This is a genomic window from Stappia sp. TSB10P1A, assembly GCF_900185725.1.
In the GTDB taxonomy this organism is placed as follows: domain Bacteria; phylum Pseudomonadota; class Alphaproteobacteria; order Rhizobiales; family Stappiaceae; genus Stappia.
Genome location: NZ_FYAU01000035.1, coordinates 1 through 55,149, shown reverse-complemented (window position 1 = coordinate 55,149; position 55,149 = coordinate 1). Strand labels below are relative to the sequence as shown.

50 protein-coding genes and 1 tRNA gene (1 of these 51 only partly in view) are annotated in these 55,149 nt (G+C 68.9%); 23 read left to right on the top strand and 28 right to left on the bottom strand.

Features of this window, described 5'->3' with window-relative positions; translation table 11 throughout:
• On the top strand, positions 1–30 hold the end of the coding sequence (locus tag TSB10P1A_RS17590; RefSeq protein ID WP_186389252.1) for a MaoC family dehydratase. The gene continues 390 nt to the left of window position 1, outside the view; the window shows 30 of its 420 coding nt (coding positions 391–420); its start codon lies off the left edge, out of view; the stop codon is at positions 28–30.
• A 3-nt stretch (positions 31–33) separates the two neighbouring features.
• Here the strand turns inward: TSB10P1A_RS17590 and TSB10P1A_RS17585 are convergent, their stop codons facing one another.
• The 5 genes from TSB10P1A_RS17585 to TSB10P1A_RS17565 form a co-directional block, all read right to left on the bottom strand.
• A complete protein-coding gene (locus TSB10P1A_RS17585; RefSeq protein ID WP_186389251.1) occupies positions 34–546 on the bottom strand; it encodes a DUF2478 domain-containing protein in 513 nt (170 codons plus the stop codon).
• 118 nt (positions 547–664) lie between these two features.
• Positions 665–1,834, bottom strand: coding sequence for a mannonate dehydratase (gene uxuA, locus TSB10P1A_RS17580; protein ID WP_186389250.1), 1,170 nt, complete (start codon positions 1,832–1,834; stop codon positions 665–667).
• A gap of 49 nt (positions 1,835–1,883) precedes the next feature.
• A complete protein-coding gene (locus TSB10P1A_RS17575; RefSeq protein WP_186389249.1) occupies positions 1,884–2,636 on the bottom strand; it encodes an FCD domain-containing protein in 753 nt (250 codons plus the stop codon).
• Entirely contained in the window at positions 2,633–4,450 is a 1,818-nt protein-coding gene (locus TSB10P1A_RS17570; RefSeq protein ID WP_186389248.1) for a glycoside hydrolase family 2 protein, read from the bottom strand. Before TSB10P1A_RS17570 ends, TSB10P1A_RS17575 begins: the two co-directional genes overlap by 4 nt.
• A gap of 106 nt (positions 4,451–4,556) precedes the next feature.
• Positions 4,557–5,537 carry a TRAP transporter substrate-binding protein gene (locus TSB10P1A_RS17565; RefSeq protein ID WP_186389247.1) on the bottom strand — a complete coding sequence of 327 codons (981 nt, stop codon included), beginning with the start codon at positions 5,535–5,537 and terminating at the stop codon, positions 4,557–4,559.
• A 240-nt stretch (positions 5,538–5,777) separates the two neighbouring features.
• Here TSB10P1A_RS17565 and TSB10P1A_RS17560 point away from each other — a divergent pair, with 240 nt between their 5' ends.
• From TSB10P1A_RS17560 to TSB10P1A_RS17500, 13 genes are all read left to right on the top strand, one after another.
• Positions 5,778–6,392, top strand: a complete 615-nt coding sequence (locus tag TSB10P1A_RS17560) for a TRAP transporter small permease (RefSeq protein ID WP_208987132.1) — start codon at positions 5,778–5,780, stop codon at positions 6,390–6,392.
• A 12-nt stretch (positions 6,393–6,404) separates the two neighbouring features.
• Positions 6,405–7,706, top strand: a complete 1,302-nt coding sequence (locus TSB10P1A_RS17555; protein ID WP_186389246.1) for a TRAP transporter large permease — start codon at positions 6,405–6,407, stop codon at positions 7,704–7,706.
• A 16-nt stretch (positions 7,707–7,722) separates the two neighbouring features.
• Positions 7,723–10,113 (top strand): TIM-barrel domain-containing protein, encoded by a 2,391-nt coding sequence (locus TSB10P1A_RS17550; protein ID WP_186389245.1) that lies wholly within the window; start codon positions 7,723–7,725, stop codon positions 10,111–10,113.
• A 1-nt stretch (position 10,114) separates the two neighbouring features.
• Complete coding sequence (locus TSB10P1A_RS17545; protein ID WP_186389244.1) at positions 10,115–11,626, top strand: mannitol dehydrogenase family protein; 1,512 nt, start codon at positions 10,115–10,117, stop codon at positions 11,624–11,626.
• Positions 11,623–13,035 carry a glucuronate isomerase gene (gene uxaC / locus TSB10P1A_RS17540; RefSeq protein ID WP_186389243.1) on the top strand — a complete coding sequence of 471 codons (1,413 nt, stop codon included), beginning with the start codon at positions 11,623–11,625 and terminating at the stop codon, positions 13,033–13,035. The genes TSB10P1A_RS17545 and uxaC overlap by 4 nt, the downstream gene beginning before the upstream one ends.
• Positions 13,036–13,187: 152 nt before the next feature.
• Positions 13,188–13,559 carry a helix-turn-helix transcriptional regulator gene (locus TSB10P1A_RS17535; RefSeq protein WP_186389242.1) on the top strand — a complete coding sequence of 124 codons (372 nt, stop codon included), beginning with the start codon at positions 13,188–13,190 and terminating at the stop codon, positions 13,557–13,559.
• A complete protein-coding gene (locus tag TSB10P1A_RS17530; RefSeq protein WP_186389241.1) occupies positions 13,556–14,086 on the top strand; it encodes an SRPBCC family protein in 531 nt (176 codons plus the stop codon). The genes TSB10P1A_RS17535 and TSB10P1A_RS17530 overlap by 4 nt, the downstream gene beginning before the upstream one ends.
• A gap of 277 nt (positions 14,087–14,363) precedes the next feature.
• Positions 14,364–15,674 carry a short-chain fatty acid transporter gene (locus tag TSB10P1A_RS17525; protein ID WP_186389240.1) on the top strand — a complete coding sequence of 437 codons (1,311 nt, stop codon included), beginning with the start codon at positions 14,364–14,366 and terminating at the stop codon, positions 15,672–15,674.
• A 113-nt stretch (positions 15,675–15,787) separates the two neighbouring features.
• Positions 15,788–16,180 carry a VOC family protein gene (locus TSB10P1A_RS17520; RefSeq protein WP_186389239.1) on the top strand — a complete coding sequence of 131 codons (393 nt, stop codon included), beginning with the start codon at positions 15,788–15,790 and terminating at the stop codon, positions 16,178–16,180.
• Between the two features lie 174 nt (positions 16,181–16,354).
• Positions 16,355–17,680 (top strand): MFS transporter, encoded by a 1,326-nt coding sequence (locus TSB10P1A_RS17515; RefSeq protein ID WP_186389238.1) that lies wholly within the window; start codon positions 16,355–16,357, stop codon positions 17,678–17,680.
• A 211-nt stretch (positions 17,681–17,891) separates the two neighbouring features.
• Entirely contained in the window at positions 17,892–20,096 is a 2,205-nt protein-coding gene (locus TSB10P1A_RS17510) for a TonB-dependent receptor (protein WP_186389237.1), read from the top strand.
• Between the two features lie 55 nt (positions 20,097–20,151).
• Positions 20,152–21,453 carry a RhtX/FptX family siderophore transporter gene (locus TSB10P1A_RS17505; protein WP_186389236.1) on the top strand — a complete coding sequence of 434 codons (1,302 nt, stop codon included), beginning with the start codon at positions 20,152–20,154 and terminating at the stop codon, positions 21,451–21,453.
• Positions 21,450–22,610 carry a siderophore-interacting protein gene (locus TSB10P1A_RS17500; protein ID WP_186389235.1) on the top strand — a complete coding sequence of 387 codons (1,161 nt, stop codon included), beginning with the start codon at positions 21,450–21,452 and terminating at the stop codon, positions 22,608–22,610. The genes TSB10P1A_RS17505 and TSB10P1A_RS17500 overlap by 4 nt, the downstream gene beginning before the upstream one ends.
• Before the next feature lie 40 nt (positions 22,611–22,650).
• Here the strand turns inward: TSB10P1A_RS17500 and tcuB are convergent, their stop codons facing one another.
• Genes tcuB through TSB10P1A_RS17485 form a run of 3 tightly spaced genes read right to left on the bottom strand, consistent with a single transcriptional unit; the run spans position 22,651 to position 25,812 of the window.
• Positions 22,651–23,766: a tricarballylate utilization 4Fe-4S protein TcuB gene (gene tcuB / locus TSB10P1A_RS17495; protein ID WP_186389234.1), complete on the bottom strand. Its 1,116-nt coding sequence runs from the start codon at positions 23,764–23,766 to the stop codon at positions 22,651–22,653.
• Positions 23,756–25,147, bottom strand: coding sequence for an FAD-dependent tricarballylate dehydrogenase TcuA (gene tcuA, locus TSB10P1A_RS17490; RefSeq protein WP_186389233.1), 1,392 nt, complete (start codon positions 25,145–25,147; stop codon positions 23,756–23,758). Before tcuA ends, tcuB begins: the two co-directional genes overlap by 11 nt.
• Positions 25,144–25,812 (bottom strand): GntR family transcriptional regulator, encoded by a 669-nt coding sequence (locus TSB10P1A_RS17485; RefSeq protein WP_186389232.1) that lies wholly within the window; start codon positions 25,810–25,812, stop codon positions 25,144–25,146. The genes tcuA and TSB10P1A_RS17485 overlap by 4 nt, the downstream gene beginning before the upstream one ends.
• A gap of 100 nt (positions 25,813–25,912) precedes the next feature.
• On the opposite strand from TSB10P1A_RS17485, the gene TSB10P1A_RS17480 reads away from it, so the two are divergent.
• Positions 25,913–26,926 (top strand): AbrB family transcriptional regulator, encoded by a 1,014-nt coding sequence (locus tag TSB10P1A_RS17480; protein ID WP_186389231.1) that lies wholly within the window; start codon positions 25,913–25,915, stop codon positions 26,924–26,926.
• Here the strand turns inward: TSB10P1A_RS17480 and TSB10P1A_RS17475 are convergent.
• The 4 genes from TSB10P1A_RS17475 to TSB10P1A_RS17460 all read right to left on the bottom strand — a co-directional run bounded on the left by TSB10P1A_RS17475 (position 26,907) and on the right by TSB10P1A_RS17460 (position 32,298).
• Entirely contained in the window at positions 26,907–27,872 is a 966-nt protein-coding gene (locus TSB10P1A_RS17475; protein WP_186389230.1) for a D-2-hydroxyacid dehydrogenase family protein, read from the bottom strand. The two genes, TSB10P1A_RS17480 and TSB10P1A_RS17475, sit on opposite strands and share 20 nt — an antisense overlap.
• Entirely contained in the window at positions 27,869–28,960 is a 1,092-nt protein-coding gene (locus tag TSB10P1A_RS17470) for a 4-oxalomesaconate tautomerase (protein ID WP_186389229.1), read from the bottom strand. Before TSB10P1A_RS17470 ends, TSB10P1A_RS17475 begins: the two co-directional genes overlap by 4 nt.
• A gap of 137 nt (positions 28,961–29,097) precedes the next feature.
• Entirely contained in the window at positions 29,098–31,092 is a 1,995-nt protein-coding gene (locus TSB10P1A_RS17465) for a tripartite tricarboxylate transporter permease (protein ID WP_186389228.1), read from the bottom strand.
• Between the two features lie 108 nt (positions 31,093–31,200).
• Complete coding sequence (locus TSB10P1A_RS17460; protein ID WP_244293169.1) at positions 31,201–32,298, bottom strand: tripartite tricarboxylate transporter substrate binding protein; 1,098 nt, start codon at positions 32,296–32,298, stop codon at positions 31,201–31,203.
• A 160-nt stretch (positions 32,299–32,458) separates the two neighbouring features.
• Here TSB10P1A_RS17460 and TSB10P1A_RS17455 point away from each other — a divergent pair, with 160 nt between their 5' ends.
• Positions 32,459–33,133, top strand: a complete 675-nt coding sequence (locus tag TSB10P1A_RS17455; protein WP_186389226.1) for a response regulator transcription factor — start codon at positions 32,459–32,461, stop codon at positions 33,131–33,133.
• Positions 33,133–34,500 carry a sensor histidine kinase gene (locus tag TSB10P1A_RS17450; RefSeq protein ID WP_186389225.1) on the top strand — a complete coding sequence of 456 codons (1,368 nt, stop codon included), beginning with the start codon at positions 33,133–33,135 and terminating at the stop codon, positions 34,498–34,500. Before TSB10P1A_RS17455 ends, TSB10P1A_RS17450 begins: the two co-directional genes overlap by 1 nt.
• A 9-nt stretch (positions 34,501–34,509) precedes the next feature.
• Here TSB10P1A_RS17450 and TSB10P1A_RS17445 read toward each other — a convergent pair whose 3' ends face one another.
• From TSB10P1A_RS17445 to TSB10P1A_RS17410, 8 genes are all read right to left on the bottom strand, one after another.
• A complete protein-coding gene (locus tag TSB10P1A_RS17445) occupies positions 34,510–35,364 on the bottom strand; it encodes an alpha/beta fold hydrolase (RefSeq protein WP_186389224.1) in 855 nt (284 codons plus the stop codon).
• A gap of 169 nt (positions 35,365–35,533) precedes the next feature.
• A complete protein-coding gene (locus TSB10P1A_RS17440) occupies positions 35,534–36,187 on the bottom strand; it encodes a 3-oxoacid CoA-transferase subunit B (RefSeq protein WP_186389223.1) in 654 nt (217 codons plus the stop codon).
• A 10-nt stretch (positions 36,188–36,197) separates the two neighbouring features.
• Positions 36,198–36,851: a CoA transferase subunit A gene (locus TSB10P1A_RS17435; protein ID WP_186389222.1), complete on the bottom strand. Its 654-nt coding sequence runs from the start codon at positions 36,849–36,851 to the stop codon at positions 36,198–36,200.
• On the bottom strand, positions 36,848–38,026 hold the full coding sequence (locus TSB10P1A_RS17430) for an acetate/propionate family kinase (RefSeq protein WP_186389221.1): 1,179 nt from the start codon (positions 38,024–38,026) through the stop codon (positions 36,848–36,850). Before TSB10P1A_RS17430 ends, TSB10P1A_RS17435 begins: the two co-directional genes overlap by 4 nt.
• Complete coding sequence (locus TSB10P1A_RS17425) at positions 38,023–39,387, bottom strand: bifunctional enoyl-CoA hydratase/phosphate acetyltransferase (RefSeq protein ID WP_244293168.1); 1,365 nt, start codon at positions 39,385–39,387, stop codon at positions 38,023–38,025. Before TSB10P1A_RS17425 ends, TSB10P1A_RS17430 begins: the two co-directional genes overlap by 4 nt.
• A gap of 7 nt (positions 39,388–39,394) precedes the next feature.
• Entirely contained in the window at positions 39,395–41,905 is a 2,511-nt protein-coding gene (locus tag TSB10P1A_RS17420) for a DUF3141 domain-containing protein (RefSeq protein ID WP_186389219.1), read from the bottom strand.
• Between the two features lie 10 nt (positions 41,906–41,915).
• Positions 41,916–42,680: an enoyl-ACP reductase FabI gene (fabI, locus tag TSB10P1A_RS17415; RefSeq protein WP_186389218.1), complete on the bottom strand. Its 765-nt coding sequence runs from the start codon at positions 42,678–42,680 to the stop codon at positions 41,916–41,918.
• A gap of 185 nt (positions 42,681–42,865) precedes the next feature.
• Complete coding sequence (locus TSB10P1A_RS17410; protein ID WP_208987131.1) at positions 42,866–43,714, bottom strand: alpha/beta fold hydrolase; 849 nt, start codon at positions 43,712–43,714, stop codon at positions 42,866–42,868.
• Between TSB10P1A_RS17410 and TSB10P1A_RS17405 the strand changes: the two genes are divergently transcribed.
• Positions 43,697–43,960 carry a hypothetical protein gene (locus tag TSB10P1A_RS17405; RefSeq protein WP_186389216.1) on the top strand — a complete coding sequence of 88 codons (264 nt, stop codon included), beginning with the start codon at positions 43,697–43,699 and terminating at the stop codon, positions 43,958–43,960. The genes TSB10P1A_RS17410 and TSB10P1A_RS17405 overlap by 18 nt on opposite strands.
• 113 nt (positions 43,961–44,073) lie before the next feature.
• On the opposite strand, the gene TSB10P1A_RS17400 is transcribed toward TSB10P1A_RS17405, so the two are convergent.
• Positions 44,074–44,164: transfer RNA gene (locus TSB10P1A_RS17400), tRNA-Ser, on the bottom strand.
• Positions 44,165–44,653: 489 nt separating this feature from the next.
• On the opposite strand from TSB10P1A_RS17400, the gene TSB10P1A_RS17395 reads away from it, so the two are divergent.
• Positions 44,654–45,379: a LuxR family transcriptional regulator gene (locus TSB10P1A_RS17395; protein WP_186389215.1), complete on the top strand. Its 726-nt coding sequence runs from the start codon at positions 44,654–44,656 to the stop codon at positions 45,377–45,379.
• Positions 45,380–45,540: 161 nt separating this feature from the next.
• Positions 45,541–45,807 carry a hypothetical protein gene (locus TSB10P1A_RS17390; RefSeq protein ID WP_186389214.1) on the top strand — a complete coding sequence of 89 codons (267 nt, stop codon included), beginning with the start codon at positions 45,541–45,543 and terminating at the stop codon, positions 45,805–45,807.
• A gap of 196 nt (positions 45,808–46,003) precedes the next feature.
• Here the strand turns inward: TSB10P1A_RS17390 and TSB10P1A_RS17385 are convergent, their stop codons facing one another.
• Positions 46,004–46,273, bottom strand: coding sequence for a hypothetical protein (locus TSB10P1A_RS17385; protein ID WP_186389213.1), 270 nt, complete (start codon positions 46,271–46,273; stop codon positions 46,004–46,006).
• Positions 46,274–46,491: 218 nt separating this feature from the next.
• On the opposite strand from TSB10P1A_RS17385, the gene TSB10P1A_RS17380 reads away from it, so the two are divergent.
• Genes TSB10P1A_RS17380 through TSB10P1A_RS17370 form a run of 3 tightly spaced genes read left to right on the top strand, consistent with a single transcriptional unit; the run spans position 46,492 to position 47,671 of the window.
• Positions 46,492–46,704 (top strand): hypothetical protein, encoded by a 213-nt coding sequence (locus tag TSB10P1A_RS17380; RefSeq protein WP_186389212.1) that lies wholly within the window; start codon positions 46,492–46,494, stop codon positions 46,702–46,704.
• The gene (locus tag TSB10P1A_RS17375) at positions 46,701–47,225 is read left to right on the top strand and encodes a DUF2147 domain-containing protein (RefSeq protein ID WP_244293167.1); all 525 of its coding nucleotides are present in this window, start codon (positions 46,701–46,703) and stop codon (positions 47,223–47,225) included. The genes TSB10P1A_RS17380 and TSB10P1A_RS17375 overlap by 4 nt, the downstream gene beginning before the upstream one ends.
• Positions 47,171–47,671, top strand: coding sequence for a DUF2147 domain-containing protein (locus TSB10P1A_RS17370; RefSeq protein ID WP_186389211.1), 501 nt, complete (start codon positions 47,171–47,173; stop codon positions 47,669–47,671). Before TSB10P1A_RS17375 ends, TSB10P1A_RS17370 begins: the two co-directional genes overlap by 55 nt.
• Positions 47,672–47,712: 41 nt before the next feature.
• Here TSB10P1A_RS17370 and TSB10P1A_RS17365 read toward each other — a convergent pair whose 3' ends face one another.
• The 6 genes from TSB10P1A_RS17365 to TSB10P1A_RS17340 all read right to left on the bottom strand — a co-directional run bounded on the left by TSB10P1A_RS17365 (position 47,713) and on the right by TSB10P1A_RS17340 (position 54,476).
• A complete protein-coding gene (locus TSB10P1A_RS17365) occupies positions 47,713–48,426 on the bottom strand; it encodes a glutathione S-transferase N-terminal domain-containing protein (RefSeq protein WP_186389210.1) in 714 nt (237 codons plus the stop codon).
• Positions 48,427–48,569: 143 nt separating this feature from the next.
• Positions 48,570–49,256 carry a class I SAM-dependent methyltransferase gene (locus TSB10P1A_RS17360; RefSeq protein ID WP_186389209.1) on the bottom strand — a complete coding sequence of 229 codons (687 nt, stop codon included), beginning with the start codon at positions 49,254–49,256 and terminating at the stop codon, positions 48,570–48,572.
• The gene (locus TSB10P1A_RS17355; protein WP_186389208.1) at positions 49,253–50,512 is read right to left on the bottom strand and encodes a DUF3419 family protein; all 1,260 of its coding nucleotides are present in this window, start codon (positions 50,510–50,512) and stop codon (positions 49,253–49,255) included. The genes TSB10P1A_RS17360 and TSB10P1A_RS17355 overlap by 4 nt, the downstream gene beginning before the upstream one ends.
• 103 nt (positions 50,513–50,615) lie before the next feature.
• On the bottom strand, positions 50,616–52,418 hold the full coding sequence (mdoH, locus tag TSB10P1A_RS17350; protein WP_186389207.1) for a glucans biosynthesis glucosyltransferase MdoH: 1,803 nt from the start codon (positions 52,416–52,418) through the stop codon (positions 50,616–50,618).
• Positions 52,419–52,449: 31 nt separating this feature from the next.
• Positions 52,450–52,824, bottom strand: a complete 375-nt coding sequence (locus TSB10P1A_RS17345; RefSeq protein WP_186389206.1) for a hypothetical protein — start codon at positions 52,822–52,824, stop codon at positions 52,450–52,452.
• A complete protein-coding gene (locus tag TSB10P1A_RS17340) occupies positions 52,821–54,476 on the bottom strand; it encodes a glucan biosynthesis protein (protein ID WP_244293166.1) in 1,656 nt (551 codons plus the stop codon). The genes TSB10P1A_RS17345 and TSB10P1A_RS17340 overlap by 4 nt, the downstream gene beginning before the upstream one ends.
• Between the last annotated feature and the right edge of the window lie 673 nt (positions 54,477–55,149).

Sequence of the window (55,149 nt, the reverse complement as noted above, 5' to 3'; positions counted from 1 at the left end):
GTGCTGGAAAGCGTCCCGCTGACGGGCTGAGCCCTACGCGTCCTCGGAGACGGTGGCATCCGCCCAGGCCGCAATGGCCTCGACATCGGCCGGCAGCCGGGTCGCCATGTCGCCGCAGAAGTCCAGGAAGGCCGGCAGGTTGAGCCCGTTGACGCCGACGATGACCGCCATGCCGGCGGCCAGCGCCTCGGCGATCACGTCGCGAAAGCCCCTGCCCTCGGCCTCCTGCTTGCCGAACTTGTTGATCATCAGCACGTCGCCGCCGCCGGCGAGCCTTGCGGCGGTCTCGCCGACCGCCTGTTCCAGCCCCTGCGGATCGAGACGACAGCCGCGCGACTGCGGCCCCAGCGACTGCGAGATGCGGATCAAGGGCCCGTCCGGCAGCACCTTGACGTCCATGTCGCAAGGGCGGTCGTCCTCGCAGGCGGTGTTGATCTGGACGACGCCGAGAACCCGCAAGCCCCGCCCCTCGAGCCGCTCAGTGACCCGGGCGAGCACCGTGTCCATGTCGCCGCGTCCGGGAGACGTCGTGTAGGCCAGTCGCATGGTAAGGTCCGCTTCCCGTCCAAAGGCTGTCGATCCGCGCCGGGGCGGATCCCTTGCAAGCACAGGTATCGCAGACCTTCACCGGCCGAGGCAAGAGTATCGGGGGCGGAAGACCCGTTTACAAGTTCGGCAGCAGCGCCGCGACGGCACGCTCGACGCCGCGAAGCTCGGCAAGGCCGCGCAGCCGGCCGATCGCCGGATAGCCCGGCGTCGACACCCGGCGCAGGTCGTCGAGCAACTGGTGGCCGTGGTCGGGCCGCATCGGCAGCACCGCGCCGCGCGCCCGCTCGAGGCGCACGACCTGGGAAATCACCGCGACCATGTCGACATCGCCGTCGAGATGGGCGGCCTCGTGGAAGCTGCGCCCGTCCGCCTCACGCTTGGTCGCCCGCAGATGCAGGAAATGCACCCGCTCGCCGAACCGCGCCAGCATCGCCGGCAGGTCGTTGTCCGCCCGCACCCCGTAGGAGCCGGTGCAGAAGGTGAAGCCGTTGGCCGGGCTCGCCGACATCGCCGCGATGGCCGCCATGTCGTCCACGCAGGAGACGATGCGCGGCAGGCCGAACAGCGGACGCGGCGGGTCGTCCGGATGGATGGCGAGCACCGCCCCGGCCCGCTCCGCCGCCGGCAGGACGATGGCGAGGAAGGCGGCGAGCTGGCCGCGCAGGGCCGCCGCGTCGATGCCGGCATAGGCGGCGAGCCGCGCGCGGAAGCTCTCCAGCGAGTAGCTTTCCTCCGAGCCCGGCAGGCCGGCGATGATCGTGTCGGTGAGCCGGGCGATCTCGGCGGCGTCCATGCCGGCATGCAGGCGCCGGGCGGCCTCGATCTCGGCCGGCGCATAGTCGGCCTCGGCCCCCTCGCGCGCCAGGATGAACAGGTCGAAGGCGGCGAACCGCGCCTGGTCGAAGCGCAGGCAGCGGGCGCCGTCCGGGAGTTCGTGCGCAAGCTCGGTGCGGGTCCAGTCGAGCACCGGCATGAAATTGTAGCAGATCGTGCGCACGCCCTCGGCGGCGAGGTTCTCGACGCTTCTCGCCCAGGCCTCGGCATGGCGCTGCCAGCCGGGCGCCGCCGTCTTGATGTCCTCATGCACCGGGATGCTTTCCACCACGACCCAGACGAGGCCGGCCGCCTCGATCATCTCGCGGCGGGCGCGGATCGCCTCGCGCGGCCACACCGTGCCGTTCGGCATGTCGTGCAGGGCCGTGACGATGCCGGTCGCGCCGGCCTGGCGGATGTCTGTGAGGGTGACCGGATCGGACGGGCCGAACCAGCGCCATGTCTGCTGCATTGCGTTCGTTTCCCTCGGGCGAGGAGATGAATGGGATCGACGGCGGCGGTCAGGTGCTTGCGGCGGCGACCGGCCCGCTGTCGAAGAGGTAGCCGTCGAATTGCGGATCATCGACATCCGACAGTTCGAGCAGGGTCTGGCGGACGTTTTCCAGGTGCTGCCACATGGCCTGGCGCGCGGCGCGCGGATCGCGGCATTGCAGGGCGGTGAGGATCGCCTGATGATCCTCCAGCCACTGGCCGCGATAGCCGCTGTCGAAGATGCGGCTGTGCAGGCGCGCCCACATCGGGCTCTGCTCGCGCTTGCGCCACAGCTCGTCGATCATGTCGACCAAGACGCTGTTCTGCGTCGCCTCGGCGATCAGGTGATGGAACAGCTCGTCGCCGGAATAGTCTTCCGACCCGGTCTCGATGGCCTTGCGTTCCATGTCCAGCGCCTGGCGCATGCGCAGGATGTCGGCCTTGGTCACGGTCGAGGCGGCGAAGGCGGCGATGCTGCTCTCCAGCACCTGCCGGGCCTGCAGCAGCTCGAACGGGCCGATGTCGCCGCCGCTGGTCGGGCTCTCGCCCGACGGCAGCCGCGACACATAGATGCCCGAGCCCTTGCGGACATCGACGAAGCCCTCGATCTCCAGCATGATGACGGCCTCGCGCACCAGCGAGCGGCTGACGCCGAGTTCCTCCGACATCTGCCGTTCGGTCTTGATGCGGTCGCCGACCTTGTAGCCGCCGCTCGTCAACTCCCGCTTCAGGGCCTCCGCGACATCCTCGTAGCGCCGCTTGCCGCCCGCATCTCCGGTCATGCCATCTCCTCCCCGCCCGCCTCCGCGTCGCGGCGCTCGGCATAATAGGCCGACAGCACCGCGAAGGCGTCCTTGCGCGTCGCCTTGTCGGCGGCGATCAGGCCCTTCTTGTTGAAACCACGCTGGAAGATATTTTGCCGGCGTTCAACCCGGAAATCGTAGAGAATCCAAGGCGACATGCCCTTGACATAGGAGAGCGCGCGCAGGGTCTCGATCTGCTTTTCGTAGACCTCGGTCATATAAGCTTCGCTGAACAGGCCGCGCGCCGGGGCGCCCTCGCCGATGGCACCGTCCGCGCCGGTCTCGGAGATGACCACCGGCTTGCCCGGATCGGAATTGCGGCCGATCTCGACGAGATCCTCGAAATTCTCCTCGTACCAGCCGTAATATTCGTTGATGCCGATCACGTCGATATGCTCGGCGAGCCGGTCCTCGATGCGGTTGCGGGCGTGGTTGACGAGGCAGGCGGCCGAGGTCAGGCGCGTCGGATCGAACGCCTTGGCGGTGTCGGCGAGGCCCTTCATGAAGTCGAGCCGGGCGTCGGTGTCCGGATTCTCGTTGCCGACCGACCAGATGATGACGCTTGCCCGGTTGCGGTCGCGCTTGATCAACTCGATGAGCTGGTTGCGCGCGTCGCGATAGGTCGCCGGATTGTCGAAGGCGATCGCCCAATAGACCGGGATCTCCTCCCACAGCAGGAAGCCGAGCTCGTCGGCCAGCCGCGCCGCCATCTCGTGATGCGGATAATGGGCAAGGCGCAGGTAATTGCAGTTGAGATCGCGGGCATCGGCGAAGCGGCGGCGCAGGTCCGCCTCGCTCGTCACCTTGCCGAGCTCCCGGTCGTCCTCATGCACGGAAATGCCGCGCAGGAACAGCGAGCGGCCGTTGAGGCGGATCTCGTCGCCGACCCGCTCGATCTGGCGGAAGCCGATGCGGTCCTCGACCCGGTCGTCGCCGGCGGCAAGCGACACGGCATAGAGCCTCGGGTTCTCCGGCGACCACAGCTCCGGGCGCGCCTCGACGATGACCTCGCCGCGGCCGTCGGCGCCGAGCGCGATCGTCTGGCGGATGCCGATTTCGGCGATCTCCAGCACCGCCTCGCGCGCCCCGCCATCGACCTCGACGGCGGCGCGGATGCGGCGATAGCTGCCGTCCGGCACCAGATGCACGAAAAGGTCGCGGATCACGCTGGTCGGCGTCTCAAAGAGCGAAACCTCGCGGTAGAGGCCGCCATAGTTGAACCAGTCGGTGTTGCGCATCGGCACGCGGTCGAGCGTGCGCGTGTTGTTGACCATCAGCATCAGCCAGTTGCGCCCGGGGCGCAGGTGGCCGGTCAACTCGCAGAAGAACGGCGTCGAGCCGCCATAATGGTTGCCGAGGAACGCGCCGTTGAGGAAGACCTTGCAGTCGTACTGGGCGGCGCCGACGCGCAGGAAGCGGCGGCCGGAGCCGAGGTCGGGCGGCATGTCGAGCGGCCGGGTGTACCAGGCGCTGCCCTCGAAGAAGTACCAGGTCTCTTTCAGCATCTGCCAGCAGGAGGGCACCGGCACGGTGTCGCCCTCATAGGGATCGTAGTCCCAGGGCTCGGCGCGCTCTTCCGCCGGCATCGGCTGCATGGCGAACCACTTCTGGCGCAGGCCGGTGTCGAGCAGGTCGACGCAGAAATTCCAGGCGCCGTCGAGGCTGACCGGGGTGCGCCCGCCGACGAAGATCATCGTCTCGTGATTGAGCGCCTGCGTGTTGTAGGGACGGTCGTAGTCCTCGTCATGCAGGGCCTGCAGGGCGTTTTCGGCAAGGGCGGAACGTTCAAGCACGAGCGAACTCCGGAACGGCCCCTCTCGTGGGGGGGGGGCAGGCGCGGACGGGGAAGGCCCGCGCCCCGGCACGCGGCCGGGACGCGGACAGCTTTCGGATGACGCCTTATTCGGCGGCGGCCTTGATCCGCTTGATCAGGTCCGCGACGCGCTCGGACTTGGCGGCGGCTTCCTCATGCATCGGCAGGACCTTCTCGACGAAGGGGGCCTTGTCGACCTCGATGAAGGTGACGCCGAGCTCGGACTTGGCGAGCTCGATGCCCTCGGCGACTTCCCGGTTCCAGTTGTCGCGGTGGAAGTCCATCGATTCGCGCGCGGCCTGCCGCAGCGCGGTCTGCTGCTGCTCGGTGAGCCCGTCCCAGGTCTGGGTGGAGACCATCACCACCGACGGGATCATCGTGTGCTCGTTGTTGGAATAGATCTTGGAGACCTCGCCATGGCGGGCGGTGGTCAGCGCCAGCGGGTTGTTCTCCGCGCCGTCGACGACACCCTGCTGCAGGGCGCTGTAGAGCTCGCCCCAGGCGATCGGGGTCGGGCTGGCGCCGAGCAGCTCGACCATGCGGATGGCCGACGGGCTCGGCTGCACGCGCATCTTCATGCCCTTGAGGTCGTCCGGCGTGCGGATTTCCTTGTTGGCGTAGAAGGAGCGGGCACCCTCGACATAAAAGGCGATGCCGACGAAGCCCTTGTCGTGCGAGGCGGCGAGAATGTCGTCGCCGATGTCGCCGGACAGGACCTTGTAGTAGTGGTCGTCATTGGCGAAGATGAAGGGCAGGTTCAGCGCTGCATAGGACTCCTCGAAGGCCTCCAGCTCGCTGGCGTTGGAGCGGGCCATGTCGAGCGTGCCGTTCTGCATCAGCTCCATCGACTCGCGCTGGTTGCCGAGCTGGGCATTGGCATAGACGCGGATCTTGATGTCGCCGCCGGTCAGCTCATTGACCCGCTCGGCCATGAATTCCATCGACTTGTGCAGCGGATGGTCTTCCGGATTGTTGTGGTTGAGCCGCAGCGTGCGGGCCTCGGCGGCGGACGCGAAGGCGATCAGGGCCGCGCCGGCGATGGCGGCGGCGCGAAGGGACATGCGCATGGGGTACCTCCCGGTTGTTGTGCGGCCGGAGCGGCAGTGCCGCCCCCGGCCTTGCGGGCCCGCGACTGGTCTGCCGGCCACACAGATTGGCCGACCAATTCAGGTCAGCTCGCCCCTGAGACTTCTTCAGAGCCGCCCTCATGTCAACCAGTTTTGAAAATTGGTTGACCAATTTTTGGAAATCGGCGATGTCAGAAACACCGCAGCCGTCTGTCGGCCAAGCGGACAAGACCGGCCCGCATGGACGGGCCGCAGACGGGAGGACACCATGGCAGCCACCGGCCTTTCGGCCCCGCCAAGGCGCGTTTCGCCATGAACGCCCTGAAGACCCGGATCGACCGGATCCTCGGCCTGCTGATCGCCGCCGTCTTCGCGGTGCTCGTCGCCTGTGTCGTCTGGCAGGTCGTCTCGCGCTATGTGCTCGGCACCCCGAGCACCATCACCGACGAGATGGCCCGCTTCCTGTTCATGTGGACCGGCCTGGTCGGCGCCGCCTATACGCTCGGCCAGGGCCGGCACCTGGCCATCGACGTGCTGCCGCTGATGGTCAGCGCCCGCGCCGCCCGCGCACTGGCGGTCCTCGTCATGCTGCTGATTGCCGGCTTCGCGGCGCTGGTCATGGTCTATGGCGGCATCCAGTTGATGTCGCGGACCCTGGCGACCGGCCAGGTCTCGCCGGCCCTGCGCATCCCCATGGGCTATGTCTACGGCGCCATCCCCTTCTCCGGCGGGATGATCCTGTTCTATTGCGCCTGGTTCCTCGTCGGCTATGCCCGCGGCGAGCCCCACCCGACCGACACCGACGCTGATACCGACACTGGCACCGGCACGCCCGCCGGCGGCCGGCGGGACTGAGGAGCCGACCAGATGGAACTGCAGAGCGCACTCACCCTGTTCGGGTCCTTCGGGCTGCTGATGGCGGTCGGCGTGCCGATCGCCTTCGCCATCGGCATCGCCACGGTCGTGACCTTCATGCTGTTCATGACCTTCAACCAGTCGGTCTACATCACCGCCCAGCAGATGGCCTCCGGCCTCGACAGCTTCACCCTGCTGGCGATTCCCTTCTTCATCCTGGCCGGCAACATCATGAATCGCGGCGGCATCGCCCTGCGGCTGATCGAATTCGCCAAGGTGCTCGGCGGCCAGCTGCCCGGCTCGCTCGCCCATTGCAACGTGCTGGCCAACATGATGTTCGGCTCGATCTCCGGCTCGGCCGTCGCCTCGGCCGCCGCCGTCGGCGGCGTCATGGCGCCGCTGCAGAAGAAGGAGGGCTACGCCCCCTCCTACTCGGCCGCCGTCAACATCGCCTCCTGCCCCACGGGCCTGTTGATCCCGCCCTCGACCACCTTCATCGTCTATTCGCTGATCACCAACGGCACCTCGATCGCCGCGCTGTTCGTCGCCGGCTACGTGCCCGGCATCCTGATGGGCCTCGGCATCATGACGGTGGCCGGCATCATCGCCAAGAAGCGCGGCTACCCGGTCGCCCCGCGCCCGAGCCTGGACGAGGTCGTGCGCAAGACGGCCGACGCGATCCTGCCGCTCGGCCTGATCTTCATCGTCATGGGCGGCATCATCGGCGGCGTCTTCACCGCCACCGAGGCCTCGGCCGCCGCCGTGGTCTACACCCTGTTCCTGGCGCTGGTCTGGTACCGGGAGATCAAGATCTCCGACCTGCCCGGCATCATCCTGGAATCGGCCGTCACCACCTCCATCGTGCTGCTGATGATCGGCTGCTCCATCGCCATGTCCAAGGTGATGGCCTTCGCCGACATCCCCTACACGATCTCCGACATCCTGCTCGGCCTGTCGGACAACCCGATCGTGCTGCTGCTGGTGATCAACCTCGCCCTGCTCGTCGTCGGCACCTTCATGGACATGACGCCGGCGCTGCTGATCTTCACGCCGATCTTCCTGCCGGTGGTGGCGGGTCTCGGCATGGACCCGGTGCATTTCGGCGTGGTGATGACCTTCAACCTGTGCATCGGCATCTGCACCCCGCCGGTCGGCTCGGCCCTGTTCGTCGGCTGCTCGGTCGCCAAGGTCTCGATCGGCGACGTGCTGAAGCCGCTGCTGCCCTTCTACGGCGTGCTGATCGCGATGCTGCTGCTGGTCACCTTCGTGCCCGAGCTGAGCCTCGCCCTGCCCCGCCTCCTGCTCGGATACTGATCCGCGGAGCCAGACAATGAAACCGCTGAAGACCTTCCGCCTCGAACGCCGCTTCGAGGACGGCATCGACCTTCGCGTCGATGGCCGCCACCTGATGACCGTCTTCGTCCTCGACGAGGCGCTCTTCCGCGTCACCCTGCGCAAGGACGGCGCGTTCCGCCTGCCGCGGAGCTGGAGCGTCGCGCCGGAGCTTGCCCGCGGCGGCGCCGACGTGCCGTGGCAGGGCCGCGACCGGCTCGACCTGTCCGGCCATCCCTGCCCTCCCTTCACGCTGGAGGAGACGGAGGGCGGCCTGCGGCTTGAAACCTCCGTGCTGCGGCTCGACATCGCCGCCCCGCTCGCCTTCACCTGGTCGGCGCGGCAAGGCGACGGCAATTGGGCGGTGTTCGCCGAGGAGCGTCCGACCGGCGCCGTGCTGCTGGGCCTGCGCGACCACGCCCATGCGCATTTCCTGCTGCGCCATCCGGGCGAGAAGGTCTACGGGCTCGGCGAGAAGGCCGGCGACCTGGAGCGCTCGGGCCGCCGCTTCGAGATGCGCAATCTCGACGCCATGGGCTATGACGCGCGCAGCACCGACCCGCTCTACAAGCACATCCCCTTCACCGTGACCCGCACGCCGCGGGCCGGCAGCTTCGGCCTCTTCCACGACAATCTGGCGGGGTGCTGGTTCGACCTCGGCAACGAGCTCGACAATTACCACCGCCCCTACCGGGCGTACCGGGCCGCCGACGGCGATCTCGACTATTACATGAGCTGGGCGCCGGACGTGCTCGGCATCGTCAAGCGGCATGTGACGCTGACCGGCGGCACCGCCTTCCCGCCGCTGTGGACGCTCGGCTATTCCGGCTCGACCATGCATTACACCGATGCGGAGAACGCGCAGGAGCAGCTTCAGGGCTTCGTCCGGCTTCTCGCCGAACACGATATTCCCTGCGACAGTTTCCAGCTTTCCTCCGGCTACACCTCGATCGGGGCGAAGCGCTACGTCTTCAACTGGAACCACGCCAAGGTGCCGGACCCCAAGGCGATGTCGGCGAGTTTCGCCGCCGCCGGCCTGCATCTGGCCGCCAACATCAAGCCCTGCCTGCTGCAGGACCATCCGCGCTACGCGGAAGCGGCCGAAGCGGGCCTCTTCGTGCGCGACAGCGAGACCGGCGCGCCGGAGCGCTCGTCCTTCTGGGACGACGAGGGCTCGCATCTCGACTTCACCAACCCGGCGACGGTGCGCTGGTGGCAGGACAACGTCACCGCCAAGCTGCTCGACAACGGCATCGGCTCGACCTGGAACGACAACAACGAATACGAGGTGTGGGACGCGCAGGCGCGCTGCCACGGCTTCGGCGAGGAGATCGGCATCGGCCTGATCCGCCCGCTGATGCCGGTGCTGATGACCCGCGCCAGCCGCGAAGCGCAACTGGCGCATGCCCCGAACCGGCGGCCCTACTTGATCTCCCGTTCCGGCGCGCCGGGACTGCAGCGCTACGCCCAGACCTGGTCCGGCGACAACCGCACCGACTGGGCGACGCTGCGCTACAACATCCGCATGGGCCTCGGCATGTCGCTGTCCGGCCTCTACAATATCGGCCATGACGTCGGCGGCTTCGCCGGCCCCCGGCCCGATCCGGAACTCTTCGTCCGCTGGGTGCAGAACGGCATCTTCCACCCGCGTTTCACCATCCATTCCTGGAACGACGACGGCACGGTCAACGAACCCTGGATGTATCCGCAGGTGACCGACCTGGTGCGCGAGGCGATCCGCTTCCGCTACCGCCTCGTCCCCTATCTCTACACCGCCCTGCACCAGGCGGTGGCCGCGCATGAGCCGATGCTGCGCCCGACCTTCCTCGACCATGAGCACGATCCGCGCTGCTTCGAGGAATGCGACGAGTTCCTGATCGGCCGCGACCTGCTGGTCGCGAGCGTCGTCGATCCGGGCGCGGCGGAGCGCCGCCTCTACCTGCCGGACAACGGCAGCGGCTGGTGGGACTTCTGGACCGGCACCTGGCATGCCGGCGGCCGCGAAGTGACGGTGCCGGTGACGCTCGCCTCCATGCCGCTCTTCGTGCGCGCCGGCGCGGTGCTGCCGCTCGCCGACGGCCTGTCGCGCGCCGACGCCGCGCGCGACACGCGGCGCACGCTGGCGCTGTTCCCCGCGCCCGGCCCCCATGCCGGCGTCAGCCTCGAATATGCCGATGACGGCCTGACCGTCGACGCGCCCCATGCCCTGACCCGCATGGAGCTGGCAAGCGATGCGGATGGCCTGCGCCTGTCGCTGGCGCGCAGCGGAGACTACCGCCCGGCCTTCGACGCGGTGACTGTCGTGCTGCCGGCCGGCGAGACCCGCCCGCTCACCGTCAACGGGCGCCCTGCCGCGTCCGGCGACAGCGTATCCCTTGCCGGAGACTGAGATGCCGCATCCCGCAAGCGCAGCCGCAGGCGATGCCGTGCGCATCGTCCACCCGATCCATGACCGCAGCACCTTGCGCGGCCGCATCCTGCATCTCGGCTTCGGCGCCTTCGCCCGCGCCTTCCTGTCGACCATCCTCGACGAGACGCTGGATGCGATGACGGCCGACGGCCGGCCCGACTGGGGCCCAAACTGGGGAATGATCGCGGTGCGGCTCAACTCCGGCGTCGAGGAGCTCGACGCGCTGGAGGCGGCCGACCTGCATCACTGGGTGGTCGCGGCCGACGACAGCGGCATGACGGCGCGACGCGTCGAGGCGCTGGCCGGCACCTGCCATCCGCTGCGTGACGGGAGCGAGGCGCTGTTCGCGCGCTTCGCCTCGCCGGAGCTTGCCATCGTCACGCTGACCATCACCGAAAAGGGCTACTGTTCGCGCGGCGGCCGGCTCGACACGGAGCATGAGGGCATCCGCCGGGATCTCGCCGCGCCCCAAACCCCGCAGACCGCCGTCGGCGTGCTGGTCGAGGGGCTGGCGCGGCGGCGGCAGGCCGGCCTTGGCGGCCTCACGCTGCTGTCCTGCGACAACCTGCCGGAAAACGGCGCCGTCTGCCGCGCGGTGGTAGAGGACTTCGCCGCCCGCCGCGATCCGGCGCTGGCCGAGTGGATCGCCGCCAACGTCACCTTCCCCTGCACCATGGTCGACCGGATCGTGCCGGCGCTGGACGAGGACGGGCGGGCGCTGCTCGCCGAACTCGGGCTCGGCGACGCGCCGGGCATCGTCTGCGAACCGTTCCGGCAATGGGTGATCGAGGACGACTTCGCCGCCGGGCGCCCGCCGTTTGAGCTGGCCGGCGCCGAATTCGTCGCCGACGTGCGCCCCTTCGAGGAGATGAAGCTGCGCATGCTCAACGGCAGCCACTCCTTCCTCGCCTATCTCGGCGCGCTGGCCGGCCGGCGCACCATCTCCGACTGCATGGCCGACCCGCTGCTGGCCGGCGCCGCGCGCGGGCTGATGCTGGCCGAACAGGCCCCGACCCTGTCGATGCCGCAGGGCGTCGACCTTGCCGCCTATGCCGAGGCGCTGCTCGCCCGCTTCGCCAACAGCCGGCTGAAGCACCGCACCACCCAGATCGCCACCGACGGCAGCCAGAAGCTGCCGCAGCGCCTGCTCGCGCCGATCCGCCATCACCTGGAGGCCGGCACGCCCTGGCCGCGCCTGGCCCTCGGCGTCGCCGGCTGGCTGGCCTATTGCCGGGGCGTGGCGCAGGACGGCACGCCGCTGCCGCTGAACGATCCGCTGGCCGAACGGATCCGCACCATCTCGCAGGCGGCCGGCGACGAGCGCGCCTATCTGCGCGAGATGCTGTCCTTACGCGAAGTGTTCGCCGCCGAGCTTGCCGGACGGGCGGACTTCGCCGGCGCCATCGAGGCGGCCTATCTGGAACTGCGCGAGCACGGGGTAGAGGCCGCCCTTGCCCGCCTTGCCGAGATCCCGCAGGAGAGCGAGCGGTGAAGACCTTCCTTGGAGACGATTTCCTGCTGTCGAGCGACAGCGCCACCTGGCTCTATCACGAGGTCGCGGCGCCCCTGCCGATCGTCGACTACCACAACCACCTGCCGCCGGCCGACATTGCCGCCGACACGCGCTGGGACACGCTCGGCCGGATCTGGCTGGAGGGCGACCACTACAAGTGGCGGGCGATGCGCTGGGCCGGCATCGACGAACGGCTGATCACCGGCGAGGCGGATTTCGCCAGGAAATACCAGGCCTTCGCCGCCGCCATGCCGCGCTTCGTCGGCAATCCGCTCTATCACTGGTCGCATCTGGAGCTGGCCCGCTGTTTCGGCATGGCCGGCGTGGTGCTCGACGCCCGCAGCGCCGACGCGGTGTGGGACGCAGCCAACCGCCAGCTCGCCGCGCCCAGCCACTCCGCGCGCGGCCTGCTGCGCGCCATGAAGGTCGAGCTGGTCGGCACCACCGACGATCCCTGCGACACGCTGGAGCACCATATCGCGCTGAAGGACGATCCGGCCCTCGGCTTCCGGATGGTGCCGAGCTTCCGGCCCGACCGGGCCTTCAAGATCGAGCTCGACGGCTTTCCCGCCTATCTGGAGCGGCTCGGCGCGGCGGCCGGCACCACGATCCGCAGCTTCGAGGACCTGATCGGCGCGCTGACCGCCCGGCTCGACCATTTCGTCGCCGCCGGCTGCCGGGCGAGCGACCACGGCATCGAGATCCTGCGCCAGGGCCGCGACAGCGGCGCCGCCCGGCTCGACGCGATCCTCGCCAAGCGGCTGGCGGGCGGAGCGCTCGCCGAGGACGAGATCGCCGATTTCCAGACCTCGGTGCTGCTGGCGCTGGGGCGCGCCTATGCCAGCCGAAACCTCGTCATGCAGCTCCATATCGGCGCGATCCGCAACACCCGTTCGCGCCTGTTCGCCGGCATCGGCCCGGATGCGGGCGGCGATTCCATCGCCGACCTGCCGCTGGCCGGCCCGCTCAACGCCCTGCTCGACGGGCTCGACCGCACCGGCGAACTGCCGCGCACGATCCTTTACTGCCTCGACCCGACCCGCAACGAGGTGATCGTCACCACCGCCGGCAATTTCCAGGACGGCACGGTGGCGGGCAAGGTGCAGGCCGGCTCCGGCTGGTGGTTCAACGACCAGCTCGACGGCATGGCGCGGCAGATGACCCAGCTCGCGCAGATGGGGCTGCTGTCGACCTTTGTCGGCATGCTGACCGACAGCCGCTCCTTCCTCTCCTTCCCCCGCCACGAATATTTCCGCCGCCTGCTCTGCGACATGGTCGGCGGATGGATGGACCAGGGCCTGATGCCGCCCGACCGGGAGATGGCGGCCGGCCTCGTCGCCGATGTCTGCTACGGCAATGCCAGGCGCTGGTTCGTCGATCCGGCGTGACAGGATGACAGCGTAACCTGCTGACTTTCCTCAGCTTCAAGTGGTTACAGGGGCCGGACGGCGAGTGCTGTCCGGCCCTTGTCGCGTTTGGCGCGCGCTGTCATTCAACTTTTCGGTTGACTCATTCGCCGGGACGGTCTTAATTCAACCTCATGGTTGAACAAGAGACACACCGGCTCGACGCCGTCTTTCACGCCCTCGGCGATGCCACCCGCCGGCAGATGCTCCGCGCCCTCGCCGGGGGCGAGCGCAGCGTCAGCCAGCTTGCCGAGCCCTTCGACATGTCGCTGGCGGCGGCCTCCAAGCACGTCAAGGTGCTGGAAAAGGCCGGCCTGATCCGCCGCGAGGTGCGCTGGCGCACCCATACCTGCCGGCTGGAACCGGGGCCGCTGGCCGGCGCCCATGACTGGCTCGGCTTCTACGAACGCTTCTGGACCGATCGCCTCGACGTGCTCGACGCGCTGCTGCGCGAGGAAAACGCCGGGAAACCGACTGCCGAACCGAAGGAAGGAGACACGACATGACCTTGATGGAAAAACCCGACGCCCATGGTGTGCTGACCGCGCCCGACACGCTGGAGATCCGCCGCGTGCTGCCCGCCCCGCCCGAGCGGGTCTGGGCCTGGCTCACCGACAGCGAATTGCGCAAGAAATGGCTGGCCGCCGGCGAGATGACCCTGGTGCCCGGCGCCGAGTTCGAGTTCGTCTGGCGCAATGACGAGCTCACCGACCCGCCCGGCAAGCGGCCCGACGGCGCCAGCGAGGAACACCGCATGACCTGCCGGGTGATCTCGGCCGATCCGCCGCGCAGCCTCGCCATCACCTGGGGCACGGCGAGCAACGTGACCTTCACCCTCGCCCCGCGCGGCGAGGGCACGCTGCTCACCATCGTCCATGCCCGCCTGCCCGATCGTGGCTCGCTGCTCAGCGTCAGCTCCGGCTGGCATGCCCATCTCGACGTGCTGGTGGCGCTGGTCGAGAACCGCAAGCCCGCCCCGTTCTGGGACGCCTGCGCCGCGCTCAAGCAGGACTACGAGCGCCGCCTGCCCTGATCGCGCGGGGGACACCGACAACATCCGGCCGGCGGGAGCCCTCCCCGCCGGCCGCCTGCGTTTCGGCGGCCGAATCTTCCGCTGCGACAACCTGAAGTCACCCTTCTCGAGACTTGACACCCCCAGCGTTCTCGCGCCCCATCTGGGCACGCCTTGCGGCCCGCGAGAATCGCACTCGCGGGAACCGGGCCCCAAGACCCGGCATCCACGCCCCGGCTCAGAGAGCCGCGGCACCGCAAGACGCGGCCTAACGGGCCCGAACCAAAGGGAGGCTGTCATGTTGCGTGCGCTTTCACGTCCCGCCGTCGTGCTGATGGATCGCTATCTGCCCGACCCCTTCATCTTCGTGCTGCTGCTGACGATCATCGCCGCCGCCGCCGCCATGCTGTTCGAGGGCGCCGGCCCGGTGGCGGTCGTGCAGATGTGGGGCGACGGGTTCTGGGGGCTTCTCGCCTTCTCGATGCAGATGCTGCTGATCCTCGTCACCGGCTACATCCTCGCGTCCTCGCCGCCGGTGAAAAAGCTGCTGGCCAACCTGGCCGGTCTTGCCAAGTCGCCCGGCTCGGCGATCGTGCTGGTGTCGCTGGTCTCGCTGGTCGCGTCCTGGGTCAACTGGGGCTTCGGCCTCGTCGTCGGCGCGCTGTTCGCCCGCGAGCTCGCCCGCCAGATCCGCGTCGACTACCGCCTGCTGATCGCCGCCGCCTATTCCGGCTTCGTCGTCTGGCATGGCGGCCTTGCCGGCTCGATCCCGCTGACCATCGCCACGGCGGGCCATTTCACCGAGGCGCAGATCGGCGTCATCAGCACGGTTGAGACGATCTTTTCCAGCTTCAACCTGATCATCGTCGCCATTCTCTTCGTCGTCATCCCGCTGGTGAACTGGCTGATGGTGCCGCGCGAGGAGGAAAGCGTCTATGTCACCCGCGAACAGCTCGGCGAGGAGGAGCGCGAGAGTTTCGTGCCGACCCGCCCGGCCGAGCATCTGGAAAACAGCCGGCTGCTGATGTGGGTGGTCGGTCTTGCCGGCCTCGTCTTCCTCGCCCACTACTTCTTCGTGCGCGGCGCCGGGCTGAACCTCAACATCGTCAACTTCCTGTTCCTGATGCTGGGCATCGTGCTGCACGGCACCGCCCGCAACCTGCTCGATGCGCTGCAGGACGCGGTGAAGGGCGGCGCCGGCATCGTCATCCAGTTCCCGTTCTATGCCGGCATCATGGCGATCATGACCCAGTCGGGCCTGGCGCAGAGCATGTCGGCCTGGTTCGTCTCGATCTCGACCGCCGGCACCCTGCCGTTCTGGACCTTCATCAGCGCCGGCATCGTCAACCTGTTCGTGCCCTCGGGCGGCGGCCAGTGGGCGGTGCAGGCGCCGGTGATGCTGCCGGCGGCCGATGCGCTCGGCGCGGATGTCGCCCGCGTTGTCATGGCGGTCGCCTGGGGCGATGCCTGGACCAACCTGCTGCAGCCGTTCTGGGCGCTGCCGATGCTCGGTATCGCCGGGCTGAAGGCCAAGGACATCATGGGCTTCTGCCTGATCCATCTGGTCATCACCGGCGTGATCATCGGGACGCTGCTGGTCATTCTTTAGCATTGACCCGAACTGCCATTGCCGGCCGGCCCGCCCAGCGGTGCCCGGCCGGTTTTTCGCAAGTGGACTGTCGCGAGTGGACTGTCGCGAGTGGACTATAGAGGGAGGAAGACATGCTCAGCCATGTGATGGTGGGAACCAACGACATCGAGCGCGCCAAGCGCTTCTACGACGCGGTGCTGGGGCTCTTGGGCGCCGGCGAGCCGGCGCGCAACCAGAACGCCACCGGCCAGACCCGCCTGTTCTACCGCCACGACGGCAGCACCTTCTGCGTCACCGAGCCGGTCGACGGCCAGGAGGCGGTGCCGGCCAATGGCGGCACCATCGGCTTCAAGTGCAACTCGCCGGAACAGGTGCAGCAATTCCACGACGTCGCCGTGGCCCATGGCGGCACCTCGATCGAGGGCGCGCCCGGCCCGCGCAACGGCCCCTCGGGCACGCTGCATCTCGGCTATGTCCGCGATCCCGACGGCAACAAGCTCTGCGCCATCCACCGCCCGGCTTGACGGCCAGACGCCCGGATCAATCACGCAGAGGTCCGACGCCTCCCGCGCCGCCCGCTTTTCACTGCAGCGGCAGCGCGGGAGGCGGCGCCGGCGTTTACTTGAGTTTTTTACTCATGTATTAGCCCGCCAAACCACACCCCGGCGCGCCCTTGCGCTGCGGGGCGGATGCGGCGGATGGCGATGGATCGACAGGAACAGGCGGGGGCGCCCGCCCATGTGATGCTGGCGCTGGCGGCCAATGCCTTCCACCAGGCCGCGCTGGTGGCGATGGTGCCGGTGCTGCAACAGATCTTCGGCCTCGGCCTGACCCCGCTCGGTCTTCTCGTCGGCGCCGGCCTGGCGCTGGCCGCCATCGCCGTGCCGCTATGGGGCGGGCTCGCCCGGCGGCGCGGCGTCGACCTTGCGCTGCGCGCCAGCCTGATCGGCGCCTGCACCGGCGTCGGCCTGCTGGTCGCCAGCGTCTGGGCGACGGCGGCGGGGATGCTGCCGGTCGCCGCCGGCCTCGCCCTGCTGATCCTGGCGCGGCTGGTCTACAGCCTGACGGCGCCCGCCGCCCTGCCGCTGGCCCAGGCGATGGGGGCCCAGCGCGCGGCGGCGGCAACGCTGACAGCCATCGGCCGCGCCAATGCGGTCACCGGCCTCGGACGGCTGGCCGGCAACGGGCTGGTCGCGCCGCTGCTGCTGCTCGGCCCGGCCCTGCCGCTGGCGCTGCCGCTGCCCGTCTATGTCGCCGCGCTGATCGGCAGCTTGCGCCACTCCGCCGCAAACGCGACCGGCTCCGGCCGCAGCGCCGCCGGCGAGACGGGACGCGCAACCGAACGGGAAATCGGAGGGGCGCGCAAGCGCATGCCCCTGCCGCTCGCGCCGCTCGCCACCGCCTTCACCCTGCAACTGGCGCTGGGAGCCGCCTCGGTGCTGCTGGCGCCGCTGATCCGCGACCGGCTGGCGCTGGCGCCGGATGCGGCGGCCGGTGCCGCCGGCCTCTGCCTGATGCTGGCCGTCGCCGTCGGCATCGTCATGCAACTGATGCTGCGGCGGCTGGCCGGGGAGCGGCTCACCGGCGCCCTGCTTGCCGGAACGGTGGCGGCCGGGCTCGGCCTTGCCGCCCTCGGCCGCGCCGACGCCCTGCCGGCAATCGCCCTTGCCATCGCCCTCGTCTCCGCCGGCGCGGTGCTGGCGCTGGGGGCCAACACCGCGCGCGCCCTCCTCGCCGCTGGCGCTGCCGCGCCAGAACCAAAGCCAGAACCAGCGCCAGAACCAGAACCAGCGCCGGGAGCGGACCAGCCGGCCGGACGCGGAAGCCGGGCGCAGGCGGCAACCTGGATCGCCAGCCTGCAATTCGCCGGCCTTGCCGCCGGAGCGGTGGTGGCCGGCATCCTCGGCGACATCGGCTTCCCCCTCGCCTTCGCCGTGCTGACCGCGACGCTGGCCGCCCTCGCCCTTGCCCTTGCGGCAGGCGCGCTCGCCGCAAGGCGCGGCCGGACGGCGCCCGGCGCCTGATCGCCAGACGGAGCACCTCCCCGCCGGCGGAGCGTCATCCACAGGGCTGTTTCATCTTCGCAACACTGCGCTTTCGGATCTGTCAATTCCCGCAATAAAACTTGAGAATTAGACTCATGTATGATCCAGTCGCGGCCATTCGGAAGCCAGCGACCCTCCCGGTCCAGCCACCACATCCTCCTGAAATCATGCAAGGATCGGGGCGTCCTCCATGCGCATTACACCCTTTTTGATCACCGTTACGGCGGGCCTTGCGGCCTTGCCGGCCCAGGCCCAGGACGAGGCGGCGGAAGAGCGCGCGACGCTGCTCGACCGGATCGTCGTCACCGCCGGCCGCGCGCCGGCCGAAGTCGGCACGCTGGCCCAGTCGGTCATCGTCATCGACCGCGAGCAGATCGAGGCGGTCCGCTTCGGCTCCACCGACCCGGCCGACATCATCGCCCGCCTGGTGCCCGGCTTCGCCCCGTCCAACCAGACCCTGTCCGGCGCCTCCGAGACATTCCGCGGCCGCAGCGTGCTGATCATGGTCGACGGCGTGCCGCGCAACACGCCGCTGCGCGACAATTCCCGCATCCTGTCGATGATCGACCTGGAGACGGTGGAGCGCATCGAGGTGGTCAACGGCGCCTCCAGCCTCTACGGCGCCGGCGCCACCGGCGGCACCATCAACTTCATCACCAAGCGCGGCAGTTCGGAAACGCCGAAGGTGACGCTGCGCACCGAGGCCAGCACCTATACCAAGGACATCGGCGCCTCGATCGCGCCGAGCGTCAGCGCCAGCGTCGAGGGCCGGCTGAAGAACTTCGACTACTTCTTCTCCGCCTCCGGCGACATGACCCGCAAGACCTTCGACGGGCGCGGCAACGAGATGGCCTCCGACGCCATGCTCGGCCAGGGCGGCGGCGACCGCACCAAGCAGGGCAATCTCTTCGCCGCCCTCGGCTACGAGGTCGACACCCGCCGCTTCGAGATGAGCTTCGACTGGACCTATCTCGAGCAGAAGCCGAAGTGGTTCACCAATTACGCCACGACGCCGGTGTCGCCGGACTTCAACGATCCCTACGTCGGCGATCCGCTGAAGGAAGATTCGCGCTATGTCACCGCCCGCTTCACCGAAAGCGACTTCCTGCTCGGCGCCCTCGAGCTGAAGGCCTATTACAACGGCATCGAGAAGCAGGCGCCCTTCGCCCGGCTGTCGAGCGTCAACTCCATCGTCTATTACTCCGGCGACCCGACCAATCCGGTCACCTCGCAGAACCAGACGGTGCTGCGCTCCGACCGGATCGGCGTGAGCGCCACGGTCAACAGCTCGCTCGACGCCATCCGCGACGGGCTGAGCCTGACCTGGGGCCTCGACTACACCTATGACCACACCACCCAGGAGATGGTCGACGGCACCACCGTCATCGCGCCGATGACCCAGCACCAGATCGGCGCCTTCGCCCAGGCCGAACTGCCGATCACCGAGCGCTTCCGCCTGCAGGGCGGCGCCCGCTTCGACCAGTTCTTCCTCAAGGTCGACGACTTCCGCCGGCCGGCGGCGATCCAGTTCCCCGGCACGCTGTGGCCGGCGGTCAACGTGACGGGCGGCAGCTTCACCTACAACTCGCCGACATTCAATGGCGGCGGCGTGTTCGACCTGACCCGCAACCTCCAGGCCTTCGGCAACTTCTCGCAAGGCTATTCGCTGACCGATATCGGCGGCTTCACCCGCCGCGCCGGCGTCAACAGCCGCGCCGAGATCTGCGCCGCCTACGGCGCCCTCGCCGCTGCCTTCGGCTGCTCCGGCACGCCGACCTATGCCATCAACTATTCCGACATCGCGCCGGAACCGCAGCTCGTGAACACCTATGAGGCGGGCCTGCGCGGCGACTGGGGCCGGGTGCGGGCAACCGCCAGCGCCTATATCTCCACCTCGGACAACGGCGTCAGCTACGACGTCGCCTCCAACCGGGTGTCGCAGCAGAAGGAGCGGATCTGGGGCGTGGAAGTCTCGGGCGCCGTCGACGTCACCGACCGCTTCACCCTCGGCGGGCTGTTCTCCTATCAGGAAGGCCTCTACGACGCCAATGGCGACGGCACGCTGAGCAGCAACGAGCACCTGCCCAACAACCGCATCCCCAACACGATCAAGGCCAATCTCTACGGCGAGATGCGCTTCGCGCATGACATCACCACCCGCGCCGAGGTCGAGTTCCTGTCCGGGCGCGACAAGGTGGCGGGCGAGCGGCTGGACGGGGCGACCCTCTTGCACCTGCAACTCGCCAAGGATTTCGGCAATGCCGGCAACCTGGCGCTCGCGGTGCGCAACGTCTTCGACACCTACTACGTCAACCCGACGGCCAGCGCCACGCGCGGCGGCGAGGTGCCCGGCCTTGGCCGCACCATCGCCCTGTCCTACCGGGTCACCTTCTGAACCAGGACCGGCCGCGGCGCCCCGGCGTCGCGGCCGCTCCAGGGCGGAGTTTGCCATGGACGCCACAGCCCCCTCGCCCGGCCAGGCGCCGGATCGTCCCGCGGAGCCGGACGAACGGGCCGCGCATCCCGCGCGGCTGCCGCTGTTCGTCACCCTGGCCGGCCTCTATCTGGCGCAGGGCATCCCCACCTATCTGATCGCCGCCGCCCTGCCGCCGATGCTGCGCGAGCAGGGCGTTTCGCGCAGCGCCATCGGCTTCTTCTCGCTGCTGATGCTGCCGCTGGTGGTCAAGTTCGCCTGGGCCCCCTTCGTCGACCGGCTGCGGCTGCTGCCGATCGGCCACCGGCGCGGCTGGATCGTGCCGATGCAGCTCGTCACCGCCGCCGGCATCGCCGCCATGGCCTTCGTCGAACCGACCCAAGTGATGGGGCTGTTCGTGCTCTGCCTGATGATCGCCGTCGCCATGTCGACCCAGGACATCGCCACCGACGGCTATGCCACCCGCAGCCTCAGGCCGCAGGACCGGGGCATCGGCAATGCCTGCCAGGGCGGCGCCGTCGCCTTCGGCGTCGTCATCGGCGGCACCCTGTCGCTGATCCTCTACGAACAGATCGGCTGGACCGGCACGCTGCTCTTCGTCGCCGGCCTCAGCCTGCTGCCGCTCGCTGTGACGCCGCTGATGCGCGAGACGGAGACGGACGGCGGCGCCGATGCCGCCCAGCCCGCGCACCGGCCGTCGCTGAAGGCCTTCTTCGCCCGGCCCGAGGCGGTGCGCATCCTCGTGGTGGCGCTGGTGTTCCGCGCCAGCGAGGGCCTGGTCAAGGCGATGGAGGGACCGTATCTGGTCGATGCCGGCCTGCCGCTGTCCTGGATCGGCTATCTGTCCGGCGCCTCGGCGGCCAGCGCCGGGCTGATCGGCTCGGTGGTCGCCGTCGGCCTGATCCGCTGGCAGGGCACGGAACGGGCGCTGATCACGCTGGGAGGCCTGCGCACCCTGTGCTTCCTGCTGTTCGCCGCCCATGCGCTCGGCCTGGTGCCGCAGGTCGAGGCGGTGATGTCCGCCGCCGCCTTCCAGACCTTCATCCGCTACATGGAAATCGTCGTGCTCTATTCGCTGTTCATGGCCGTGGCCTCCAGCGACCAGCCGGGCACGGATTTCACCCTGCTCGCCTGCGCCCAGCTCGTCGTCTACCTGATCGGCTCCAGCCTGTCCGGCGTGCTCGCCGACCGCTTCGGCTACGACACGCTGTTCCTGCTGGCGAGCGCCCTGTCGGGCCTTGCCGTGCTGGTCACCGCCGCCCTGTTGCGCCGCCCCGCCCGCCCCCTCTCCCTCCAGTCGCCGAAGGCCAGCCGATGAGGTTCCACGCCACCGCCAGCCTGACCGTGCCCGAGCCCGAGGCGATGCTGGAGGCGCTGGTGAGCGAGGTCTCGGCGCGCGGCCTTGCGCCGGCCTCGCACTCCGCCGACCGGGTGCTGTTCCGCTTCGAGGTCGGCGCCATCGGCATCGCGGCCGAGGGCGAGGCCCTTGCCTTCACGGCGCAGGCGCGCGCCGAGGTCGCCCTGCACCGGCTGAAGCAACTGGTGATCGAACGCCTCGACGAGGTGGCGCCTGGCGAAGCGCTCCGCCTGCGCTGGTCCGACGATGCCGACCGGCCGCAGGAGGCGCTGCCGGCCTTCTTCCACCGCATGACGCTGGCGGGACGGCGCGAGATCCTGCCCGGCCTGTGGCGGCTGACCTTCACCGTCGAGGACATGCCGCGCCTGGGATCGGACGGCATCCATGTGAAGCTGCTGCTGCCGCCGCAGGGCAGCAAGACGCCTCGCAGCGAAACGCCTCAGTGGCCGCGGCTGGCCGCCAACGGCGCGCTGGTGCTCCCCGAAGGCGATGCCGCGCTGACCCTGCGCTATTACACGATCCGCATCCTGCGGCCCGAGGCCGGCGAGGTCGACATCGACGTGGTGCGCCATTCAGGCGGCAGCTTCGCCGACTGGGCGGAAACGGCGCCCCTCGGCGCGGTGATCGGGCTGCTCGGCCCCTCCGGCGGCCAGGACCTGCCGCTGTCCGCTCCCGCAACGTCTGAGGTTTCGTCCGGGGGAGCCTCCCGGACGGGCCTGCTGCTGATCGGCGATGCCACGGCGGCCCCGGCCATCGCCCGGATGATCGAGGCCCGCGCCGGCACGCCGCCAGCGCCCGAGGTGGCGGCGCCGGGCGGCCATGTCATCCTGGGTCTCGGCGACGACGCGCTGGCGCGCTCCTATCTCGACGAGGCGGCGGTGGCCGCGCTCGGGCTGACGGTGCATGGGCTCGCCGCAGGTCGCTTCGACGCGGAGGCGGAGGCGCTGGCCCGCGAGCTGACGGCGGCAGCGCCCCCGGCCTTCGCCTGGTTCGCCGGCGAGCGCGACACCGCCCAGCGGCTGCGCGGCCTGTTCCGGCAGCAGTTCGGCCTCGGCAAGGGCGAGCAGATGGCGATCGCCTACTGGACGCGCGGCAAGGCCGCCGCCGACCGCGCCTGAGACATTCGCACCTGAGACGACCGCATCTTGGGCATGCGGATCATTCGCCGCCGCCGGCGGGAGCGGGCTTGCCCGCCTCCACCGTCAGCGCCGCAAGGCGGAAGAAGCCGTGCACCATCTTGGAAAACGGCATCAGCAGGAACAGCACCATGACGCAGGCGAGATGGATCGCCAGCAGCGGGCCGGTCAGCCCGGTGCCGGTGGCCGCGTAAAGCGCAAGACCCGTGAGGGCGACGGCCCCGAGCAGCAGGATGAAGGCCATCTCGCCGCCCCACACCCGGGCAGCGCCGAGCGTGCGCTCGGCCCGCAGCTTCAGCCAGACCAGCCCGGCCGCCCCCGCCACCATCATCAGCCCGCCCGGCACGCCGAACAGCTTGGGCAGGGAGAACAGCGGATAGGGCGCCTCCCAGCCGAAGGCGTAATGCATCACCGTGCCGCTGGCGGTCGCGGCGAAACACAGCAGGAAGCCGTACATCATCAACTGGTGGAACACCCGGCGGCGGTCGCTGAAGCGGTCGCCCTGCTCGAAATTGCAGCCCTCGCCATGGCCGCCCGACAGGTTCTTCATCCGCGCGGCGCTGTCGAGCGCGCGCAGCACATGGATCAGCCGGACGCGGCCGCCGCCGGTCTCGCGCCAGTAGTCGCGGATCGACAGGGCGATGAGGCCGAGCGGCGCGAGAAACGCCGGCACGAAGATGGCGACCATGGTGTTATGCGCCAGATGGGCATAGAAGCCGGCGCCGGTCTCCGGCTTCAGGGCGGCGAGCGCCCAGAAGAAACAGGCAAGCGCCACGGCCAGCAGGCCGGCCATCGCCACCCCGTGGCTCTGGAACAGCCGGGCAAGCGCTTGCGGGCGGGCGAGCCGCTCCCAGCTTTCCGCCCGCACCTCGCCGAGCGCCGCCGGGATGTTCAGGGCGAATTCGTGCGGGGCGGTGTACTGGCAGGCGTAATAGCAGCCGCGGCAGTTGTGGCACAGGTTGGCGAGTTGCGTCAGGTCGCCATCGGCAAAGGCCTTCTGGCGGGTCATCGCCGGGAAGACCGAACAGAAGCCCTCGCAATAGCGGCAGGCGTTGCAGATCTCGATCTGGCGGCGCGCCTCCTCGAAGCTGCCGAGCGAAGTGACAGGCGCGGTGTCAGGCGCGGTGTCAAGCGACATGGGCGGCGGCCTCCTTGCCCGCGATACGTCCGAAAACGGTGCCGATGGTCATGCCGAAGCCGGCGAGATAGCCCTGGCCGAGGATCGACCCGGCCATGATCTCCCCCGCCGCCCACAGGTTGCGGATCGGGCCGGCCTCGCTATGCACCTGCGCGCGGTCATCGACCTTCAGCCCGAGATAGGTGAAGGTCACGCCGGGGCGCAGCTCGTAGCCGTAGAAGGGCGGGGTATCGAGCGGCCGCGCCCAGTTGGTCTTCGCCACCGCCAGCCCTTCCGTGCCGAGCCCGTCCAGTTCGGTCGGATGGAAGGCACCGGGACGGCAGGCGGCGTTGAAACCGTCGACCGTGCGGCGCACGGGCGCCGGGTCGAGGCCCAGCTTGGCGGCCAGTTCCTCCACCGTGTCCGCCTTCACCGGCGGAAACACCGAGGGCATGAACAGGTCGATCGACTTCGCGTCGATCAGCGCATAGCCGACCTGGTCGGGCTGGGCGGCGACCAGGCGGCCCCAGATCGCATAGCGCTTCGGCCAGACATCCTCGCCCTCGTCGTGGAAGCGGTCGCCGTCCCTGTTGACGACGATCGAGAACGGCACGCAGTCCAGCCGGGTGACGATGCCGCCGTCGAATTTCGGCGCGCGCCCGTCGATGGCGACCGCATGGCACTGCGTCGGATCGCCCACCGACTCGGCACCCTGGTCCAGCATGTCGCGCAGCACCACGCCGCGATTGTAGGGCGTGCCGCGGATCAGGAAGTTGCGGGCGGCCGGCCCCCAGGCACGGGCCAGCCAGTCGAGATCGGCCTGAAAGCCGCCGGAGGCCAGCACGAAGGCCCGCGCCGTGACGGTGACCGGGACCCCGGCGATGTCGGCATGCAGATGGGTGATCTGGTCCCCGTCCAGGTGCACATGCGTCACCTGCGCGTCATAGGCGACCGTCACGCCGAGATCGGCGGCGGTGTTGTAATAGGCGTTGACCAGCGCCTTGCCGCCGCCCAGGAAGAAGGCATTGGTGCGCGACAGCGACAAGGTGCCCGAGAGCGAGGGCTGGAACCGCACGCCGTGCTGCTGCATCCAGGGCAGACACTCCTCCGAGGAGCGGATGGCAAGGCGCGCCAGCCCCTCATCCGTCTTGCCCTTGGTCACCAGCATCAGGTCGTGGAGATACTCCTCCTCCTCATAAGCGCCGGTCAGCGGAAACACCGGCTGGCGGTGCATGCAGCGGAAATTGCGGGTGTGGCGCGAATTGCCGCCGCGATAAGGCTGCGGCGCGCCCTCCAGGATCAGGACGGTGCAACCGGCCTCGGCCGCGGTGATCGCGGCGCAAAGGGCGGCATTGCCGCCGCCGACGACGGCAAGATCGAACGTTTTCGGCCAGTCCTTCATACCTCGTCCTCCAGCGGGATTTCCCGGCCGCGCATTCCGCGGATGCGGGCCAGCAGCGCGGCTTCCACGTGGCCGCGCATCGCCGCCTCGGCGGCGACGCCGTCGCGGGCCTCCAGCGCCGTCAGAACGGCGGCATGTTCGGCGACGGCGGAGGCCACGCGGTCCGAGTCGCCAAGGGTCGACGGGCCAAGGATCAGCAGGGTCTTCTGCAGCGCGCTCATCGACTTCAGCAGGAAGCGGTTGCGCGCGGCATCGAGCAGCGTCCGGTGAAACTGCCGGTTCAATTCGCGCGCCTGCGGGCCGGCGGGCGCGGCGGCAAGCTCGCTGTTGAGGGCGGCAAGTTCCGCCAGCTCCATGTCGGACGCAGCGCGCGCGGCAAGACGCGCGGCCGTCCCCTCCAGCACCGCGCGCATCTCGTACAGCTCCACCACCTCGGCATGATCGAGGGTCCGGATCGTCGCCCCCTGCCGGGCCAGGTGGATCACCAGACCGTCGGCCTCCAACTGGCGGATCGCCTCGCGCACCGGGGTGCGGCTGATGCCCAGTCGCTCGGCAAGATCGGTTTCGCGCAGCCGCGCCCCCGGCGCCAGCGTGCCGGAGCGGATGTCCTCCAGCAGGCGGCGATAGGCGACCTGCCCTTGCGGAATTTCGCTGTCTTCGGCCATCGGCAATCTCTCTTGCGCTAAATTGTATCCGGACGTATACAGTCGGATACGAAATCATGCAAGGAGATTGGCCGTGCCGGCCCACTTAACAAAAAGACTGATGACGCTCGCCATCGCCGGCCTCGGCGTGGCGGTGTTCATGCTGCTCGGCCTGCCTCTCCCCTTCCTGTTCGGACCGATGACGGCCTGCCTGCTCGCGGCGCTCGCCCGTGCGCCGCTGAAGGGGATGGGCACGGTCTCCATCCTCGCGCGGACGGTGCTGGGCGTCGCCGTCGGCGCGTCGATCACGCCGGAGGTGGTCGCCCGCATCCCGCAGATGGCGGGCAGCGTCGCCCTGGTGCCGGTCTATGTCGTCATGATCGGCATCGTCGGCGTGCCGTTCTTTCGCCGGCTCGGCTACGATCCGGTGACGTCCTGGTATGCGGCCATGCCCGGCGGCCTGCAGGACATGGTGATCTTCGGCCAGCAGGCGGGCGCGGATGTGCGGGCGCTGGCGCTGATCCACGCGACGCGGGTGCTGGTGATCGTGACGCTGGCCCCGCTGATCCTGACCGGCCTCTATGGCGCCAGCCTGACCGGCGCCGTCGGCGCGCCGATCCGCGACCTGCCCGGCGGCGAACTGCTGCTGATGGCCGCCGCCGCCCTGATCGGCTGGAAGGGGGGCGAGCGGATCGGCCTGTTCGGCGCCTCGATCCTCGGTCCGTTGATCCTGACCGCCGCCCTCTCCCTCGGCGGCCTGATCCACACCCGCCCGCCCGCCGAGGCGATCCTCGCCTCGCAGTTCTTCATCGGCATCGGCATCGGCGTTCAATATGTCGGGGTGACCCTCAGGGAGCTGCGCAGCTTCATCCTGTCGGGCCTGGCCTTCGTCCTGCTGCTGGCCGCCCTCGCCGCGATCTTCACCGAGGTCGTCACCCTGTCGGGCCTTGCCCAGCCGGTCGAGGGCTTCCTCGCCTTCGCGCCCGGCGGCCAGGCGGAGATGACGGTGCTGGCGCTGGTCGCCGGCGCCGATCTCGGCTTCGTCATCCTGCATCACCTGACGCGGATCGTCGTCGTCATCCTCGGCGCGCCGCTGGCGGCGCGCCTGCTGAAGGTCAAGCCACCTCCGGATTGACCAGATGGACCGGCGTGCCGGCGGCAAAGGCGGCCACCTGGTCGAAGACGTCGGCGAATTGCAGGTCGAACTCCTCCTCGGTGACGAAGCCGATATGCGGCGTCGCGATCACCCGCGGATGCGACAGCAGCGGATCGGCCGCATCCGTGAGCGGCTCCTTGTCGAAGACATCGAGCGCGGCAAGGCCGGGCCGGCCCGCCTCCAGCGCCGCCAGCAGGGCGCCGGGCGCGATCAGTCCGGCGCGGGAGGTGTTGACCAGCACCGAGCGGGGCCGCATCAGGGCGAGATCCTCGGCGGTGACGATGCCTTGCGTTGCCGGTGTCAGGCGCAGATGCAGCGTCACGATATCGGCCTCGGTGAAGAAGGCAGCGCGGCTTGCCGCCACCTCGCCGCCCTCGCCCGCCGCCCGCAGGCGCCCGGCCTCCGACCCCCACCAGATCACCCTCGCCCCGAACGCCGCCGCATAGCCGGCGATGAGACGCCCGATCCGGCCATGGCCGTAGATGCCGATGGTCTTGCCCCGCAGGGTGCGGCCGACGCCGGCCTGCCAGTGGCCGGCCTTGGCGCTCGCCATCTGCCCCGGCAGATCGCGCAGGGCGGCAAGGATCAGCGCGAAGGTCAGCTCGGCGGCCGCGTGGTTCGGCGCCTCGGCGGGCTTCCTGGAGGCGAAGGCGACGCCGCGGGCCGTGCAGGCCGCCACATCGACATGCGGCCAGGCGCCCCGCCCCGAGATCAGCCGCAGATGCGGCAGCGCCGCCAGCAGATCGGCGGTGATGCGCGTGCGCTCGCGGAACAGGCAAAGCGCCTCCGCCGCCTGCAGCCGCTCCGCCAGAGCCGCCCCCTCGACATGGTCGGTCCACACGGTCACGTCATGGCCGGCCAGCCGCGCAAAGCACGGCAGGCCGCGCAGCGTGTCCGACCAGTCGTCGAGGATATGGACCCTCATCGGCCGGCCCAGACCCCGGCCGGCACCATCACCTCGCCCCGCGCCAGCAGGCGGGCGGTGCGCAGCAGGCCCGCCGACTTCAGGACGAAGCCGTCCGGCCCCGTCTCGTAGTCGACCGTCACGTCGATCGCCCCGCCGGGATGCTCGATCAGCACCAGCGCCGGGCTGCCCTCGGGCGGGGTGAACAGCCCCTCGGCAACAGTGCCGGGCGTCAGCACGCAGGAGGCGAGGCACTGCGCGCCGGTCACCGCCATGGTCGGGTGGCAGTTCCACGGCATGAAGTAGCGCGCGGTGACCGTGCCGCCGTTGCGCGGCGGCGCCAGCATCGCGAATTTCGGGGTGACGGACTTGGACACGTCGCCCATCCCCATGCGCCGCCCGGCCTCGAGCCGGATCGGCTCCATGCGCGCGTAGAAGTCGCGGTTGGCGTCGAGCTCCTCGATCGTCTCATAGCCGGTCAGGCCGAAATCGGCGGCGCGGGCGATGCAGATCGGCATCGCCACGTCCATGCAGGTGACCTCGATCCCGTCGATCACGTCGCGCAGCGCGCCGGTCGGCAGCAGCGCCCCCGTGCTCGATCCGACCACATCCATGAAGTTCAGGAAGATCGGCGCCGCCGTGCCCGGCACCCCGTCGATGGCGGCATCGCCGTCATACTCGACCTCGCCGCCCGGCGTGCGCACCACCGCCTCGACCTTGGCGCCGGTGTTGACCGAGCGGATGCGGATACGGGTGACATCGCCCTGCGGCGCGATCAGCCCCATCTCCAGCGCGGCCGGGCCGACGCCCGACAGGATGTTGCCGCAGGTAGGCTTGAAGTCGACCAGCCCGTCCTCGACGCTGACCTGCGCGAAGAAATAGTCGATGTCGCACCCCTCCGCCTCCGAGCGCGACAGCATGGCGACCTTGGTCGTCACCGCCGCGCCGCCGCCGATGCCGTCGATGTTCAGCTTGTGGCCCGACCCGATGGCGGCGACCAGCACGCGGGCAAGCGTCTCGCGGTCCTCGGGCAGATCCTCGCGCCGGAAATACGGGCCGCGCGACGTGCCGCCGCGGAAGAAGTGGAAGGGAATGGCGGTCTGGACCATCGTCATCTCCTGAGCTCGGAAGACAAAAGGCCCGCACCCGAAGGCGCGGGGCAGGCCGGAAGACAAGGGGCCTGTGCCGTGCGGGCACGGGCCGGAAGACAAGAGCCCGCGCCTTGCAGGCGCGGGCCGGAACACGATCAGCGGAAGGGCCAGGGCAGGTCCACGGCATCCTGCAGCACGCCCGAAGGGAAGTTGAGGGCCAAGGCCCAGGCCAGCAGCAGGATCGCTCCGGCGACACCGGCGGTCATCAACCCGGTCATGACCGGACCAGCCTTGGCACGGACCGTCAGGAAGATCGGGAAGAAGACCAGCATGGCCGCGTAGAAGCCGATCAGCGCCGTCAGGGCGACGAGACCGGCGATCCATACCAGCCCGCCCCACAGATTGCCAACCCCCTCCTGGCCGACATGCTCGCCGGTCAGTTCGGCATCGAAATGCGAATGATGCCCCGTCTTGCCGCGCGCCAGTTGCGGGATCAGGATCACCAGCATCGTCAGGCCGACCAGCGACACCGACAGCGGGAAGACCTGCGCCAGGAACCCGTGCTTCAGCGCATCCGTCAGGGCCACCACCAGCAGCACCGCCATCGCCGCGGCAAAGCCGATCTGCGGCAGATGCGCCTTGAAGGACGGCACGTCCGGCGCATCGTCCGCGTTCGGCACCACGTGGCCATGCTCGTCCACCCGGTTGCGCAGGCCGAACCAGATCGAGGCCAGCGTCATCAGGGCGATGACGATGACGCCGGGCCGGAAGACGAAGTCCCAGCCGTAGAACTGCAGCGCCTGGTAGAGATAGGTCTCGGCCTGCGGCGCCAGCACATAGCCGATCAGCAAGGCCGGACGCGGCCAGCCGAAACGCTTCATCAGCACGCCCAGCACGCCAAGCGCCAGCAGCGCCACCAGATCGGCCAGCGAGCGCGTCGCCTGGAACGCGGCGAAGCAGATCAGCACGATCATGAAAGGCGCCAGCCGCTGGAACGGCACCTGGGTCAGCTTGGAAATCGGGATCGCCAGCGCCAGGCAGATGCCGGCGCCCATGACATTGGCGAGAGCCAGCGACCAGATCACCGAATAGGTGATGTCGAGGTCGGCGCCCACCATCGACGGGCCGGGCTGGATGCCCAGCAGCACCATGCCGCCGAGAAACACCGCCATCGACCCGGAGCCGGGGATGCCGAACAGCATGGTCGGCAGCAGCGCACCGCCCTGCATCGCGTTGTTGGAGCTTTCCGGCGCGATGACGCCGCGGATGTCGCCCTGGCCGAAATGCGGATCCTTCTTGACCGTCTGCACCGCATGGCCATAGGCGATCCAGTCCACCACGGACCCGCCAAGGCCCGGAATCGAGCCGATGATGCAGCCGAAGCCGGAACAGCGCATCGACAGCCAGACATTCGCCCACCAGTCGCGCAGGCCCTGGAACCACCCCGAGCCCAGCGCATTGCCCGAGGCGATGGCCGAATTCCGGCGCAGCAGGTCGGCGATCTCCGGGACGGCGAAGAAGCCGAGGCCGACGATCACCAGCGGGATGCCGTCATAGAGATAGTCGAAGCCGAAGATCATCCGGAACTCGCCGGTGGCGGGCGCCCCGCCGATCGACCCGATAACCAGGCCGATGCAGCAGGCGGCCAGCCCCTTGGCAAGGCTCCGCCCGGCCAGCACCGCGACCATGGACAGGCCGAACAGCGCCAGCATGAACAGTTCCGCCGAACCGAAGGACAGGATCAGCGGCCGGGCGATGACGACGAAGCCGGTCAGGATGATGGCGCCGAAGATGCCGCCCGCCATCGACGAGATGAAGGCCGCCGACAGCGCCCGCGCCGCCTGCCCCTTGCGGGCAAGCGGAAAGCCGTCCAGCACCGTCGCCTGACTGGCCGAGGATCCCGGAATGCCCATCAGCACGGAGGCGAACGTGTCGGAGGTCGGGATCACGGCGACGAGGCCGATCAGCATCGCCAGCGCGGAAATCTCGTTCATTCCGTAGAGAAAGGGAATGAGCAGCGACAGGCCGGCGATGCCGCCGAGGCCGGGAATGACACCGACCAGCAGCCCGACCGATACGCCAATCAGCATGTAGAAGAGATGCTGGAACGACAGCAGCGTTCCGAGCGCGGACAAGAGGGTGTCGATCACGGTGAGCGCTTCCGTGTTTGCCGGGCAGTCGCAACAAGGCCACCCTTCGGCGAAGGGAGGAGGCGGGCCCCTGTCAGGGCCCGCCCCGTCTGGTCGGAAGGAGTGGGATCACTCGCCGAGCTTGACGCCGTATTCGCTGCTCAGCATGTCCGCCACCTGGGCGCGCACTTCCGGCGCGATGGTGGTGCCCTTTTCGAACAGCGCCTGGGCCAGCGCGCCGGTGACCTGCCCATAGGTGCCGAGCACCGCTTCGGCATTGGCCTGGTAGTCCGGATCGGCCTTCATGTCCTCGAAGGCCTTCTGATAGGCCGCGACGATCTCGTCCGACGTGCCCTTCGGCAGGAACACCATCTTCTGCGCCGGGAAGCCGGCGGTGAAGAAGGCGAAATAGGCCGCATATTCGGGGCTCGACGGCGCGACGCCGGTCAGCATCTCATAGGCTTCGACGAAGGACGGCAGGTCGGGGAAGGTCGGATCGCGGACCACGTTGCCGGCCTCGTCGAGCACGCCCCAGCTAAACAGCGGCACCGCCTCGCCGGCATCGACCAGCGGCTGCACGTTCTTGAGATAGGCCGACGAGGTCTGATAGTCGATGTTGACCTCGCCCCGCTCGAAGGCCAGACGGCCGTCGCCGCGCCCCTTGAAGCCGAAGACGTGCTGCACCTTGAAGTCCATCAGGCGGAAGCCGAGCAGCGGCACAAGGTCGAGCGAAGTCGCGCCCTGGCTGGCATAGACCAGCTCCTTGTCCTTGAGCATGGCGATGTCTTCCGGCCCCTTCAGGCCCAGCTTCGGCGTCGTGTAGACGACACCGCCGGTGGGGCCGGCCATCGCGATCCGCCAGTCCTTGTACTCATAGCGCACGCGCGGATCGCCCAGGAGATAGGGGAACTGCGTCGAACCGGAGGTGCCGAGGATCATCAGCCCATCGGGCTTCGCCCGCGCCGCGAACAGGTTGGTGCCCTTGGTCGAGCCGCCGCCGGACTCGTTCACGACGACCACGGTCGGGTTGCCCGGCAGATACTTGGACAGCAGCGGGGCGTTGAACCGCGCCCAGGTGTCCGAGCCGCCGCCGGCCGAGAACGGGATGATCCATTCGATGGTCTTGCCGGCAAAGCTGACTTCGGCCGTGGCCGGTCCGGCCAGAGCGAAAGTCATTGCGCCGGCGGCAAGCCCGAGCGCCACGCGCCGCGTGATAGTGAGTTTCATTGTCATGTCGTCCTCCCGTAGAGACAGTAGCACACCCCCCTGCCCCTTCGGGCAGTATTGTGCGAAACCGCGCTTGATTTCTCCTCCCAAGCGCGGCCTGATCGCGGAAACTAGGCGCGGTTCCTGTCCGCAACCTGTCGTGCTCGCAAAAAGGCGTTTCATGCGCGTGATCTTGATCGAGGATAATCTCGACCTCGCCAAGGGAATAACAAATGCCTTGAAGGATCAAGGGCATGCCGTCGACCATATCGACGACGGGCTGGATGCCGACGCCTTCCTGTCGACGCTGGCCAGACAGACCACCGACGTGGCGATCATCGACCTCAACCTGCCGCGCCTGTCGGGAATCGACATCATCCGCCGGCTGCGCGCCCGCGGCGACACGACGCCGGTGCTGATCCTGACCGCGCGCGGCAAGACCTCCGAACGGGTGCAGGGGCTCGACGCGGGCGCCGACGACTATCTGGTCAAGCCCTTCGACATGGAGGAACTGATCGCGCGCCTGCGCGCCCTGTCCCGCCGCCGCCCCCAGGTCGCCCCGGCGCAGGAGGTGATCGGCCAACTGGTCTATGACCGCCAGAAGCGCATCGTGTCGCTGATCGGACAGAGCCTCGACCTGCCCCGGCGCGAGCTGGCGCTGTTCGAGCTGCTGCTCGACAAGCGCGGCCGGCTGATCGAGAAGGACCGGATCGCCGATGCGCTCTACGGCACCGGCGCCCCGGTCGATCCGAACGCGGTCGAGCTTCTGGTCTCGCGGCTGCGCCGGAAGATCGACGGCTCGGGCGTCGTGATCCGGACCGCGCGCGGCCTCGGCTACATGCTGGACGAGGGCTGATGTTTCAGCGTCTTTCGCTGCGGGGGCGGCTGTTCCTGCTTCTCATCCTGCCGCTGGTCTTCGTCGCCGCCGCCGCGTCCCTCGCCCGCTACCAGTTGGCGACGCGCCTGTCGCAGGAGCTCTACGACAACACCCTGCTGGCGGTGGCGCTGACGATCTCGCGCGACGTGGTGATCTCCGAAGGCGACGTGCTGACCGAACGGCTGCTGGACGAACTGACCACCGCCCTCGGCGATCCGGTCTACTACCGCGTCAGCGGGCCCGGCGGCAGCTTCGTCACCGGCTATTCCGACCCGCCCGACAAGCCGGCCGGCGCGCTCGTCGACGGCGGGGCGCCGCTGTTCTTCGACAGCGAGTCGCTCGGCCAGCCGGTGCGGGCCGTGATGCTGCGCGAGTTCATCAGCGAGCCGCAGTTCGGCGGCTGGGTGACCGTGGAGGTCTGGCAGACGGTGCGCCAGCGCGAGGCCCTGTCGCGCTCGCTGGTCTCGCAATCGGTCATGGTCGTCGGCTCGATCATCCTGACGGCCGCGGTGATCCTGTGGTTCGGCATCCAGATCGGGCTGAAGCCGCTCCTCGATCTGCGTCACGCGATCGGCGAGAGAACGCCGGACGACCTGCGCCCGATCCGCCGCTGGGTTCCGCCGGAACTGCGCCCGCTCGTCGAGACCGCGAACTCGCTGTTCGACCGCCTGTCGCAGGCCTTCGCCCTGCGCGACGGCTTCATTTCGGATGCCGCGCACCAGATGCGCAATCCCGTGGCGGCGATCCAGGTCCAGGCCGAGGCGGCGATCAGCGCCCCGACCGAGGCGGAACTGCGCGCCCGCGTCAAGGATCTGGCCGCCACCGCGCGGGCCACCAGCCGGCTGACCTCGCAGTTGCTGTCGCTTGAACGGGTGCGCGGCCGCAGTCTCAAGACGCTCATCCAAAAGGTCGATCTCGTCGACCTGATCCGCAACAAGGTCCTGCCTTTCGCCGAGACGCAGTTGCGGCGCGACGTGGACGTCTCTTTCGTCGTCACCGGCGAGGCCCGCCCGGTCGACTGCGACCCCGTGCTTGTCGAGGAGATGACGGTCAACCTGCTGGACAATGCCGACAAATACGCGCTGCGCCCGCAAGGACGGCTGCAGGTCTCGATCGACTTCGAGCCGCACTCGGTGCGGATCCGCTTTGCCGACGACGGCCCCGGCATTCCGCCGGAGCTGCGGCAGCGGGTGTTCGACCGCTTCTTCCGCATCGACGAGGACCACTCGCGCGGCTGCGGCCTCGGCCTTGCGATCGTCAACGACGTGGCCCGCGCCCATGACGGAACGGCCCGCTGCTTCTCCGACGAGACGGGCATGGTCTTCGAGGTGGCGTTCGAACGCTGAGCGCGACGATCATCCGGCCGCCCGTTCGGCAGCGCAGGCCTGTCCCACGGCGGCCAGCCAGTCCTCGATCGCGCGCAGGGCCTCGGGCTCGTCCAGGAACGGGATATGCCCGCGATCCGGGATTTCGGCGAAGATCATGTCGGGGCGGCGGCGGCGCATCTCCTGCGCGGTGGCGCGCGCCAGCACATCCGAGGCCTCGCCGCGGATCAGCGCCAGCGGCAGCCCCTGGCAGGCGTCGAACAGCGTCCACAGTTCGGGCAGCGGCGCGGCCATCGCGGTCTCGAAGGCGAGGCGCAGGGCGGGGTCGTAGGGCAGGCCGAGCCGACCGTCGAGCTGGACATAGTGGCGGATGGCTTCCTCGGCCCAGCGCATCGGCGGCACCCCGTGAAAGCCCGGCATCGCCGCCGGCATGCGGTCGGCGACCTCGTCCAGATCGGCCACCGCCGGCTCGATGCCGATATAGGTGCCGATCCGCTGCAACCCGTCGCGTTCGACCACCGGCCCGACATCGTTGAGGCAGAGCCCGAGCACGCGCGAGGGCTGGGTCGCGGCGATCACCAGCCCCAGAAGCCCGCCCCGCGACGAGCCGAGGATCGCCGCCCGGTCGATGCCGAGATGGTCCAGCAGGGCGACGGCATCGCCCGCCTCCTGCGCCACGGTATAGGTGGCGGGATCGGCCCAGCCCGAACCGCCGCGGCCGCGGCTGTCGAGCCGGATCAGGCGCACGTCCTCGGGCAGATGTCGCGCGAGATAGTCGAAGTCGCGGCCGTCGCGCGTCAGGCCGGCCAGGGCCAGCAGGGGCAGGCCCCGACCCGTGTCGCGATACGCCAGAATGGTGCCGTCCCCGGCCTTGAACCTGTGCATTCCCCTCCCCTGGGCAGTCCCCTCCCCCGTGCAGCCCGTCCCCGCTCCGCATCGGCTCCGGTCCGCATCGGCGGTTGTTGCAGCCGGCAAGTCCCTGCCGGTCTGGTGTCGCGCCTCGTGGGCGGCAACGCAGGCGCCGCGCGAGGGATCGCTCGGGGCCGGGACGTCCTCAGGCGAGGATCACTTCGGGAACGTCGTCGGGGATCACCAATGCGGCCTCGGTCGCGGCGCGAATGTCGTCGACAGTGACGCCGGGCGCGCGTTCGCGCAAGACCAGACCGGCCGCCGTCGGTTCGATGACCGCAAGGTCCGTCACCACCAGGTCGACCCGGCGCTGCGCGGTCAGCGGCAGGGTGCAGCGCGGCACGATCTTCGACTGGCCCTTGGCGCTGTGCTGCATGGCGACGATCACGCGGGCCGCCCCGGTGACCAGATCCATCGCCCCGCCCATGCCCGGCACCATCTTGCCCGGCACCTTCCAGTTCGCCAGATGCCCGGCTTCGTCGACCTGCAGTCCCCCCAGCACCGTCATGTCCAGGTGCCCGCCCCGGATCAGGCCGAAGCTCATGGCGCTGTCGATGCTCGCCGCTCCCGGCACGGCGGTCACGAAGCCGCCGCCCGCATCGGTCAGGTGGCGGTCCTCCATCCCCTCCGGCGGACGGGCGCCGAGACCGATCACGCCGTTTTCGGCCTGGAAGAACACCCCAAGATCGGCGGGCACGAAATTCGCCACCATCGACGGCAGGCCGATGCCGAGGTTCACGAGCGAGCCCGGCCTGATTTCCCGCGCCACCCGGCGGGCGATGAATTCCTTGGCGTCCATGTTCCCCTCCTCAGGCCGCGCGGATCAGCAGGTGATCGACCAGGACGCCCGGCGTCTTGACCGCGTCGGGCGGGATCACCCCCACCGGCACGATGCTTTCCGCCTCGGCGATGACCGTGCGCCCCGACAGCGCCATGACCGGGTTGAAATTCTGCGCCGTGAGCAGATAGCTGAGGTTGCCGACATAATCCGCCTGCCAGGCGCCGATCAGCGCGAAGTCGGCCTTCAGCGGCGTTTCCACCAGATAGCGGTTGCCCTCGACGGTGACGATCTGCTTGCCGGTCTCCACTTCGGTGGCAAGGCCGGTCGGCGTCAGCACCCCGCCGAGCCCCATGCCGCCGGCGCGGATGCGCTCGACCAGCGTGCCCTGCGGCACCAGTTCGCAGGTGATCTCGCCGGCGATCATCTTGGCTTGCGTCTCGGGATTGAGGCCGATGTGGCTGGCGATCACATGCCGGACGAGGCCGGCCGAGATCAGCTTGCCGACGCCCTTGCCGGGCATCGCCGTGTCGTTGGCGATCACCGTCAACCCGCCGACGCCCCGTGCCACCAGGGCATCGATCATCCGCTCGGGCGAACCGACGGCCATGAAGCCGCCGATCAGCAGGCTGGCGCCCTCGGGGATCATCTCCGCCGCGGCCTCGGGTCTCAACGCACCTTTCATACGGCCTCCATCGCGCCCAGGGCCGCGCGGGCGGCACGGGCGATCACCAGTTCCTCGTTTGTCGGAATGACCATCACGGTCGTGCGGGCGAGATCGGAAGAGATCACCCGCGCATGCTTCGCGTTCCTCGCGGGATCGATCTCGATCCCCATCCAGCCCAGCCGTTCGCAGATCCTGGCGCGGATCAGGCACGAGTTCTCGCCGATGCCGCCGCAGAACACCAGCGCATCGATGCCGCCTAGGGCAGCGGCCATCGCCCCCACCTCGCGCTGGCAGCGAAAGGTGAAATAGTCGATGGCCTCGGCCGCCTCGGGCGTGCCGGCGGCCTCGAGCGTGCGCATGTCGTTCGACAGGCCGGACAGGCCGAGAAGGCCCGACTGCCTGTAGAGAAGGTCGGAGATCTCGCCGGCCGTCATGCCCTTCTGGTCCATGAGATAGAGCAGCACGCCGGGGTCGAGCTGCCCGCAGCGCGTGCCCATCGGCAGGCCGTCGAGCGCCGAGAACCCCATGGTCGAGGAGACCGAACGGCCGTCGGTGATCGCGCACATGCTGGCGCCGTTGCCCAGATGCGCCACCACCACCCGGCCCTGGGCAAGGCGCGGCGCGGTGCGGGCCAGCTCCCCGGCGACATAGTCGTAGGACAGACCGTGAAACCCGTAGCGCCGCACGCCCTCGGCATAGAGCGCGCGCGGCAGCGCGAACGTGTCGTTGACGAAAGGGTGGCTGCGATGAAAGGCGGTGTCGAAACAGGCCACCTGCGGCACCCCCGGAAACGCCGCCCTCGCCGCGCGGATGCCGGCAAGATTGTGCGGCTGGTGCAGCGGGGCGAAGGGAGACAGCCGCTCCAACTCGCCGAGCAAGGCCTCGGTGATCGGTTCGGGAGCCTGCCGGTCCGCGCCGCCATGCACGACGCGATGGCCGATGGCCAGCAGCTCAAGATCGGGCCAGCGCGCCCGGAACGCGTCGATGACGGCGGCCATCGCGCCGGCATGGGTGGTCAGATCCCCGGCGGCGGCCGGGATTTCGGCCCCGTCCGCGTCCGTGAGGCGCAGCAGGGCCTGCGGCCCGATCCGGTCGGCCAGGCCCGTCGCCACCGGCGCATCGCCGGTTTGCGGGAACAGCGCGACCTTCAGCGACGACGACCCGGCGTTCAGCGTCAGCACCGCGCGGGTCATCTGGCGCCCGCGAAATGGCGGATCGCCGCCACGGCACAGGAGGCAAGGCGCGACATCGGGCTGTCGGAGCGGCTGTTCAGGATCACCGGCACCTTGGCGCCCAGCACCAGTCCCGCCCCCTCGGCATGGCTGATGAAGGCCAGTTGCTTGGCCAGCATGTTCCCCGCATCGAGCCCCGGAACGACAAGGATATTGGCCCGCCCCGCGACCGAGCCCTTCAGCCCCTTGGTCCGCGCGGCCCCCATGTCCACCGCATTGTCCATGGCCAGCGGCCCCTCGACCTGACCGCCCTTGATCTGGCCGCGGTCGGCCATTTTCGACAGCAGCGCCGCATCGATGGACGACTGGATGGCCGGGTTGACGGTTTCGACCGCCGACAGCACGCCGACGCGCGGCTCCATCCCCAGGGACAGCGCCAGGTCGATGGCGTTCTGGCAGATGTCCATCTTGGTGGCGAGATCCGGCGCGATGTTGATCGCCGCATCGGTGACGAACAGCGGTTCGGGATGGCCCGGCACGTCCATCACGAAGACATGGGTGAACCGGCGCCCGACCCGCAGGCCATGGGCCTTGTCGAGCATCGGCTTCAGAAGATCGTCGGTATGCAGATGCCCCTTCATGACGGCCGCCGCGCGGTGGTCATGGACCAGCCTGCAGGCCAGTTCGGCCGCGGCTGCATCGCCGGCCACGTCGATCACCTCGATCCCGCCGAGATCGGCCCCGATTTCGTCGGCCGCGCGCCGGATCGCCTCGGCCTCGCCGATCAGAATGGGCGAAATGACGCCCTCGCGGGCAGCGAGCAACGCCCCGCCCAGCGATTTCGCCTCGTTCGGGCAAACCACGGCGGTCGGCAGCGCGGGCAAGGGCCGCGCGCGCTCGAGCAGCGCCTCGAAATGGCGATGGCGCTGGACCACCAGCCCCGGCACCTCGACATCCTCGCGGTCGAACTTCTCGACCGGGGCGATGACCTCGGCCTCGCCGGTCAGGATCTGGCGGCCGTCGGCATGGGTGACCTCGGTCCTCAGCCGCACCATGCCCTCGGCCTTGGACACCACCTCGGCACGCACGATGACTTCCTCTCCGGCATGGGCGCGGGTGTGGAAGTCGAGGGTCTGGCGGCGATAGAGCGTCCCCGGCCCCGGCAGTTGCGTGCCGAGAACGGCGGAGATCAGCGACGCCATGAACATGCCCGGCGCGATGCGCTCGGCCGTGCCGTTGCCGTCCACATCGGTGTCCGTCAGATGCATCGGGTTGGAATTGCCCGAAGCGGCGGCGAAGACGAAAAGATCGTCGGCCGTGATCAGACGACGCAGCTCGGCGCGGTCGCCGGGCTGCATTTCGTCGAAGGTGCGATTTGTCATGCGCATCTCAGCCCTCGCCACCGGGAGTGGAGACGGGCTTGCCGCGTCGGGGTTTCGCCGTGCCGCCGGCCGCCGGCGGCACCGTCTCGAGCATCGCTGCCGGCTCCAGTGTCGGAGGGACCTCGGCGGGCGCCGACAGCGGATCCCGCGAGACGTTGCCGATCAGCGGATCCAGCCCCAGTATCTCGCGGAACCGCTGCAGCAGGACCACCGTGGTGGGCAACATTTCCTCGGTGTCGCCGGCAATGTACTGCACCGCCTGCATGGCCAGTTCGCGTTCGTTCCTGTCGCCCAGCAACAGCGGCAGGGTCTCGATCGCGCGCTCGGGCTCGAACGTGGCGATCAGCGTCTGCTGATGGATGATCATCGCGCGGCGTTCCGCGCCCAGACTGCGGAAAGGTTCATCCCTGGTCAGCACATGCGCCGAGCGCTCCAGCCGGTCGCGCCGGACCTGGCGGCGGTTCTCGGCCATGAGCACCAGCATGCGGATCACCGCTTCGCAGAAGCCGCCCAGTTCGACGGTCATCAGCGCAGTGGCAACCTCGGGCAAGCCGCGCAGCTCGTTCTGGTTCTTCAGGGTCCGGCGCGCCTCGTGGGTGCGGCCGAAGGCACGGCCCCAGGGGCTGCCCCAGATCGAATGGAAATACAATTCGTACCCCATGTCGCGACTGTCGCGCAGGAAGTCGATCATGGTCTCCGTGCCCTGCACCCAGAAGGCTTCGGCGGCGAGGAAGGGGTTGCCGGCGGCGGCCTTGCGGCGCTCCGCCTTGACCTTCGCGGCAAGGCCTTCGACCGGTTGCATCGCCGGGTTGCTGCTGGAGGCGAGCGCGCGGGTCAGGCGCATCGGATGCAGCGCGCGGCTCATCTCGGCCCCGCTCTCGGTGACCAGCGAGCGCACCACGGGCCGGACGATCGCGTCGTAGAGCTGCGCCTGCACCTCGGCGGCACGGGCAACGGCGGCAAAGGGGCGCTGGTCGTCCAGCCCGTCGCCCAGCGCGCGGATGTCGTCGAGCGTGCGTTCCGCAAAGCCGACGGTGAAATGCGTGTGCCCGTCCTTCTCGGTCACGTCCTCGATGGTCATCTCGTAGAGGCCGGGGGCCAGGGCCTCGATCGTCTTGAGCGTGGAGGCAACCTCCGTGTGCTCCTTCTTGGCGATCTGCGACGAGACGAAGATGCCCAGATGCCCGACCTGTTCGTGCACCATGTAGACGATGCGCTGGCCGCGGATGCGGATCTCGTTCACATCGGCATAGGTTTCGGCGACCCAGTTCAGCGCCTGTTGCGGCGGGGTGATGTTGTCGCCGTGGCTGGCGAAGACGATGATCGGCGCGCGGATCGCCTTCAGGTCGACCGGGCGTCCCGGCTCGATGCGGGCCTCGTTCTTGACCAGCCGGTTGCCGACGAACAGTTGCTCGACGATCCACTTGATCTCGGCTTCCGTCATCAGGAAGAAGCCGCCCCACCATTTCTCGAATTCGAGGAACGCCTCGTCGCCCTTGTCGATGTCGCGGAAGAGGTCGGTATACTTGCGGAACAGCGTGCGCGCCGGATTGAGAAGCTCGAAATTCTGCACCAGATGCGCGCCGTCGAAGATGCCGCCGCCGAGATCGGACAGGAACATCGGGATCCAGGTGCCGCCCAGCACGCCGGCATTGTAGCGCATCGGGCTCTCGCCCACCTTGCCGGCCCAGGGCGCGACGGGGGCGCCGTTGATGACGATGGGGCCGGTCAGGTCCGGATTGGTGGCGGCCAGCAGCAGCGTCGCCCAGCCGCCCTGGCAATTGCCCGTCACCACGGGCATCGACGCCCTGGGATGGCGGCGCATCACCTCGCGCACGAAGGCGGCCTCCGACCGGGTGACGTAGGACAGGAACTGCCCGGGCTCCGGCATCCGCCGGAAGGCGACGAAATAGACCGGATGCCCCTTCCGCAGGGCGACCCCGACCTGGCTGTCGGCCTTGAAGCCGCCGATCCCCGGACCGTGGCCGGCCCGCGGGTCGATGATGATATAGGGGCGCCGGGCGTCGTCGATCGTGACGCCGTCGGGCGGCAGGATCTTCAGCAGCATGTAGTTCGACGGATAAGGCAGGTCCCGGCCATCCATGATCACGTCGTAATCGTAGATCAGCACGGGCGGGCAGCCGGCCTCTTCATGCGCCAGAAAGATATCGCCGCGCTTGCGCAGCGTGTCCATGGTCAGGATCGTCCGTTCCCAGGCATCGCGCAGGTATTCTGCATAATCCGTGTGCAGCCTGCCCTCGGCCTGCGCGACCTGCAGCTTGTCCATCAGCGAGCGGGCGGTCTCGACCGCCGCTTCGGCCCGGCGCGAATGGCCATCGGCGATCCGCTCCGACTGGCGCGAGGCGGCCGTGGTCAGGACGGTCAAGATGGCCGAACCGGCATCGATCTCGCCGTCGGTGGCGGTCATGGTCTTCTGCATCGCGGAGAAGAGATCGCCCTTGGAGCGCAGAACCTGCGACTGGCGGAAGGGATCGAACAGATCGAAGACATTCGCCATGGGGGTCTCCTCAGGCCGTGATCGAGAAGCCGCCGTCGATGTCGTGGACACCGCCGGTCAGGTTGCGGGCCTCGGGCGAGGCAAGGAAGGCCGCCACGGCCCCCACATCCTCGATCGTCGCCAGGTGATGGATCGGCGCGCGCTCGGAGGCGGCCGCCAGAAGTTCGTCGAAATGGTCGATCCCGCTCGCCGCCCGGGTCTTCAGCGGCCCCGGCGACAGGGCATGCACCCGGATGCCCTTTTCGCCCAGCTCGGCGGCGGCATAGCGGACGGCGCTTTCCAGCGCGGCCTTCACCGGGCCCATCATGTTGTAGTGCCGCACCACGCGGGAGGAGCCGAAGAAGCTGACCGACAGGCAGCAGCCGCCCTCGGTCATCAGCGGTTCGGCCGAACGGATCATGCGCAGGAAGGAATGGACCGACACATCCATCGCCATGGCGAAGCCTTCGGCCGAACAATCCACCACCCGGCCGTGAAGATCCGCCTTGGGCGCGAAGGCGATGGAGTGGACCAGCGTGTCGAGCCGTCCCCAGCGATCCGCGATTGTCCCGAACACCGCTTCGAGCTGGCCGGGCCGGGCCACGTCGAGCGGCAGCATGATCTCGGCCCCGAGGTCCTCCGCGAGAGGGCGGACGAAGCGCTCGGCCTTGTCGTTCAGCCAGGTGACGGCGAGGTCCGCGCCCTGGGCCCTCAGCGCCTGCGCGCAGCCATAGGCTATCGACTGATCGTTGGCGATCCCGACAACCAGCGCCTTGCGGCCACTCAGAGAGAACATTCCCGCCTCCATCTTGCTGACGGTTACAAGTTGCGATGGACAGGAGTCAGATTCATGTCGGATTGGCGACAGATCTACGAAGGCCTGCACTCGCCAGCTCCCGCAAGCAAGGTTCATGCAACCGTCCTTCACACCACCGTCGCACTGCCGTGAGAGGGGAAACCGTTACTCGCGCCACGCAAGCATCAGACCTGCAAGCTTCGCACGTGAACCGCGATCTGATCCGCAATATCGGGGATCCGTGAAACGGGTATCTCATGGCCGGTCCCGGCGAGAACCGTAAGCGACGCGCCGGGTATGCCGCCGACAATGGCTCTCCCGTTCTCGATGGGCAGGATCGGATCCTCGGCGCCGTGAATGACCAGAACGGGGCACCTGATCTCCCGAAAACGCCCGGTCCAGTCCTCGCGGGTGGCAAGTGCGCCGTGGTTGAACATGCTCGGCAGGCTCTCGGTTCGTGACATCACGCGCTCGACACGCATCCTTTCGCGATCCTCATCGAAGGGCGCTCCGGTTCCCGCACACAGTCTTTCGCTCTCGACAAGGAAATCCGCCATAGCCCCGCGATCCGACCAGTCGAGCGAACCAAGCGTGCCGAAGTGGTCGAGAAATGCCTGCGAGATATGCGGCAACTCCGCGCCGTCCCAACCGAGCGGCTCGGATGCGATCAGGATCAGCGAGGCCGCGCGCTCCGGCTGCGCGACCGCCAGCATCTGTGCGATGTATCCGCCGAGCGACATGCCGACCAGATGCGCTTTGTCGATCCCATAGGCGTCGAGAACGGCCACGGCATCGCCGGCCAGATCCTCCACCGCATATGTGGCCTCCCCCGGCGGGACTGTCGTCGATTGCCCGGTGTCGCGATGATCGAAACGGATCACGTAGAGACCGCGCCCGGCCAGCGCGGCGCAAAAATCGTCGGGCCAGCCAAGCATGGATGCGGTGGCCCCCATGATCAGCAGCACCGGCGGATCATTCGGATCGCCAAAGGCCTCCGTCGCCAGCCTGATATCCTGATGTTCGACTACGCGCATATCGATTACCATCCCTGCTGCTGGGCCGGGCTACCAACACAATGCATCAACGCCAGTCACGCAATGGAGTTCGGTGCAGCCCCGTCCGGCGACACCTGCACATTTCCACAAGGATGCGGCTTGCTGGTGTCGCTGATCTTCAAAGTCTATCAGGCTGCGTGGAGTTGGCGGCAATCGGCATCGCCTGGCGGCGATGCAGCGATCGGCGGCGATATCGCATCATGGAGGGAAAGCGGCGGGCAATGACGGAGAGAGAGGACGAAGTCCGAACTCGGAGCCAGGAGCGTAACGGCGCGACCGGCCGAAAGGCCGCCCCAGCGGAGGCGCCGAGCGAAGCGAGACTGCCGTGAGCGAAAGAATGGCGGAGAGGATGGGATTCGAACCCACGAGACGCTTTTGACGCCTACTCCCTTAGCAGGGGAGCGCCTTCGACCACTCGGCCACCTCTCCGTGCCGCCCTTTTCGAGGATTTGCGAGCATTTGGCAAGACGGGAAGTTGCGCTTTTGCCCGCCGCCTCGCCCTGCCAGCCGAAATCCGCGTTCCGCTGGTCGAGGTTTCCACAGGCAAAGGGCGGCCCGGCCCAGGCTGGCGGGCGATCATCGCGTCTTTCGACCTTGTCGAGACGAAAAATCTATTTCCGTCGTCGGTCGGTCCGATCTGAACTTGTCGGAACCGGGACCCTGGGCTCCCGCCTCGAGCGGGCTCCCGCTCGTCTTTGCGGGAACGCGGGGACAGTCGATTTTCAAGACCGTGCCATTCATTGAACAGGTTCATGACAAAAGCACCGTTGGCCGTGGCCGCCCCTTTCGAGAGATCCTTGCACCGCGCGATGCCCAGCCTGCACACGGCCAGCCTGCACAGGGCCAGCCTGCACACGGCCAGCCCGCGCGCGATCCGATTGACCGTTTTCGCCGCCGGCCGGGCGGCAGGGACAGCCCGTGAAAGCCGACGACCTTCTCGCCCATCTTGACCGGATCCGGCACGCCGGCACGCCGGACGAGGTGGGCGCCCGGCTCGCCGCGGCCACCGCAGGCTTCGGCATCGACCGCGCGCTGTGCGGCCTTGTGCCCCTCCCCTCCACTCCGCCGGCCGAGGCGCGCAGGGCCATCTTCTTCGGCAACTGGCCCTCCGGCTGGCTGGAGCGCTACGTCGCCCGCCGCTATGCCGAGATCGACCCGGTGATCGCCCGCGTCCTGCGCGCCGACCGTCTGTTCGGCTGGCGCGAGGCGTGTGCGGATGCGGATCGGATGGCCCTTGCCCGGCAGATGATGGGCGAGGCGCGCGAGCACGGGCTCTCGGACGGCTTCGCCCTGCCCTTCGCCAATGGCGCCGGCCGGCGCGGCAGCATCTCGCTGAGCGGCGAGCGGATCGAGCTTGCCCCTGCCCGACGACCCGCGCTGGCGCTGCTGGCGGCCTCGGCCGCCGATCGCGCCGCCGCCCTGCTGGAAACGCCGGCGGCGCTGCCGCTCGCCCCGCTGACGCAGCGCGAGCGCGATTGCCTGTCATGGGCGGCGGAGGGCAAGACCGAGTGGGAAACCGCCATCATTCTGGACATCGCCCCGAAAACGGTCGAAAGCCACTTTGCCGCCGCCCGCCGCAAGTTGAACGCCGCGAACAAGACACATCTCGTAGCCAAGGCCTTCCGCCTTGGGATAATCGACTGAACGACAGAACGGCGCAGGGGCGCTGGCCGCGTCAATCCGGGAAACCCATGATGGAGACCCGGCAGGACCTTGCGAGACTCGCAAGCGGCACGCAACACGGGACCAGCCGGCTGCGAACGGGAGCCGGAGGGAGCGCGCCAGCGCGCGAAAGGAGAGACCGGATGGACAAGAGGAAGGGACGCAACGACGCCCGACGGGAGATCATCGACCGCCTCGAAGGGGCGATCGCCCGGATCGCGCCGCATCCCGAACTGGTCGTGCTCGGCGGTCAACTGGCGGCGATCCGCGAGATCGCGGCTCTGGAACTCACCGGCGAGGACAGGGCGGAAGCAAGCCCGTCCACGGGCGCGCCCTCTGGCCGGCGGGAGGGAACGGCGCCCTCGTCCGCGCAGGCGCTACCGGGACAAAGCCCGCAAGAGAGCGAGTGAACGTCCGCTCGCCGGGTCCGGCAGGGGCCGGGAACCATCGGGGCAGGCCGCACGGCATCGGCGCGGCATCCTCCCCGGAGCGGGGGAAACAGGCTGCGGCGCGGGCGCAAAGGGACGGTCTGCGCTCACAGTGCCGCAGCCGGGTTGATCCTGATGGCGGGAGTGCCCCTCTCGCGGGGGCCTGCGCCACCGCGGATCAATGCAGCGACAGCCACTCGCGGGCCGCCCGCTGGGCATCGGCGATTTCGGTGCGCGTCATCTCGGTGGAAATTTCCTTGCGGTAGCGCACGGCGTCCTGGCTGCCCTTCACCGCCGCGATGTTGAACCACTTGTGCGCGGCGATCAGGTCGGCGGCGCCGTGGCGGCCGCAGGCGCAATCCAGTCCCATCTGCAGCAGGATATCGGGGCCGGCGGGCTGGCCGCCCATGATTGCGAGTTCGGGGGAACCCAGGTCCAAACGAGCCATGTCACACTCCTTGTCTGTCGTCTTTTCGGCCGGCGTCCTGCCGGCCCGTTGCCGATAGAAGATCCCGAAGCGATTGATCTTTCCCCGCAATCTTCATGTTCGAGTGTGCTGCCGGCCCTTCAACGTGCTCTTAAAATTTTCGCTTAACAGGAAGAAAACGAGACGAAAACAAGCGGTAAATTTTACGAGGGATTCACGAATTTCTCCGCGAAACGGCAATGAAATCAATCGTCTTTGAGTCAAATCCGGAAACGCGCGGAAACCAACGGGTAACCTTGAAAGAACTTGGCCCGAAAATGCGCAAGGCGCGCAGCGGCAGAAATCCGCCGGCCTGCCGCTACGACACGACTGGTCAGGTGCCCGGCTCAGGCGTAGGTTACGTTTCCGTAAAGGGAATGCAAAAGATCCCTAAACAGTGGAGGAACCCATGATCGAAGCCGAAACGTCCCTGCCCCGTCCCCTGCCCCGTCCCCTGCCCCGTCTCCTGTCCCGTCTCCTGTCCCGTCTCCGGGCAGCGGCCGTCCTTGCTCTCCGTTCCGGTCCGGCCCTTGCGCTCGCCGCGGCAGCCGCCCTTGCCATGGTGCTGGCCGCGCCGCCGGCCCTGGCGGCCGAGGCCAACGGCATCTGGGCCCGCCCCGGCGGCAGTTCCCGCATCCAGATCGCGCCCTGCGGCGGCGCCCTGTGCGGCACGCTGGTCTGGCTGCGCGAACCGCGCAACGACACCAACAATCCGGACCCGGCCAGGCGCTCGCGGCCGCTGCTCGGCAGCCAGACCGTCTTCGGCATGGTCGCGGACGGGGGCGGACGCTGGAAGGGAAAGGTGTATAATGCCGAGGACGGCAAGACCTATAGCGGCGTCATGACGCTCGTCGGCAACACGGGACTGAAGCTTGAAGGATGCGTACTCGGCGGACTGATCTGCAAGGGCGAGACCTGGCAACGGGTCAAGTAGCGCCCTTCCCCCATCGATGGCTTCTGGCCGGGGGACTGGCCCTGTTTTCCCTCGTCTCGCCCGCCAGCGCGGACGAGACGATCTTCGGCACCTGGCAGACGCCGGATGCCGGGATCGTGCGGGTCGGCCCCTGCGGGGCGGCCCCTTGCGGGCTTCTCGTCGACTTTCCCCCGCCGCCCGGCACCACCCGGCAGACGGCAACCGACATCAACAACCGCGACGGCGCCAAGCGCGGCCGCAGGCTGCTGGACATGCCGGTGATCTGGGACATTGCCCCCGCCGCCGGCAAGGCCGGCACCTGGAGTGCCCGCGTCTACGACCCGCGCCGCGGCGTCACCGCCAACGCGACGGCGACGCTGAACGGCCGGGACCAGCTCACCTTGCGCGGCTGCGTGCGGGTGGTGGTGCAGTTCTGCGAGACGGAGGTGTGGCGCCGGGCGAACTGATCCCCCCGGCGCCGTCGTCGAATGTGGGCGAATGTGGAGGGTCAGCGCGCGCGCTGGCCGAACAGCACCGACTGGGCGCCCTTGTCGCTGGCAAGGTTGAGCTGCTCGCGCATCTCCCGGCCGACCGCCAGCCCGCGCTCCACCGCCGGGCGCGCCTTCAGCGCCGCCAGCCAGCGGGCGACATTCGGGAAGTCCTTGTCCAGTTCCATGCCCTGGCGCTCCCAGCCGGTCGCCCAGCCGACGATCGCCATGTCGGCGATGGAGTATTCGTCGGCGACGAAGTCGCGCCCGGCGAGTTGCTTGTCGAGCACGCCATAGAGCCGGTGGGTCTCGTTGAGATAGCGGTCCATGGCATAGGGGAGCTTTTCCGGCGCATAGACGCGGAAATGGTGGTTCTGGCCCAGCATCGGACCGAAGCCGCCCATCTGCCACATCAGCCACTCGTCGACCTTGACGCGCTTGCGTTCGTCGGCCGGATAGAAACGGCCGAACTTGCGCCCGAGATATTGCAGGATCGCGCCGGACTCGAACACCGAGATCGGCTCGCCGCCCGGCCCTTCCGGATCGACGATGGCCGGCATCCGGTTGTTTGGCGAGATCTTCAGGAACTCCGGCTTGAACTGGTCGCCGGCACCGATATTGACGTAATGCACCTGATAGGGAACGCCGAGTTCCTCCAGCAGGATCGTCACCTTCCAGCCGTTCGGTGTCGGCCAGTAATGCAGATCGATGGGCTTGGTCTGGGTGGCGGACATGCCTGTCATGCTCCATGGTCGTGGATGGCCGGGGCCCTGGAGCATCGCCCCGCAGGCCGCAGACGGCCGGTCGGAGAGGAATTTAAGGCCCCGCTGCGCCGAAACAACCACCCGCCTGTCCGCAGGCGAGCCGAACGGCGGGATCAGCTTCGCGCCACACCGGCCTTGAGATCGCCGATCACCGCGTAGCCGCCATGCAGGCGGCGGAAGCTTGCCTTGCCGCCGACGGCCGCCGCGCAGGCGGCAAGCGCCTCGCCCAGCTCCGCGCGCGGCGTCACATGGAAGGCCGCCAGCCAGGCGCGGAACGGCGCCCGCATCAGGCCCGGCCAGGCCTCCATCATGCCGAAGTCGACGAGATGCACCCCGCCGCCGGGGGCCAGCGCGCCGGCCCCGGCCATGAGCGCCTCGCGCCAGGGCGGGATCATCGACAGGCTGTAGGAGAAGAACACCCGGTCGAAGCGCGAGGCGCCGAACAGCGCCTCTGTATCGAACGCCGTCGCATCGCCCTGCGCCACATGCACCCGGCCTTCAAGCCCGGCGCGGCGGATCGAGCCGCGGGCGCTCTCCAGCATCTGCTCCGAGATGTCGATGCCGAAGAACCGCGCCTGCGGGTGCCGGCGCGCCGCCAGCACCAGGTTGCGCGCCGTGCCGCAGCCCAGTTCCAGCACGGTGCCGCCCGGCGGCGGGGCGAGCTCGTCGATCAGCCGGTCGCGACCGAGCAGATAGTATTTGCGCGTCGCGTCATAGACATGCCGCTGCCAGCGGTAGATGCCGTCCATCAGCTCCGCGCCGCCGGAGGTCCCTGCCTCAGCCCCGTCCCGCACGGTCATGCCGCGTCGCGGATATAGAGGTGGAAGCCGCCATAGATCGACGAGCGGTCCATATAGCCGAGCTTGCGCGAGCGCTCCGCATCGTAGCGCCACTTCTCCAGGATCTCCGGCGCGACGCGGCCGGGCAGCAGGCTCGGCTCGGCCGCCGTGCGGAAGACGACGCGCGCGCCGGGACGGGCCGTGCGGGTGATCTCCGCCCACAGGGCGTTGAGCGCGCCGTCGGTCATCCAGTCCTGCGCATCCAGCAGGATGTAGCGGTCGACGCTCGCCTCTTCCTGCGCCGCCAGATAGTCGGTGAAGGAGCGGTTGACCACGCGCACCCGGTCGGCGCGGGCGCGGATCGCCTCGAAGTGGTCGCGCCGCAGATAGGGCGGCAGCGGGCCGGCTTCGTCATTCGCATAGCCGCGGCCGAAGGCCTGCCAGGCGAAATAATTCTCCGACAGCGGGAAGTCGCAGGCCAGCCGCTCCAGCCGCTCGCGCAGCACCGCCGCCATGCCGCCGGTGCCGCTGCCGGCCAGCGCCTCATACTGCGCCGGCGGAATGCCGAGCCCGTAGAGCGAGACGCGCTTCGACGTCGCCCAGCGGACCATCCGCTTGTCGAACAGCGGCGCCAGCGCCTTGTCGAAATAGGTGCGCTGCTCCTCCAGCGAGCGGGCGCGCAGCATGTCCCTGGGGTCGATGCCATAGGCGCGGGCGACGAAATGGCCGGCGCCGATGAAATAGCCGAGCAGCCCGTGGTGATAGAGGTCGCGGGCGAACAGGGTGATGCGCTTGCGCCCCGTCAGGTCGCGCTTTTCCCAGTAGTCGCGGGTTTCCGGGTCGAGCCGCTCGCGCAGGAAGCGGTCATAGGCCTCGACATTGCCCTTCTCGTCCGCCTTGCCGAAAAAGCGGTAGAAGGCGTCGTGCCCCGGCAGGTGCCTGACCGCGGCGAGCTTCAGCCGGGTCAGCGCCACATGCGCGCGGTTGAGGTCGACGGCGGTGATGCTGGCCGGATCGGCCGTCAGGTAGGACAGCACGTTGCAGCCGCCCGAAGCGATGGTCACCACCTTGTGGTCGCGGCCGATCTCCAGCGCGTCCATGTCGATCTCGGGGTCTTCCCAGATCTGCGGATAGACCAGCCCCTTGAAGGCGAAGGTGAACAGCCGTTCCAGCGCGCCTTCCCCGGACAAGGCCTTGTTGCGATGCACCGCCCGGCCGAGCAGCGCCCCCCGCCCCGCATTGACCGATTTCCTGTTCGACGCCTGACCCGACAGCATCACCACCTCCGACTCGCCTCAAGTTGCCTTGAAGTGAGCCGGGTAAGCCGTTCTCGTTACGGGATGATGACAGGCGGCGGCCGATGGCGCGCGGCGCCTCGTGTCAGGCCGCGCTCCGTGCGCTCCCGGCGATCGGCGGCGAACGGCGGTGGCCCGCGAGCGCGTGCGCAGCCGCCGCGATCAGCGGAACCTCCCGCCCCTCCTGCGGGGTCAGGAACACGCCGCGCCGGCGCGCCCGCGCGCCCGCCGAGGGCGATGCCGTCCACCAGATCACCAGCGGCGCCAGCACCAGGGGCAAGGCGATCGGCAGCAGCCAGACCAGAAGGTCGGCGGCGTAGTGATAGGCGAAGACCAGCGTCGCCATTCCGAACAGGACCATCCACCAGCTCGCCCTGGCGCTGGTCGCCAGATCGAGCGATCCGTCCTCCCGCTCGCTCGACGGCCAGCCGAAATCGGCTCCCGACAGCACCTGGAACACCGAGCGGCTCTGGAACATCATGTGGATGGGGGCGAGCAGCGAGGCGAGCAGCAGCTCGTAGAGCGCGGAAAGCGAGGCCCGCCCCGCACCGCCATACTCCTTCGCCCCGCCGGTCAGGACGGCGCGCAGCAGCAACAGCGCCTTGGGCAGGATCAGCAGCGCGACCACGCCGAACAGCAGCGCCAGCCCCTTTTCCGTCTCCGGATGGGGAAAGCGCGGAAACGGCGAGCCGGAGACGAAATAGACCGGCGCCGGCGCGAACAGCGGCGCGGCGATGCTGGCCAGCAGGAACATCAGCCAGACCGGCGAGGCGAGATAGGCCATGATGCCCTGCAGCAGGTTGACCCGGCTCCAGAACGGCAGGCCGGGCGCCGCGAGGACCCGCGCGTGCTGCAGGTTGCCCTGGCACCAGCGCCGGTCGCGCTTGGCATATTCGATCAGGTTGGCCGGCGCTTCCTCGTAGGAGCCGTCGAGATCCGTATCGAGCCGCACCCGCCAGCCGCCGCGCGCCAGCATCGCCGCTTCCACCGTGTCGTGGGACAGGATCTCGCCGCCGAAGGGCGGCTTTCCGGCGAGCGCGGGAAGCCCGCAGGTCGCCGCGAAGGCGCGCGTGCGGATCAGCGCGTTATGGCCCCAGAACGGCCCCTGGCGCCCCTGCAGCGCCGCGACGCCGCGCGAGAACACCGGCGAGTAGAAATTCGCCGAGAACTGGATCATGCGCCCGAACAGCGTCTTGCGGCCAATGATGCGCGGCACCGTCTGCAGCAGGCCGAGATCGGGCACCGCCTCCATCCGCCGCACCATCTCGACGATCGTCTCGGCGCTCATCAGGCTGTCGGCGTCGAGCACCAGCATGTACTCGTAGGCGCCGCCGCTGCTGCGGATGAAGTCGGCGATGTTGCCGGCCTTGCGTCCGGTGTTCGGCGAGCGGTGGCGATAGTAGAGCCGCCCCGCTGCCGAAAGCTCCGCGACGGCCTGCCGATACAGCCGGCGCTCGTCCGCCGCCGCCTCCTCGCGGGTGGAGTCCGACAGGACATGGAAGTCGAAGCACTCCAGCGCGCCGATCTCGTCCAGCGCCCGGTACATCGCCTCGAGACGGGCGAAGACCGCATCCGCCGCCTCGTTGTAGACCGGAATCACGATCGCGGTGCGTCCCTCGGGGGGACCGTTCCGGGCCGGCACCTCGTCGCTCGGAAAGATCAGTCCGAGAATGCCGATACAGGCGCCCCACGACAGCCACAGCGCACAGAAGGCGACCAGCGAGACCCGGACCACGTCGACCCAGTCGAACCCGTCGGCAACCGCCACCGAGCCGAACATGGCCGCAGCGGCGACCGTGAGGCCCAGCGTCAGTACGATCGCCGCGGTCCGGCGCAGGCCGACGGCAAGGCTCTCGCGAAGCGAAGACGTCGAGACAGCCGGTTCCATCCGCCAGAGCCCTTTTCTGAAAATTCTGGTCTCAGCGCTCGCCGATGCGCCGGCGGGCAAACGCCCGCAGCGCGGCGAGCCGCGGCAGGACGGGCGGACGCTCGAGCATCTGCGTCGGCATCTGCAGCGGCGCCCTCGGTGCCGGCAGGCACAGCGAGGCGACCACCGACCGGTGCAGGGCCGCGTCGGCGCGTCCCTCAAAGAGGCGCTCGAGCAGGGCGTCCCGCCCCTCGCCCGCCGCATCTTGCGACAGGTGGCCGACGGCCTCGCTCACCGCCTGCTCCAGCGTCTCGTCGTCGAGGTCATGGCGGCAGAACTGCCGGCGCAGCGCGTCGAGGAAAGCCTGACGCGCTCCGGCCGGGCCCGGCCGGAACGCGGCTTCCGCGGAACCGGTGTCGGCGATCATCTCGTTTGTCCCCATTGATAGGTCCAGGTTTCGGAGAGGGTCTTGCCCTCGAGAATGAGTGCGGCGGACAGCTCGACCGGCTTGTCGGCGTCGATCCGCCTCACATCAACTATGAGGCGCCACATATCGTTCCCCGCGATCTTGCTCAGAATCTGGTGGACCACCTCGCCGTTGCTGAGGGAGAGGCGGACGTCCATCGGCGCCTCCTCGCCCAGCCCGGCCAGGGTGTCGCCGTCGAAGTCGACCAGGAACTTGCGGGTGTCCTCGTCATGCGCCACGGCGGCGACCCCGCCATGGCCCGTGCGGGTGCGCAGCGCCCGCGCCAGCGGCACGTCGCCCTCCACGTCCAGCGCCCAGGTCATGCGGTAGCGCAAGCGGTGTTCGGAGCCGGCCGTCAGGCCGTTCTCCGGCATCCAGAAGGCGACGATATTGTCGTTCGCCTCCGAGTCGGAGGGGATTTCGGCAAGCAGCACCGCGCCCTCGCCCCAGTCGCCGACCGGCTCGACCCAGACGGAGGGACGGCGCTCGTAATGCGCTTCCGTGTCCAGATAGTTGTCGGCGTCGCGGTCGCGCTGCAACAGGCCGAAGCCGCGCGGATTGGTCTCGCCGAAGACGGAGAGCTGCAGCCGCGCCGGATTGGTCAGCGGCCGCCAGACGCGTTCGCCGCTGGCCCGCAGGATGGCGAGGCCGTCATTGTCGTGCACCTCCGGGCGGAAGTCGTCGAAGCCGGTCCGGTCGTTCTCGCCGAACAGATACATCGAGGTGAGCGGCGCAAGGCCGAGCCGCGAGACGTCGTCACGCAGGAAGATCGCCGCCTCCACGTCGATCAGGGTCTCGGTGCCGGGAAGAATGGTGAAAGCATAGGCGCCCGACACGCGCGGGCTCTCCAGCTCGGCATAGAAGCGGATCTCGCGCGCATCCGTCTCCGGCCGCTCGATATAGAAGCGGCTGAAGCGCGGGAACTCCTCCGCGCTGCCCGCGGCCGTATCGACCGCAAGGCCGCGCGCCGACGCGCCGTAGACGGTGCCCCGGCCCAGCGCGCGGAAATAGCTGGCGCCGAGGAAGGTGATCAGCTCGTCGCGATAGTCGGTGCGGTTGAGCGGGTAATGCAGGCGGAAGCCGGCCGCACCCGGAAAGGCGAACCCGTCGAAGACCGCCGGGTCGAGCGGCGGGCGATACTCGAAATCGCCGGCGGCAAAGCCCATCGGATAGGCTTGGCCCCCGACGATCTCGAACAGGTCGACCGTATGGGCGAAGACCCAGCCAGGATAGAACGCCTGGAGCTCGAAATTGCGCTTGTCGTCCTTCCACAGCGCGCGGTCGGGCCGAAAGCGGATCGCGCGGTGGGCGTCGTAGTCGAGCCCGGCGACCGCCTCCGGCAGATCCGCCGGCTCGTCGCGGTAGGACTCGGCCGCTCTTGCCTTCATCCGCGCGACCAGGGCCTCCCAGTCGAACGGCGTGCCGGCCGGCGCCCCGCCTGGGGCAGGCGCGCCCGCCTCCTGCGCGCCTGCCTCCTGCGCGCCCGCCTCCTGCGCGCCCGCCTCCTGCGCGTCTGTCTCCTGCGCAAAGGCGGAAAAGGCGGTGCTGGCCATCAGGAAGGAGAGAAATCCGGCACTGGACGTCAGAAAGCGGCGCTTGTCGATTGTCGGCATGGGACCTGCTGGCACCTCGGAAACGGTTCTCGGGATCTGGGCGAGACAGCGCAAGGACGCGCCCGGGCCGGCCCTCGGGCCTTCCGGTCGCTCCGCGCACCCTGCCGCCATCCGTGCGAGCGGCCGGCCTGCCGGTTTCCGGCGGCTCGGCCTCCTGTGCAGGCGCAGCATGCGGCGCCTCTGCCGCACGAAGGCCCGCCCCCCACGAAGTCAGGCGAGCAGGGCTATTTCACCAAGATATATGAGAGAAATCAGACGCAATCGCGGCAATCGGATGGCAGAGGCACTCCTCTCCCATCGGCCTTGCATATATTGCACCGCAAAATCGGACCTCGCAAGAGGCGCGTGAGGCGAGACGACGCGGGGAGAGGGAGGAGCGCAGGAGGGCACGAGGCGGGACGGCGTCGCCACCTCCCCGGCTGTCATACCGGACGAGGCCGAAGGCCGACGATCCGGGACCGGGGAGGCACGAACGTTCGTGGGGATGGACACGGCAAGCGCCGTCAGGCGGACGTGAGACGGAAGGAGTTCGCTCCATTCCACGGCTGTCATCAACTCATATCGTTGAGGTGGTCTCTCGTTCTGGCGTTGAGGATGACGACGATCTTTCTCATGAGGGCTGTGAGGGCGACGATTGGCTTCTTTCCGTTTGCGATCAGCCTGTGGAAGACGG

What these genes read in the sequence shown, in the direction of transcription:
- TSB10P1A_RS17525 (WP_186389240.1), top strand. Translation starts at nt 14,364, where the DNA reads ATGTTGCGTGCGCTTTCACGTCCCGCCGTCGTGCTGATGGATCGCTAT.
- TSB10P1A_RS17585 (WP_186389251.1), bottom strand. Translation starts at nt 546, where the DNA reads ATGCGACTGGCCTACACGACGTCTCCCGGACGCGGCGACATGGACACG.
- TSB10P1A_RS17420 (WP_186389219.1), bottom strand. Translation starts at nt 41,905, where the DNA reads ATGGCGAATGTCTTCGATCTGTTCGATCCCTTCCGCCAGTCGCAGGTT.
- TSB10P1A_RS17430 (WP_186389221.1), bottom strand. Translation starts at nt 38,026, where the DNA reads ATGACCCGCGCGGTGCTGACGCTGAACGCCGGGTCGTCGTCGCTGAAG.
- TSB10P1A_RS17470 (WP_186389229.1), bottom strand. Translation starts at nt 28,960, where the DNA reads ATGGTCCAGACCGCCATTCCCTTCCACTTCTTCCGCGGCGGCACGTCG.
- TSB10P1A_RS17460 (WP_244293169.1), bottom strand. Translation starts at nt 32,298, where the DNA reads ATGAAACTCACTATCACGCGGCGCGTGGCGCTCGGGCTTGCCGCCGGC.
- TSB10P1A_RS17560 (WP_208987132.1), top strand. Translation starts at nt 5,778, where the DNA reads ATGGACGGGCCGCAGACGGGAGGACACCATGGCAGCCACCGGCCTTTC.
- TSB10P1A_RS17360 (WP_186389209.1), bottom strand. Translation starts at nt 49,256, where the DNA reads ATGACCGTGCGGGACGGGGCTGAGGCAGGGACCTCCGGCGGCGCGGAG.
- TSB10P1A_RS17440 (WP_186389223.1), bottom strand. Translation starts at nt 36,187, where the DNA reads ATGGACGCCAAGGAATTCATCGCCCGCCGGGTGGCGCGGGAAATCAGG.
- TSB10P1A_RS17500 (WP_186389235.1), top strand. Translation starts at nt 21,450, where the DNA reads ATGAGGTTCCACGCCACCGCCAGCCTGACCGTGCCCGAGCCCGAGGCG.
- TSB10P1A_RS17410 (WP_208987131.1), bottom strand. Translation starts at nt 43,714, where the DNA reads ATGCGCGTAGTCGAACATCAGGATATCAGGCTGGCGACGGAGGCCTTT.
- TSB10P1A_RS17380 (WP_186389212.1), top strand. Translation starts at nt 46,492, where the DNA reads ATGAAATCAATCGTCTTTGAGTCAAATCCGGAAACGCGCGGAAACCAA.
- TSB10P1A_RS17455 (WP_186389226.1), top strand. Translation starts at nt 32,459, where the DNA reads ATGCGCGTGATCTTGATCGAGGATAATCTCGACCTCGCCAAGGGAATA.
- TSB10P1A_RS17390 (WP_186389214.1), top strand. Translation starts at nt 45,541, where the DNA reads ATGGACAAGAGGAAGGGACGCAACGACGCCCGACGGGAGATCATCGAC.
- TSB10P1A_RS17545 (WP_186389244.1), top strand. Translation starts at nt 10,115, where the DNA reads ATGCCGCATCCCGCAAGCGCAGCCGCAGGCGATGCCGTGCGCATCGTC.
- TSB10P1A_RS17370 (WP_186389211.1), top strand. Translation starts at nt 47,171, where the DNA reads ATGCGTACTCGGCGGACTGATCTGCAAGGGCGAGACCTGGCAACGGGT.
- TSB10P1A_RS17530 (WP_186389241.1), top strand. Translation starts at nt 13,556, where the DNA reads ATGACCTTGATGGAAAAACCCGACGCCCATGGTGTGCTGACCGCGCCC.
- TSB10P1A_RS17510 (WP_186389237.1), top strand. Translation starts at nt 17,892, where the DNA reads ATGCGCATTACACCCTTTTTGATCACCGTTACGGCGGGCCTTGCGGCC.
- TSB10P1A_RS17425 (WP_244293168.1), bottom strand. Translation starts at nt 39,387, where the DNA reads ATGACAAATCGCACCTTCGACGAAATGCAGCCCGGCGACCGCGCCGAG.
- uxuA (WP_186389250.1), bottom strand. Translation starts at nt 1,834, where the DNA reads ATGCAGCAGACATGGCGCTGGTTCGGCCCGTCCGATCCGGTCACCCTC.
- TSB10P1A_RS17435 (WP_186389222.1), bottom strand. Translation starts at nt 36,851, where the DNA reads ATGAAAGGTGCGTTGAGACCCGAGGCCGCGGCGGAGATGATCCCCGAG.
- TSB10P1A_RS17475 (WP_186389230.1), bottom strand. Translation starts at nt 27,872, where the DNA reads ATGAGGGTCCATATCCTCGACGACTGGTCGGACACGCTGCGCGGCCTG.
- TSB10P1A_RS17575 (WP_186389249.1), bottom strand. Translation starts at nt 2,636, where the DNA reads ATGACCGGAGATGCGGGCGGCAAGCGGCGCTACGAGGATGTCGCGGAG.
- TSB10P1A_RS17515 (WP_186389238.1), top strand. Translation starts at nt 16,355, where the DNA reads ATGGCGATGGATCGACAGGAACAGGCGGGGGCGCCCGCCCATGTGATG.
- TSB10P1A_RS17385 (WP_186389213.1), bottom strand. Translation starts at nt 46,273, where the DNA reads ATGGCTCGTTTGGACCTGGGTTCCCCCGAACTCGCAATCATGGGCGGC.
- fabI (WP_186389218.1), bottom strand. Translation starts at nt 42,680, where the DNA reads ATGTTCTCTCTGAGTGGCCGCAAGGCGCTGGTTGTCGGGATCGCCAAC.
- TSB10P1A_RS17405 (WP_186389216.1), top strand. Translation starts at nt 43,697, where the DNA reads ATGTTCGACTACGCGCATATCGATTACCATCCCTGCTGCTGGGCCGGG.
- TSB10P1A_RS17535 (WP_186389242.1), top strand. Translation starts at nt 13,188, where the DNA reads ATGGTTGAACAAGAGACACACCGGCTCGACGCCGTCTTTCACGCCCTC.
- TSB10P1A_RS17505 (WP_186389236.1), top strand. Translation starts at nt 20,152, where the DNA reads ATGGACGCCACAGCCCCCTCGCCCGGCCAGGCGCCGGATCGTCCCGCG.
- TSB10P1A_RS17520 (WP_186389239.1), top strand. Translation starts at nt 15,788, where the DNA reads ATGCTCAGCCATGTGATGGTGGGAACCAACGACATCGAGCGCGCCAAG.
- tcuB (WP_186389234.1), bottom strand. Translation starts at nt 23,766, where the DNA reads ATGTCGCTTGACACCGCGCCTGACACCGCGCCTGTCACTTCGCTCGGC.
- tcuA (WP_186389233.1), bottom strand. Translation starts at nt 25,147, where the DNA reads ATGAAGGACTGGCCGAAAACGTTCGATCTTGCCGTCGTCGGCGGCGGC.
- TSB10P1A_RS17565 (WP_186389247.1), bottom strand. Translation starts at nt 5,537, where the DNA reads ATGCGCATGTCCCTTCGCGCCGCCGCCATCGCCGGCGCGGCCCTGATC.
- TSB10P1A_RS17355 (WP_186389208.1), bottom strand. Translation starts at nt 50,512, where the DNA reads ATGCTGTCGGGTCAGGCGTCGAACAGGAAATCGGTCAATGCGGGGCGG.
- TSB10P1A_RS17375 (WP_244293167.1), top strand. Translation starts at nt 46,701, where the DNA reads ATGATCGAAGCCGAAACGTCCCTGCCCCGTCCCCTGCCCCGTCCCCTG.
- TSB10P1A_RS17485 (WP_186389232.1), bottom strand. Translation starts at nt 25,812, where the DNA reads ATGGCCGAAGACAGCGAAATTCCGCAAGGGCAGGTCGCCTATCGCCGC.
- TSB10P1A_RS17480 (WP_186389231.1), top strand. Translation starts at nt 25,913, where the DNA reads ATGACGCTCGCCATCGCCGGCCTCGGCGTGGCGGTGTTCATGCTGCTC.
- TSB10P1A_RS17345 (WP_186389206.1), bottom strand. Translation starts at nt 52,824, where the DNA reads ATGATCGCCGACACCGGTTCCGCGGAAGCCGCGTTCCGGCCGGGCCCG.
- TSB10P1A_RS17340 (WP_244293166.1), bottom strand. Translation starts at nt 54,476, where the DNA reads ATGCCGACAATCGACAAGCGCCGCTTTCTGACGTCCAGTGCCGGATTT.
- TSB10P1A_RS17445 (WP_186389224.1), bottom strand. Translation starts at nt 35,364, where the DNA reads ATGCACAGGTTCAAGGCCGGGGACGGCACCATTCTGGCGTATCGCGAC.
- TSB10P1A_RS17365 (WP_186389210.1), bottom strand. Translation starts at nt 48,426, where the DNA reads ATGTCCGCCACCCAGACCAAGCCCATCGATCTGCATTACTGGCCGACA.
- TSB10P1A_RS17555 (WP_186389246.1), top strand. Translation starts at nt 6,405, where the DNA reads ATGGAACTGCAGAGCGCACTCACCCTGTTCGGGTCCTTCGGGCTGCTG.
- mdoH (WP_186389207.1), bottom strand. Translation starts at nt 52,418, where the DNA reads ATGGAACCGGCTGTCTCGACGTCTTCGCTTCGCGAGAGCCTTGCCGTC.
- TSB10P1A_RS17450 (WP_186389225.1), top strand. Translation starts at nt 33,133, where the DNA reads ATGTTTCAGCGTCTTTCGCTGCGGGGGCGGCTGTTCCTGCTTCTCATC.
- TSB10P1A_RS17550 (WP_186389245.1), top strand. Translation starts at nt 7,723, where the DNA reads ATGAAACCGCTGAAGACCTTCCGCCTCGAACGCCGCTTCGAGGACGGC.